General features: G+C 62.6%; 48 protein-coding genes. 25 read left to right on the forward strand and 23 right to left on the reverse strand.

All coding sequences use genetic code 11. From position 1 onward, the window contains the following. Positions 1-326 precede the first annotated feature (326 nt). Complete coding sequence (gene tyrS, locus APH30_RS04800; protein WP_054911820.1) at positions 327-1,526, reverse strand: tyrosine--tRNA ligase; 1,200 nt, start codon at positions 1,524-1,526, stop codon at positions 327-329. 213 nt (positions 1,527-1,739) lie between these two features. Here tyrS and APH30_RS04805 point away from each other — a divergent pair, with 213 nt between their 5' ends. Both APH30_RS04805 and APH30_RS04810 read left to right on the forward strand, forming a co-directional pair. Further along, positions 1,740-3,161, forward strand: coding sequence for a peptidoglycan DD-metalloendopeptidase family protein (locus APH30_RS04805; protein WP_009681266.1), 1,422 nt, complete (start codon positions 1,740-1,742; stop codon positions 3,159-3,161). A 3-nt stretch (positions 3,162-3,164) separates the two neighbouring features. Next, positions 3,165-4,256, forward strand: a complete 1,092-nt coding sequence (locus tag APH30_RS04810; protein ID WP_054911821.1) for an anhydro-N-acetylmuramic acid kinase — start codon at positions 3,165-3,167, stop codon at positions 4,254-4,256. 60 nt (positions 4,257-4,316) lie between these two features. Here APH30_RS04810 and erpA read toward each other — a convergent pair whose 3' ends face one another. Both erpA and argC read right to left on the reverse strand, forming a co-directional pair. After that, positions 4,317-4,667, reverse strand: a complete 351-nt coding sequence (gene erpA, locus APH30_RS04815; protein WP_003255511.1) for an iron-sulfur cluster insertion protein ErpA — start codon at positions 4,665-4,667, stop codon at positions 4,317-4,319. A gap of 150 nt (positions 4,668-4,817) precedes the next feature. Further along, positions 4,818-5,852, reverse strand: a complete 1,035-nt coding sequence (gene argC, locus APH30_RS04820; protein WP_009681264.1) for an N-acetyl-gamma-glutamyl-phosphate reductase — start codon at positions 5,850-5,852, stop codon at positions 4,818-4,820. Positions 5,853-5,994: 142 nt separating this feature from the next. Between argC and hemJ the strand changes: the two genes are divergently transcribed. The 5 genes from hemJ to APH30_RS04845 all read left to right on the forward strand — a co-directional run bounded on the left by hemJ (position 5,995) and on the right by APH30_RS04845 (position 9,501). Further along, positions 5,995-6,420: a protoporphyrinogen oxidase HemJ gene (hemJ, locus tag APH30_RS04825; RefSeq protein WP_009681263.1), complete on the forward strand. Its 426-nt coding sequence runs from the start codon at positions 5,995-5,997 to the stop codon at positions 6,418-6,420. Positions 6,421-6,553: 133 nt separating this feature from the next. Continuing rightward, entirely contained in the window at positions 6,554-7,336 is a 783-nt protein-coding gene (locus APH30_RS04830; RefSeq protein WP_054911822.1) for an SDR family oxidoreductase, read from the forward strand. A 62-nt stretch (positions 7,337-7,398) separates the two neighbouring features. After that, positions 7,399-7,737, forward strand: a complete 339-nt coding sequence (locus APH30_RS04835) for a histidine triad nucleotide-binding protein (RefSeq protein WP_054906028.1) — start codon at positions 7,399-7,401, stop codon at positions 7,735-7,737. 65 nt (positions 7,738-7,802) lie between these two features. Beyond that, positions 7,803-8,450, forward strand: a complete 648-nt coding sequence (gene coq7, locus APH30_RS04840) for a 2-polyprenyl-3-methyl-6-methoxy-1,4-benzoquinone monooxygenase (protein WP_054911823.1) — start codon at positions 7,803-7,805, stop codon at positions 8,448-8,450. Between the two features lie 10 nt (positions 8,451-8,460). After that, positions 8,461-9,501 (forward strand): hypothetical protein, encoded by a 1,041-nt coding sequence (locus tag APH30_RS04845; protein WP_054911824.1) that lies wholly within the window; start codon positions 8,461-8,463, stop codon positions 9,499-9,501. 39 nt (positions 9,502-9,540) lie between these two features. On the opposite strand, the gene APH30_RS04850 is transcribed toward APH30_RS04845, so the two are convergent. Continuing rightward, on the reverse strand, positions 9,541-9,963 hold the full coding sequence (locus APH30_RS04850) for an OsmC family protein (protein WP_054911825.1): 423 nt from the start codon (positions 9,961-9,963) through the stop codon (positions 9,541-9,543). Positions 9,964-10,152: 189 nt separating this feature from the next. Here APH30_RS04850 and crp point away from each other — a divergent pair, with 189 nt between their 5' ends. Next, positions 10,153-10,797, forward strand: a complete 645-nt coding sequence (crp, locus tag APH30_RS04855; RefSeq protein WP_009681258.1) for a cAMP-activated global transcriptional regulator CRP — start codon at positions 10,153-10,155, stop codon at positions 10,795-10,797. Here the strand turns inward: crp and APH30_RS04860 are convergent. The 4 genes from APH30_RS04860 to APH30_RS04875 form a co-directional block, all read right to left on the reverse strand. Continuing rightward, the gene (locus tag APH30_RS04860) at positions 10,794-11,498 is read right to left on the reverse strand and encodes a lipoate--protein ligase family protein (RefSeq protein WP_054911826.1); all 705 of its coding nucleotides are present in this window, start codon (positions 11,496-11,498) and stop codon (positions 10,794-10,796) included. The genes crp and APH30_RS04860 overlap by 4 nt on opposite strands. Positions 11,499-11,578: 80 nt before the next feature. Then, positions 11,579-12,412 carry an indole-3-glycerol phosphate synthase TrpC gene (gene trpC, locus APH30_RS04865; RefSeq protein WP_054911827.1) on the reverse strand — a complete coding sequence of 278 codons (834 nt, stop codon included), beginning with the start codon at positions 12,410-12,412 and terminating at the stop codon, positions 11,579-11,581. After that, the gene (gene trpD, locus APH30_RS04870; protein ID WP_054911828.1) at positions 12,409-13,458 is read right to left on the reverse strand and encodes an anthranilate phosphoribosyltransferase; all 1,050 of its coding nucleotides are present in this window, start codon (positions 13,456-13,458) and stop codon (positions 12,409-12,411) included. Before trpD ends, trpC begins: the two co-directional genes overlap by 4 nt. 9 nt (positions 13,459-13,467) lie before the next feature. Next, entirely contained in the window at positions 13,468-14,061 is a 594-nt protein-coding gene (locus APH30_RS04875; protein ID WP_054911829.1) for an aminodeoxychorismate/anthranilate synthase component II, read from the reverse strand. A 367-nt stretch (positions 14,062-14,428) separates the two neighbouring features. On the opposite strand from APH30_RS04875, the gene estP reads away from it, so the two are divergent. Continuing rightward, a complete protein-coding gene (gene estP, locus APH30_RS04880; RefSeq protein WP_054911830.1) occupies positions 14,429-16,318 on the forward strand; it encodes an esterase EstP in 1,890 nt (629 codons plus the stop codon). Between the two features lie 109 nt (positions 16,319-16,427). Here estP and trpE read toward each other — a convergent pair whose 3' ends face one another. From trpE to APH30_RS04925, 9 genes are all read right to left on the reverse strand, one after another. Next, positions 16,428-17,909, reverse strand: a complete 1,482-nt coding sequence (gene trpE, locus APH30_RS04885) for an anthranilate synthase component I (protein WP_054911831.1) — start codon at positions 17,907-17,909, stop codon at positions 16,428-16,430. A 69-nt stretch (positions 17,910-17,978) separates the two neighbouring features. After that, positions 17,979-18,797, reverse strand: a complete 819-nt coding sequence (locus APH30_RS04890) for a phosphoglycolate phosphatase (RefSeq protein WP_029885955.1) — start codon at positions 18,795-18,797, stop codon at positions 17,979-17,981. Continuing rightward, entirely contained in the window at positions 18,794-19,468 is a 675-nt protein-coding gene (gene rpe / locus APH30_RS04895) for a ribulose-phosphate 3-epimerase (protein WP_029885954.1), read from the reverse strand. Before rpe ends, APH30_RS04890 begins: the two co-directional genes overlap by 4 nt. A 242-nt stretch (positions 19,469-19,710) precedes the next feature. Next, on the reverse strand, positions 19,711-20,538 hold the full coding sequence (locus tag APH30_RS04900) for an ABC transporter permease (protein WP_054911832.1): 828 nt from the start codon (positions 20,536-20,538) through the stop codon (positions 19,711-19,713). Between the two features lie 11 nt (positions 20,539-20,549). Continuing rightward, entirely contained in the window at positions 20,550-21,797 is a 1,248-nt protein-coding gene (locus tag APH30_RS04905) for an ABC transporter permease (protein WP_009685250.1), read from the reverse strand. Between the two features lie 60 nt (positions 21,798-21,857). After that, positions 21,858-22,892 (reverse strand): ABC transporter substrate-binding protein, encoded by a 1,035-nt coding sequence (locus APH30_RS04910; RefSeq protein ID WP_054911833.1) that lies wholly within the window; start codon positions 22,890-22,892, stop codon positions 21,858-21,860. A 40-nt stretch (positions 22,893-22,932) separates the two neighbouring features. Then, complete coding sequence (locus APH30_RS04915; RefSeq protein ID WP_054906233.1) at positions 22,933-24,057, reverse strand: ABC transporter ATP-binding protein; 1,125 nt, start codon at positions 24,055-24,057, stop codon at positions 22,933-22,935. A gap of 237 nt (positions 24,058-24,294) precedes the next feature. Next, complete coding sequence (locus APH30_RS04920) at positions 24,295-24,924, reverse strand: response regulator transcription factor (RefSeq protein WP_054911834.1); 630 nt, start codon at positions 24,922-24,924, stop codon at positions 24,295-24,297. Positions 24,925-24,934: 10 nt separating this feature from the next. Next, complete coding sequence (locus tag APH30_RS04925; protein ID WP_054911835.1) at positions 24,935-27,322, reverse strand: PAS domain S-box protein; 2,388 nt, start codon at positions 27,320-27,322, stop codon at positions 24,935-24,937. Positions 27,323-27,416: 94 nt separating this feature from the next. Between APH30_RS04925 and APH30_RS04930 the strand changes: the two genes are divergently transcribed. Continuing rightward, complete coding sequence (locus APH30_RS04930; protein WP_054911836.1) at positions 27,417-28,415, forward strand: alpha/beta hydrolase family protein; 999 nt, start codon at positions 27,417-27,419, stop codon at positions 28,413-28,415. Positions 28,416-28,620: 205 nt separating this feature from the next. On the opposite strand, the gene APH30_RS04935 is transcribed toward APH30_RS04930, so the two are convergent. From APH30_RS04935 to APH30_RS04945, 3 genes are read right to left on the reverse strand one after another with little or no spacing between them, the layout of a single operon-like run. Then, positions 28,621-29,388: a TerB family tellurite resistance protein gene (locus tag APH30_RS04935; protein ID WP_009685244.1), complete on the reverse strand. Its 768-nt coding sequence runs from the start codon at positions 29,386-29,388 to the stop codon at positions 28,621-28,623. A gap of 1 nt (position 29,389) precedes the next feature. Continuing rightward, the gene (gene murU / locus APH30_RS04940; RefSeq protein WP_054911837.1) at positions 29,390-30,061 is read right to left on the reverse strand and encodes an N-acetylmuramate alpha-1-phosphate uridylyltransferase MurU; all 672 of its coding nucleotides are present in this window, start codon (positions 30,059-30,061) and stop codon (positions 29,390-29,392) included. Further along, positions 30,058-31,077 (reverse strand): aminoglycoside phosphotransferase family protein, encoded by a 1,020-nt coding sequence (locus APH30_RS04945; RefSeq protein ID WP_054911838.1) that lies wholly within the window; start codon positions 31,075-31,077, stop codon positions 30,058-30,060. Before APH30_RS04945 ends, murU begins: the two co-directional genes overlap by 4 nt. 130 nt (positions 31,078-31,207) lie before the next feature. Here APH30_RS04945 and APH30_RS04950 point away from each other — a divergent pair, with 130 nt between their 5' ends. The 11 genes from APH30_RS04950 (at position 31,208) to APH30_RS05000 (ending at position 45,285) form a co-directional block, all read left to right on the forward strand. Further along, positions 31,208-34,015, forward strand: a complete 2,808-nt coding sequence (locus tag APH30_RS04950) for an LPS-assembly protein LptD (protein ID WP_054911839.1) — start codon at positions 31,208-31,210, stop codon at positions 34,013-34,015. Continuing rightward, entirely contained in the window at positions 33,996-35,315 is a 1,320-nt protein-coding gene (gene surA, locus APH30_RS04955) for a peptidylprolyl isomerase SurA (protein ID WP_033690895.1), read from the forward strand. The genes APH30_RS04950 and surA overlap by 20 nt, the downstream gene beginning before the upstream one ends. Continuing rightward, on the forward strand, positions 35,312-36,301 hold the full coding sequence (gene pdxA / locus APH30_RS04960) for a 4-hydroxythreonine-4-phosphate dehydrogenase PdxA (RefSeq protein WP_054911840.1): 990 nt from the start codon (positions 35,312-35,314) through the stop codon (positions 36,299-36,301). The genes surA and pdxA overlap by 4 nt, the downstream gene beginning before the upstream one ends. After that, positions 36,298-37,101 (forward strand): 16S rRNA (adenine(1518)-N(6)/adenine(1519)-N(6))-dimethyltransferase RsmA, encoded by an 804-nt coding sequence (gene rsmA / locus APH30_RS04965; RefSeq protein ID WP_054911841.1) that lies wholly within the window; start codon positions 36,298-36,300, stop codon positions 37,099-37,101. Before pdxA ends, rsmA begins: the two co-directional genes overlap by 4 nt. Before the next feature lie 206 nt (positions 37,102-37,307). Next, complete coding sequence (gene apaG, locus APH30_RS04970; RefSeq protein ID WP_029885942.1) at positions 37,308-37,688, forward strand: Co2+/Mg2+ efflux protein ApaG; 381 nt, start codon at positions 37,308-37,310, stop codon at positions 37,686-37,688. Then, positions 37,688-38,554, forward strand: coding sequence for a symmetrical bis(5'-nucleosyl)-tetraphosphatase (locus APH30_RS04975; protein ID WP_054911842.1), 867 nt, complete (start codon positions 37,688-37,690; stop codon positions 38,552-38,554). The genes apaG and APH30_RS04975 overlap by 1 nt, the downstream gene beginning before the upstream one ends. A 14-nt stretch (positions 38,555-38,568) precedes the next feature. After that, on the forward strand, positions 38,569-38,901 hold the full coding sequence (glpE, locus tag APH30_RS04980; RefSeq protein ID WP_009685234.1) for a thiosulfate sulfurtransferase GlpE: 333 nt from the start codon (positions 38,569-38,571) through the stop codon (positions 38,899-38,901). Between the two features lie 284 nt (positions 38,902-39,185). Beyond that, a complete protein-coding gene (locus tag APH30_RS04985; protein ID WP_009685233.1) occupies positions 39,186-41,108 on the forward strand; it encodes a PrkA family serine protein kinase in 1,923 nt (640 codons plus the stop codon). A 175-nt stretch (positions 41,109-41,283) separates the two neighbouring features. Further along, the gene (locus APH30_RS04990) at positions 41,284-42,558 is read left to right on the forward strand and encodes a YeaH/YhbH family protein (RefSeq protein WP_054911843.1); all 1,275 of its coding nucleotides are present in this window, start codon (positions 41,284-41,286) and stop codon (positions 42,556-42,558) included. Next, the gene (locus tag APH30_RS04995) at positions 42,555-44,123 is read left to right on the forward strand and encodes a SpoVR family protein (protein ID WP_009685231.1); all 1,569 of its coding nucleotides are present in this window, start codon (positions 42,555-42,557) and stop codon (positions 44,121-44,123) included. The genes APH30_RS04990 and APH30_RS04995 overlap by 4 nt, the downstream gene beginning before the upstream one ends. A gap of 55 nt (positions 44,124-44,178) precedes the next feature. Then, complete coding sequence (locus APH30_RS05000) at positions 44,179-45,285, forward strand: hypothetical protein (RefSeq protein ID WP_009685230.1); 1,107 nt, start codon at positions 44,179-44,181, stop codon at positions 45,283-45,285. A gap of 278 nt (positions 45,286-45,563) precedes the next feature. On the opposite strand, the gene folK is transcribed toward APH30_RS05000, so the two are convergent. Both folK and folB read right to left on the reverse strand, forming a co-directional pair. Next, positions 45,564-46,073: a 2-amino-4-hydroxy-6-hydroxymethyldihydropteridine diphosphokinase gene (folK, locus tag APH30_RS05005; RefSeq protein WP_054911844.1), complete on the reverse strand. Its 510-nt coding sequence runs from the start codon at positions 46,071-46,073 to the stop codon at positions 45,564-45,566. Next, positions 46,064-46,420 (reverse strand): dihydroneopterin aldolase, encoded by a 357-nt coding sequence (folB, locus tag APH30_RS05010; protein WP_009682799.1) that lies wholly within the window; start codon positions 46,418-46,420, stop codon positions 46,064-46,066. Before folB ends, folK begins: the two co-directional genes overlap by 10 nt. A 74-nt stretch (positions 46,421-46,494) precedes the next feature. Between folB and plsY the strand changes: the two genes are divergently transcribed. After that, the gene (gene plsY / locus APH30_RS05015; RefSeq protein WP_009682800.1) at positions 46,495-47,064 is read left to right on the forward strand and encodes a glycerol-3-phosphate 1-O-acyltransferase PlsY; all 570 of its coding nucleotides are present in this window, start codon (positions 46,495-46,497) and stop codon (positions 47,062-47,064) included. Between the two features lie 16 nt (positions 47,065-47,080). Here the strand turns inward: plsY and tsaD are convergent, their stop codons facing one another. Continuing rightward, positions 47,081-48,106 (reverse strand): tRNA (adenosine(37)-N6)-threonylcarbamoyltransferase complex transferase subunit TsaD, encoded by a 1,026-nt coding sequence (gene tsaD, locus APH30_RS05020; RefSeq protein ID WP_009682801.1) that lies wholly within the window; start codon positions 48,104-48,106, stop codon positions 47,081-47,083. 204 nt (positions 48,107-48,310) lie between these two features. Between tsaD and rpsU the strand changes: the two genes are divergently transcribed. The 3 genes from rpsU to rpoD form a co-directional block, all read left to right on the forward strand. Further along, complete coding sequence (gene rpsU / locus APH30_RS05025) at positions 48,311-48,526, forward strand: 30S ribosomal protein S21 (protein ID WP_003255575.1); 216 nt, start codon at positions 48,311-48,313, stop codon at positions 48,524-48,526. 302 nt (positions 48,527-48,828) lie between these two features. Beyond that, complete coding sequence (gene dnaG / locus APH30_RS05030; protein ID WP_054911845.1) at positions 48,829-50,808, forward strand: DNA primase; 1,980 nt, start codon at positions 48,829-48,831, stop codon at positions 50,806-50,808. 67 nt (positions 50,809-50,875) lie between these two features. After that, the coding region (gene rpoD, locus APH30_RS05035) for an RNA polymerase sigma factor RpoD (RefSeq protein ID WP_054911846.1) at positions 50,876-52,371 on the forward strand (1,496 nt) is incomplete at its 3' end.

Raw genomic sequence — 52,371 nt, forward strand, 5'->3', positions numbered from 1 at the left:
GCGAGAACCTCGTTTAGCTTCAAACACTTGACTCGCTGCGATCTCTCGTAGCGGGAGGCGAATCATACAGCGTTTAGAAGCGCTGTCAACCATCATCTCAACCGCTTTCGATCATTCGATCGTAGCCCTTACAGCGCCTTTCGAATCGGTTAACTCATTGAATTTCAAGGAGTTTGTCGTTCCGTTGTCGCTGGAAGTGGGGCGCATTATAAGGGGATTCGAGAGGGCGTCAACCTTTAATTCAAATAAACTTTCAGGGCGCTTGAAAAGCAAAGCGGGGAGGCCTTTCGGCCTCCCCGCTTCTATATAGCTTAACCGCCGGGCGATCACTCAGCCTTCAGGGTAACCCGCCCGAAGGACTTCTTACCCGCCTGGCACACATGCGTAGCACCCAGAACAAACAGGAAATCCTTGTCGACCACCACACCATCCACTTTCACTGCGCCGGCACTCAGCAAGTCACGCGCCTGCGCCGAGTTCTTCACCAGGCCAGCACGGTTCAGAACCGCAGCGATAGGCAAGCCTTCCGCCGAAACCACCTCTACCTCCGGCAGGTCTTCAGGCAGCTCGCCTTCTTTCATACGGTTGCCCGCAGCACGGTGCGCATTGGCGGCAGCCTCCTCACCATGGAAACGCGCGACAATCTCTTCCGCCAGCTTGATCTTGATGTCTCGCGGGTTGGCGCCATTGGCCACATCGGCGCGGAACTGCTCGATCTCTTCCATGGAGCGGAAGCTCAGCAGCTCGAAGTAACGCCACATGAGCGTGTCCGGGATCGACACCAGCTTGCTGTACATCACGCCCGGCGCTTCCTGGATACCGACATAGTTGCCCAGCGACTTGGACATTTTCTTCACACCGTCCAGCCCTTCGAGCAACGGCATGGTCACGATGTTCTGCGCTTCCTGACCATAGGCCCGCTGCAGTTCGCGCCCCATCAGCAGGTTGAACTTCTGGTCGGTACCACCCAGCTCGACGTCTGCTTTCAGCGCGACCGAATCGTAGCCCTGCACCAACGGGTAGAGGAACTCGTGAATGGCAATCGGCTGGTTGGTGGTGTAGCGCTTGTCGAAGTCATCGCGCTCGAGCATGCGCGCCACAGTGTACTGCGAGGCCAGGCGAATGAAGTCGGCCGGGGTCAGCTTGTCCATCCAGGTGGAGTTGAAGGCGACTTCGGTCTTGGCCGGGTCAAGAATCTTGAACACCTGCTGCTTGTAGGTCTCGGCGTTGTCCAGCACCTGCTCACGAGTCAGCGGCGGACGCGTTGCGCTCTTGCCGCTTGGGTCGCCGATCATGCCGGTGAAGTCGCCGATCAGGAAGATGACCTGATGGCCCAGCTCCTGGAACTGACGCAGCTTGTTGATCAGCACCGTGTGCCCCAGGTGCAGGTCCGGGGCGGTCGGGTCGAAGCCGGCCTTGATGCGCAGAGGCTGGCCGCGCTTGAGCTTCTCAACCAGTTCCGACTCGACCAGTACTTCTTCCGCACCGCGCTTGATAAGCGCCAGCTGCTCTTCAACCGACTTCATAGACAAACCCGCAAGGCTCAGATTCAGGGGGAGCCAACCATACAAGATCGGCCGTCAAATACAAGTTTTGCAAAGGAATGTGACCCGGGCACAGGCTTGCGACGTCTACGCGCCCTTGCGTGAAAGTGGATTTGGTTATATTTTATACAGTTATTTGATCTTCATCATGTCATTCATCTATTCCATTTCACCTTTTTCAAAGTCACCTTACCCATGACCAACGAACCGCCTAAAGCGCCACCGCTTTATCCGAAGAGCCACCTGCTGGCCGCCAGCGGCATTGCCGCCCTGCTCAGCCTGGCTTTGCTGGTATTTCCGTCCAGCGAAGTGGAAGCCAAGAAAACCACCCTCAACCTCGAGCTGGAAAGCCCTGCCGAACAATTGAAGGACGAAGCCCGCGCTGCGCCCATGGTGCAGGCACAGGGTGAGCAAGGCTCACCTTTCGCCCAGATAGAAGCAGCCACACCCGAAACCCAGAAAGCAGAGCAGCCAACGCAAGACGCCAAACAGGTTGCCGAAGCCGCCAAGCAACCAGGCCACCGCGAAGTTACCGTAGCGCGCGGCGATACCCTGTCCACGCTCTTCGCCAAGGTCGGCCTGCCAGCCAATGCCGTGCACGACCTGCTGGCCAGCAACAAGCAGGCCAAGCAGTTCACCCAACTCAAGCACGGCCAGGTCCTGCAGTTCGAACTCGACAAGGATGGCCAACTGGCCAGCCTGCACAGCAAGGTCAGCAACCTTGAAACCATCAGCCTGAGCAAAAGCGCCAAAGGCTTTACCTTCAACCGTGAAATCAGCAAGCCGGTGGTGCGTACTGCCTATGCCCACGGGGTAATCAAAAGCTCGCTGTCAGCATCTGCCCAGCGTGCCGGCCTTTCCCACAGCATGACCATGGACATGGCGCGCGTGCTAGGCTACGACATCGACTTCGCCCAGGATATTCGCCCAGGCGACGAGTTCGACGTGGTCTACGAGCAGAAGGTGATGGATGGCAAGGTCGTCGGCACGGGCAATATCCTTTCGGCGCGCTTCACCAACCGTGGCAAAACCTACACTGCCGTGCGCTACACCAACAAGCAGGGCAACACTACCTACTACACTGCCGATGGCAACAGCCTGCGCAAAGCCTTCATCCGCACCCCGGTGGACTTCGCCCGTATCAGTTCGCGCTTTTCCGCCGGCCGCAAGCACCCGATCCTGAACAAGATTCGCGCGCACAAGGGCGTTGACTACGCAGCCCCACGCGGCACGCCTATCAAGGCAGCAGGCGACGGCCGCATCGAACTGGCCGGGCGCCGCGGCGGCTACGGCAACACCGTGATCATCCAGCACGGTAACCGCTACAAGACGCTGTATGGCCACATGCAGGGCTTTGCCAAAGGCATCAAGACCGGTAGCACCGTCAAGCAGGGCCAGATCATCGGTTACATCGGCACCACCGGCCTTTCCACCGGGCCGCATCTTCACTATGAGTTCCAGGTCAACGGCGTGCATGTCGACCCCCTGAGCCAGAAGGTGCCAATGGCCGACCCGATCGCCAAGAACGAGCGTCAACGCTTCTTGCAGCAGAGCCAGCCACTGATCGCCCGCATGGATCAGGAAAAGGCCACCCTGCTCGCCGCGAACAAGCGCTAAGCCATGGCGCTTTACCTGGGGGTGATGTCCGGCACCAGCCTGGATGGCCTGGACATCGCCTTGGTCGAACAAGGCGAGCAGCTTGAACTGCTCGCCACGCTCTACCTGCCAATGCCCGCCAGCCTGCGCCAGGACTTGCTTGCCCTGTGCAGCAGCGGCCCTGACGAAATCGCCCGGGCAGCATTGGCGGAAAATCACTGGGCCACCCTTGCGGCCGAGGGTATACGCCAGCTGCTCGCTCAGCAGGGCCTGCAGGCTGACGCCATACGCGCCATTGGTAGCCATGGCCAGACTGTCCGTCACGAACCCGCCCGCGGGTTCACCGTACAGATCGGTAACCCCGCGCTGCTCGCCGAGCTTACTGGTATCAGCGTGATAGCCGACTTCCGCCGCCGCGATGTTGCCGCCGGCGGGCAAGGCGCGCCACTTGTCCCGGCCTTCCACGAAACCCTGTTCAGCCACCTGGGCCAACGGGTAGCAATTCTCAATGTGGGCGGTTTCAGCAACCTCAGCCTGATCGAGCGGGATGCACCGGTGCATGGCTTTGATTGTGGCCCAGGCAATGTTTTGCTGGATGCCTGGGTCGAGCGCAAACGCGGCCAGGCCTACGATGCCGACGGTGCCTGGGCTGCCACCGGCGTGGTGCAGGCCGATTTGCTGCACGCATTGATGAGCGACCCGTTCTTCGCGGGCAGCGGCCCCAAGAGTACCGGCCGTGAGGTGTTCAACCTGCCTTGGCTCGACCGCCACCTCGCCGGCCTGCCCGCCTACCGGGACGAGGATGTGCAGGCGACACTGCTGGAGTTGACCGCACGCAGCATCATCGACTCGCTGGAAAACGCGCAACAAGGCACCGAAGCACTGTTGGTCTGCGGTGGAGGCGCCCGCAACGGTGCGCTGATGGCCCGCCTCGGCCAACTGCTGCCTACTGCACATGTTACAAGCACCAGCGCCCATGGCGTAGACCCTGACTGGGTCGAAGCCATGGCCTTTGCCTGGCTGGCCCATTGCTGCCTGGAGGGCATCGCCGCCAACCGCCCCAGCGTCACTGCCGCCAGGGGCCTACGCGTACTCGGCGCAATCTACCCGGCATGACACCCGGGCCAGAAAGCAAAACGCCGCGCAATTGCGCGGCGTTTTCGTATCGGCCCGAATTCAGATCGAGAACGACGACCCGCAACCGCAGGTGGTGGCGGCATTCGGGTTCTTGATCACAAAGCGCGAACCTTCCAGGCCTTCCTGGTAGTCCACTTCGGCACCGGCCAGGTACTGGAAGCTCATCGGGTCGACCACCAGGGAAACGCCTTCGCGCTCGACGATGGTGTCGTCTTCAGCCACGTCTTCGTCGAAGGTGAAGCCGTACTGAAAGCCCGAGCAACCGCCACCGGTCACGAACACCCGCAGCTTCAGACGTTCATTGCCTTCCTCATTGACCAGGTTCTTCACCTTCTGGGCTGCGCCATGGGTGAATTCCAGGCCGGTAGGGGTGAAGGTTTCGACGCTCATGTTGATTCTCCCGGCGCGGTAGCCGCCATATAACTCTCGATGACGCGCATTATCCGCTTTCCCGAGAAAATTGGTCAACAATACGTAAGCCGCAAGCGACAACCTACACGCCGCAAGCTCCACCCGCAGGGGTGTTGCTCGCGGCGTCTGTCACGGCAGCAGGCCTGCGTGGGACAGGCCCATGCGCTCATCCAGGCCAAACAGGATGTTGAGGTTCTGCACTGCCTGACCCGAAGCCCCCTTCACCAGGTTGTCGATCACCGACAGCACCACTACCAGGTCCCCGCCCTGCGGGCGATGAACGGCAATGCGGCAAACGTTGGCACCGCGCACGCTGCGGGTTTCCGGGTGGCTACCGGCCGGCATCACGTCGACGAACGGCTCATCGGCGTAGCGTTTCTCGAACAGCGCCTGCAGGTCGACCGAAGTATCGGCCACGTTCGCGTACAGGGTAGCGTGGATACCACGGATCATCGGTGTCAGGTGCGGCACGAAGGTCAGGCCGATGTCCTTGCCGGCCGCCTGGCGCAGGCCCTGGCTGATTTCCGGCAAGTGGCGATGCCCCTTGACGGCATAGGCCTTCATGCTTTCACCGGCTTCGCAGAACAGCGAACCCACTGCCGCACCACGCCCGGCGCCGCTGACACCCGACTTGCAGTCGGCGATCAGCCGCGCGGGGTCGGCCAGGCCCGCTTCCAGTAGCGGCAGGAAACCGAGCTGGGTGGCGGTCGGGTAGCAACCCGGCACGGCAATCAGGCGCGCCTGGCGAATCTTCTCGCGGTTCACTTCCGGCAGGCCATACACGGCATCCTTGAGCAGTTCAGGCGCGCCATGCGGCTGACCGTACCACTTGCCCCACTCGGTGGCATCCTGCAGACGGAAGTCAGCCGACAGGTCGATCACCTTGGTACCCGCCGCCAGCAATTCGCCGGCCAGTGCGTGGGCAACGCCATGCGGTGTGGCGAAGAACACGACGTCGCAAGCAGCCAGGGCCTTGCTGTCGGGTACGCTGAACGCCAGCCCGTCATAGTGGCCGCGCAGGTTCGGGTACATGTCTGCCACCGCCACGCCCGCCTCCGAGCGCGAAGTGATGACCGCCACTTCGGCCTGTGGATGCTGTGCCAGCAGACGCAACAGTTCGACGCCGGTGTAACCGGTGCCGCCAACAATACCGACCTTGATCATAACGCTTGCCCCTTATCAACGAGCCGTCTGGAAAGCGCACGATAATAGGGGCGCGAGGCGCCTGTAACAACTCTTCGGGTGTCCCTTCCGGCGCCCGACCACTACTATCTGACGACCGTGATTACCTGAAGGAACACCCTCCATGCTTTACCTATGGATCAAAGCGCTGCATATCGTCAGCGTAGTCTGCTGGTTCGCCGGCCTGTTCTATCTGCCGCGGCTGTTCGTGTACCACGCCCAGAGCCAGGACAGCATCAGCCAGGAACGCTTCGTGACCATGGAGCGCAAGCTCTACCGCGGCATCATGAACCCGGCAATGGTCGCCACCTATGTGTTTGGCGCCTGGATGCTCTACCTCAACCCCGGCTGGCTGAGCCAGGGCTGGCTGCATGCCAAGCTGACTCTGGTAATCCTGCTCACCGGCTACCATCACGTGTGTGGCGCCCAGCGCAAACGCTTCGCCAGCGGCACCAACACACGCAGCCACGTCTACTATCGCTGGTTCAACGAAGTGCCCGTGCTCATCCTGCTGGGCATCGTGATTCTGGTGGTGGTCAAGCCGTTCTGACATAGCCACCTCAACTATCAGCAAGCCCTGCCGCGCTGCCAGGCCATTGGCCCCCGGGCCTTGTAGCAAAACGCAGCACCTGGCACGGGCAAGCTGTACACTAGGCGCCCTCTTCCGCCCCCAGGAGCCTTGCATGTCCCGTTACGCCATGATCACTGGTGCTTCCAGCGGCCTGGGCCTGGCCCTGGCGGAAGCGCTGGCACGGCGTGGACGCAACCTGATCCTGGTGGCACGCCAGCGCGAAACGCTGGAACCGGTCGCCCTCGAGCTGACCCAGCGCTTTGGTGTAGAGGTACTGTTCCGCGCCTGCGACCTCAGCCAGCCGCTGCGCCTGTCAGGTTTCGTGCTGGAGCTGGAAGAAGGCGAGCGGCGCATCGACCTGCTGGTCAACTGCGCCGGTTTGCGCACCTACGGCCCGTTCCTGGCCCATGAGTGGGCTGACGAGCAAGACCTGCTCGAGGTCAACGTGCTGGCAATGAGCCGGCTATGCCATGCAATCGGCAACCTGATGGCCGTGCAGGGTGGCGGGCAGATCCTCAACGTTGCAGGCCTGGCCGGGGTCGCACCTGGGCCGTGGATGGCGGCCTATGCCGCCAGCAAAGCTTACGTGCTGAGCTTTTCCCAGGCACTGCGCGAGGAGCTCAAGCGCGCCGGCATCAAAGTCTCGGTACTGTGCCCCGGCCCGGTATGCTCTGCACGGCGGCGCATCCCCCGCCTGGATGGCAAGCCACGCTGCCTGAGCCCCGAGGAAGTGGCCCTGTACACGGTGCGGGCGCTGGACAAGAACCGCGCCCTGATCATGCCAGGGCGGCGCAACCGCTGGCTGGCCTTCGCCCCCCGTCTGCTGCCACGCTGGCTGGTACGCAAACTGGCCGGCGCCATTCACCGCCGCTATTGCCCGGCCGGCATGGAATAGCCACTGGGCGATTGGCGCTTGGCTGAGTACACTCGGCCCGACCTTCACCATGGAGCAGTGCTGTGGACGATCTATTCCTCAAAATCATCAACCGGGAAATTCCGGCGGATATCATCTACGAAGACGACCAGGTCCTGGCGTTCAAGGACATTGCTCCCGCGGCGCCGGTGCATTTCCTGGTCATCCCGAAAAAGCACATTCCTACCCTCAATCACCTCACAGAAGAGGACAAGGCCCTGGCAGGCCACATCCTGTTCACTGCCCAGCGCCTGGCAGTCGAACAAGGCTGCGAGGAAGGCTTCCGCGTGGTAATGAACTGCAACCCCAAAGGCGGCCAGACCGTCTACCACATCCATATGCACGTGCTCGGCCAGCGCCAGATGAACTGGCCGCCGGGCTGATCCACGGCAAGCGACCCCGCCGCTATTGCGGTAAACTGTCGGGCACATTCTTGCGGAGGTGCCCGATGGCTACCGAACGTCACTACTCGCCGCTTGACCGCTTGTTGCTGCAGGCCGATACCGCCATGCGCACCTTGCTGCCCTTCAGCGGCCAACCCGCCCGGCCGTCACCGGCCATCATCCAGCCAGACGCCACCCTGGACGAACAGCAAACCCGCCACATTGCCGGGCTGATGCGCATCAACCATACCGGTGAAGTCTGCGCCCAGGCGCTGTACCAGGGTCAGGCTCTGACGGCGAAGCTGCCCGAAGTGCGCAAGGCCATGGAGCATGCCGCCGAGGAAGAAATCGACCACCTGGCGTGGTGCGAGCAACGCATTCGCCAGCTGAACAGCCACCCAAGTGTGCTCAACCCCCTGTTCTATGGCATGTCCTTCGGCATCGGCGCACTGGCCGGACTGGTCAGCGACAAGGTCAGCCTGGGTTTCGTCGCCGCCACCGAGCACCAGGTGTGCAAGCACCTGGACGAGCACCTTGAGCAGCTGCCGCAAGAAGACGAAAAGTCCCGCGCCATTCTCGAACAGATGCGCGTCGACGAAGAGCAGCACGCCGAGTCTGCCCTGGAAGCCGGTGGCTACCGTTTCCCTGCTCCTGTGCGCTTCGGTATGAGCTTGCTGGCCAAGGTCATGACCAAGAGCACCTACCGTATCTGAAGGTAGCCCCATGACGGACCGAATCGACGCCAAGGACCTGGCGCGTGCCGTGCAAGCCGGCGTTCTCCAGCCTGGCCAGGACCAGGCCCTGCTGGCGTTCCTTCGCCAGCAACCGCCAGCACGCGGTACCTTTCAGCTGGCCCATGTCGCCTTCTACTTCGGCGCCATGCTGATCATGGCGGCCATGGGCTGGTTGCTCACCGAGGCCTGGATGAGCATCGGCGACGCCGCACTGCTGGGCATCGCCAGCCTGTACATCGGGCTGATCACCTTGTTTGCCCTCAACTTGCAGCGGCGTGCGCAGCCCGTAGCCGCCGGGGTACTGGCCGCCGTCGCGGTCAGTATCGTGCCGCTGGCAGTGTTCGCCATCGAACGCTTGGCGGGTTGGTGGCCAATGGATGACACCCAGGCCAACTACCACCACTACTACACCTACGTGCAAGGCGGCTGGCTGGCGATGGAGGCGGCCACGGTAGTGGCCGGTTTGCTGATGCTCCGGTTGATCCCCTACCCGTTCATCGTCATGCCGATCGCCGTGGCCCTATGGTTCATGTCGATGGACCTGACTGAGTGGTTCTTCGGCTCGCCGTTCAGCTGGGCGCAGCGCCGTGAGGTTTCGCTGTGGTTCGGCCTGGGAATGCTGGTGGTGTTCCTGCTGGTGGACGGCCGTACACGCGAGGACTATGCCCGCTGGGGGTACCTGGCAGGGCTGGCGGCATTCTGGGGCGGGCTGACGCTACTGGACAGCGGCAGCGAGCTGGGCAAGGCGCTGTACTGCCTGATAAACATTGCGCTGATGGGCATGGCAGTGCTGCTACGCCGGCCGGTGTTCATGGTGTTCGGCGCGCTGGGGGTTGCGGCCTACCTGGGCTACCTGGCGTATGAGGTATTCGCGCAATCGCTGCTGTTCCCGGTCGTGGTGACGCTGATCGGGCTGGGGGTCATCTGGCTGGGGCTGGTCTACCAGAAGCGCCGGGAGCGGTTGAGCCGCGCAATGCGCAGCGGCTTGCCGGCATGGCTTCGCTCTGCATTACCGGCACTGCGCAACTGATGGTATCGGGGCCGCTTTGCGGCCCCAAAAAACCCGGCTTCAACCCAACTCTACAATCTCGTACCCGTGGGTAATCTCGACCCCGGCACGCTCGAGCATGATCGACGCAGAGCAGTACTTCTCTGCCGACAGCTCTACCGCGCGCTTGATCTGCGCTTCTTTCAGCCCGCGCCCCTTAACGACGAAGTTCATGTGGATCTTGGTGAACACTTTCGGGTCTTCACTGGCGCGCTCGGCTTCCAGAAACGCCTCGCAGCTCTCCACCGCCTGGCGCGACTTCTTCAGAATGCTGACCACGTCAAAGCTGCTGCAGCCACCCAACCCCAACAGCAGCATCTCCATAGGGCGCACACCCAGGTTGCGGCCGCCGGCCTCGGGCGGGCCATCCATCACGACGACATGGCCGCTGCCCGATTCGCCGAGAAACATTGCCTCACCGGCCCACTGGATACGTGCCTTCATCTACCTGGACTCCTGATATTCGGAAAAGGGTGTCAGCTTAGACCTTGTGTGGCTGTGGGAAAAGTACGAGAGGACTCGGTTTAGTACCGAAACATCTTGTAGTGTCTGATAAGCTGGCGCCAAATGACTGGCGCCTGCCGCTGTCGATTTACAAAAATACCCAAGCCTCGTATCGAACAGGACTTCGTGATGGTTGCCTCTGCCCTACCCGCAAAGATCAAGAACATCGACAAGTTGCTGGTGCACTGCCAGCGCCGCCGCTTCACCGCAAAAAGCAACATCATCTGCGCTGGCGACCGGGCCGAAACACTGTCGTTCATCATCAAGGGGTCGGTCACCATCATCATCGAAGACGATGACGGTCATGAAATGATCATCGCCTACCTCAACCCGGGCGATTTCTTTGGCGAGCTGGGGCTGTTCGAGCCCGTTGAGGGTGAGCAGCAGCGCAGCGCCTGGGTACGGGCGAAGACGGAATGCGAAGTGGCCGAGATCAGTTACGAGAAATTTCGCGAAGTTGCGCGCCAGGACCCGGAAATTCTCTACGCCCTGGGCAGCCAGATGGCCCAACGCCTTCGTAATACCACACGCAAGGTCGGCGACCTGGCGTTCTTCGACGTAACCGGCCGCGTCGCCCGCTGCCTGCTGGAGCTGTGCAAGCAGCCCGACGCCATGACCCATCCGGATGGCATGCAGATCAAGATCACCCGCCAGGAAATCGGCCGCATCGTCGGTTGCTCGCGGGAAATGGTCGGCCGCGTGCTCAAGGACCTCGAAGAGCGCAGCCTGGTCCATGTCAAAGGCAAGACCATGGTGGTCTACGGTACCCGCTAATCCCTGGGCAGGTCGGCCAAGACCTTGGCGTAAGCTTGCGAGAGGCGCTGGAACCAGGGCACTGCGGGCGCCACTTCGTGCAAGGCAATGTGTGCGTCGGCGCGGCAACGCTGCTCAAGCTCGCAGCACTCGTTGAAACGGTTGACCGCCGCCACCATCGCCTCACGTTCGTTGTCCAGCAACAACGCGCCGTGCACCAGTACCACCGGGCGTTTACCGCCCAGGCCCTGGCGCCAGCGCTGGGCGGTACCGACCAGCTTACGGCCATTGAGGTTGACGTTGTAGCGGCCATCGCAAAAGGCGCCGTCGATTTCCCCTACCGACGCTACCCCGCCCCACTCGCGCAACACATCGCACAGTGGCAGGCACAGGCGCTCATAAGCGGTTTCGATGCGGCCATGGTCGCCTTCGCTGCGCGGCGCGGCATAGACCAGCGCCACGTTCACGGTGGCATGCGACTGCGGTACCGGCTCACCGCCGGTTTCACGCAGCAATACCGGCCAACCGGCAATCGCCAGTTCTGCGCACGCTGTTTCGAAATTGGCCAACCGGCTCATGCGCCGGGGCATGACCAAGGCATGGTCAGTGGGGCGCCAGAACAGCACACCACTCTCGCGTTCACCGCGGCAAACGGCGGCCAGCAGGTCCTGCTCGGCGTGCAAGCCCTGCTCGACGGTCAGGGCCAGGGGTTGATCGCTCATTGCTCCACCTTGGTTGTTGTTTTCAAGGGCCTCTTGCCGGGCCTGTAAAAAAGCCGGCAATCACGCCGGCTTCATTGCAATCAATCCAGTTGCTGAACAGTTTTCTTCACCTGGTCCGGGAAGAACAGCCGCTGCAGCTCCAGCCCAGGTTGTTCGGCGCGCATGAATGCCTCACCCACCAGGAACGAATAAACGTCGTTGATCGCCATCAGCTCGACATCGGCCCGGTTCAAGATACCGCTCTCGGTAACTGCCAGGCGATCACGCGGTATGCGCGGCAGCAGGTCGAGGGTGGTTTCCAGGCTGACTTCAAAGGTGTGCAGGTTGCGGTTGTTCACGCCCACCAGCGGTGTATCCAGGGTTTTCAGCGCACGCTCCAGCTCATCGCCATCGTGCACTTCTACCAGTACATCGAGGCCGACGTCCTTGGCAGTGGCGGCCAGTTCGGCCATCTTCACGTCATCCAGCGCCGACACGATCAGCAGCACGCAGTCCGCACCCAAGGCCCGCGCCTCGACGATCTGGTAGGGGTCGATCATGAAATCCTTGCGGATCACGGGCAGGGAAACCGCCGCACGAGCCTGCTGCAAGTACTCATCGGCGCCCAGGAAGTAGTCCACATCGGTCAGCACCGACAGGCAGGTAGCACCGCCCTTCTCATAGCTGACAGCGATTTCCGCGGGCCTGAAGTCTTCACGGATCACGCCCTTGCTGGGCGAGGCCTTCTTGATTTCGGCAATCACCGCAGGCTGCTTGCGCTTGGCCTGCTCGATCAAGGCATTGGCAAAGCCCCGAGGGGCGTCAGCGGCCTTGGCCAGGCCCTCCAGTTCGCGAAGGCTGACCCGCGCGCTGCGCTCGGCCACTTCCTGGAACTTGCGGGCAATGATCTTTTCCAGCACCGTCGGCACGCTCATGCTTCGTTCTCCACCTTGAATACTGCAGTAAATGCACCCAGTTCCTGCAGCTTTTCCCAGGCCAGGCCGGTGTGCAGTACGTCATGGGCCAGTTCCACACCGGCTTTCAGGCTCATGGCATGGTCAGCGGCGTACAGCGCCGCACCGGCATTGAGCACGATCATCTCGGCAGCTTTCTGGCCGTTTTCAGTCTTGCGGCGGCCCAGTGCATCACGGATCAGTTCCAGTGACGCCTGCGGGCTCTCAACGGCCAGGCCATGCAGGCTCTGGCTTTTCATGCCGAGGTCTTCCGGCTCGACCCAGTATTCGGTGATCTGGTCGTTCTTCAGCTCGGCCACAAAGGTGGGGGCAGCCAGGCTGAACTCATCCAGGCCATCCTTCGAGTGCACCACCAGCACATGCTTGCTGCCCAGGCGCTGCAGCACCTCGGCCAACGGCCGGCACAGGGACTGAGCGAACACGCCGACAACCTGGTGTTTCACACCGGCCGGATTCGTAAGCGGGCCGAGCATGTTGAACAGGGTACGCATACCCAGCTCGCGGCGCGGGCCAGCGGCGTGCTTCATTGCCGAGTGATGGCTTTGCGCGAACATGAAGCCGATCCCCAGGCTGTCGATGCAGCGGCCCACTTGCGTTGGCGTCAGGTTCAGGTAGATACCGGCAGCTTCCAGCAAGTCGGCACTGCCGCTCTTGCCCGACACCGCGCGGTTGCCATGCTTGGCCACTGGGCAGCCCGCCGCCGCCAGCACGAACGACGAAGCGGTGGAAACGTTGAAGATGTTGGCACCGTCACCGCCGGTACCGACGATATCCACCACACCCTCCAGGCTCTGCAGTTCGACCTTGTCGGCCAGCTCGCGCATCACCGATACCGCGCCCACGATCTCGTCGATGCTCTCGCTTTTCATGCGCATGCCCATCAGGAAGGCGCCGATCTGCGCCTCGCTGCACTGGCCTGTCATGATCTGGCGCATCACATCGCGCATTTCTTCGGTCGAAAGGTCCAGCTGGCCAACGATACGGCTCAGCGCGCTTTTGATATCCATATTCAATCCTTAGCGGCGGCCGCCGGTCTGCTTGAGGAAGTTGGCGAACAGCTCGTGGCCCTGCTCGGTGAGGATCGACTCAGGGTGGAACTGCACCCCTTCGATGTTCAGCGTTTTATGGCGCAGGCCCATGATCTCGTCGACCGAACCATCTGCATGGGCCGTCCAGGCGGTCACTTCCAGGCAGTCAGGCAAGGTGTCGCGCGTGACCACCAGCGAGTGGTAGCGGGTCACCGTCAGCGGGTTGTTGAGGCCGGCAAACACGCCGAGGTCGCGGTGGAGTACCGGGCTGGTCTTGCCATGCATCACCTGGCGAGCCCGGACCACGTCACCGCCAAAGGCCTGGCCGATGGACTGGTGGCCCAGGCATACGCCGAGGATCGGCAGCTTGCCGGCGAAATGCAGGATGGCCTCGATGGACACACCCGCCTCGCTCGGCGTGCACGGGCCAGGGGAGACGACGATCCGCTCGGGGTTCAGGGCTTCGATCTGGGCAATGGTCAGTTCGTCATTGCGAACGACCTTGACCTCGGCACCCAGCTCGCCAAGGTACTGCACAACGTTGTAAGTAAATGAGTCGTAGTTGTCGATCATCAGTAACATGGTGTTAAACCTCTTGAACTTACTGACTTCAAATTCGAACCTCCCTCTGCCCGCCATAGCGGTGGCTGTGCCACTTGAGGGCGAGGAACAGGAAGGCAAACAGGGGCGGGCCGGACTGGCCGGCAGGGGATAAAGTCAGGCGCGCCAACGCCAACGGGCGTGGGCCTTGATTACGCGCATCAAGAGTTTGCTGACGATCAACACAGGGTAGGTCTCGCTCATACGTCACGGCACAGTAGCCTACCGGCGCGGCGGGCGCAATATGCCTGTAAACACGGGGAAACGAATGGACTTGGGAGCGAAGCCCCACGATTTGCTAATGTCGATCAGGTTGTTCTCATAAAAACAAAGAAAAGGATGTTCCGCGATGAGAAAAGCTCCACTTTTGCGCTTTGCCTTCGCTTCATTAGCCCTGGCCTGCAGCCAGGCCTTTGCCACCCCCTCGCCCTATTCCACGCTGATCGTATTCGGCGACAGCCTGGCAGATGCCGGGCAGTTCCCCGACCTGACAGGTGGCACCTCCGGCGCCCGCTTCACCAACCGTGATGCCGATGGCAATTTTGCCCCGGTGTCGCCGATGATCCTCGGTGGCCGTTTGGGCATAGACCCCAATGCGCTGAACCCCTCCACCTCGGTCGGTGTACGCCCCGACGGCAACAACTGGGCGGTAGGGGGCTACACCACGCAACAGATTCTTGATTCGATCACCGAAACCTCCAGAACCGTCATTCCACCCGGCAACCCAGGCGCTGGGACGGTGTTGCGAGAGAAGCCTGGCTACCTGGCCAACGGGCTGCGCGCCGACCCCAATGCCCTGTACTACCTGACCGGCGGCGGCAACGACTTTCTGCAAGGCCTGGTCAACAGCCCGGCCGACGCAGTGGCGGCCGGTGCTCGGCTGGCCGCCAGCGCTCAGGCCCTGCAACAAGGTGGCGCACGCTACATCATGGTCTGGCTGCTTCCCGACCTTGGCCAAACACCGAACTTCAGCGGCACGCCGCAACAGAACCCGCTCTCGTTGCTGTCCGGGGCGTTCAATCAATCGCTGCTGGGCCAGCTGAGGCAGATCGATGCCCAGGTCATCCCCCTGAACATCCCTGTGTTGCTGAGCGAGGCCTTGGCCAGCCCCAGCCAGTTCGGCCTGGCACCTGACCAGAACCTGGTCGGCACTTGCTACAGCGGGCAAGGCTGCGTGGGCAACCCGGTCCATGGCATCGACGGCACCACGCCAGACCCGACCCGGCTACTGTTCAACGATTCGGTGCACCCGACCATCGCCGGCCAGCAACTGATTGCCGATTACGCCTACTCGATCCTGTCCGCGCCATGGGAACTGTCCCTGCTGCCGGAAATGGCCCACGCCAGCCTGCGTGCCCACCAGGATGAATTGCGCAGCCAATGGCAAACGCCATGGCAGGCGATCGGCCAGTGGCAAGCGTTTGTCAGCAGCGGCGCCCAGGACCTGGACTTCGACAGCCAGCGCAGCGCGGCCAGCGGCGATGGCCGGGGGTACAACCTGACCGTGGGTGGCAGCTACCGCCTGAACGATGCCTGGCGCCTGGGGCTGGCGGGCGGCGTCTACCGGCAGAAGCTGGAAGCAGGCGCGCAAGACTCGGACTACAAGCTCGACAGCTACCTGGCCAGCGCCTTCGCCCAGTACCGGCAGGACCGCTGGTGGGCCGATGCTGCGCTGACAGCCGGGCACCTGGACTATAGCGACCTCAAGCGCACCTTTGCCCTGGGCGTGAACGACCGTAGCGAAAAGGGCGACACCGACGGTGAAGCCTGGGCGATGTCCGCACGGTTGGGCTACAACCTGATGGCGGACAGCAGCAACTGGCAGCTGGCGCCGTTCATCAGCGCCGATTACGCGCGGGTCAAGGTGGACGGCTACGACGAGAAGAGCGGGCGCTCCACAGCCCTGGGCTTCGATGACCAGGAGCGCACGTCACGCCGCCTGGGCGTGGGGCTGCTGGGCAGCGTGCAGGTGCTGCCCTCTACCCGGCTGTTCGCCGAGGTGGCGCAAGAGCATGAGTTCGAGGATGACCAGCAGGACGTGACCATGCACCTGACCAGCTTGCCGGCGAATGACTTCACCCTGACCGGGTATACGCCGCACAGCGACCTGACCCGGGCCAGCCTGGGGGTAAGCCATGAAGTGGTGGCGGGGGTGCATTTGCGCGGCAACTACAACTGGCGCAAGAGTGATGAGCTGACGCAGCAGGGGGTGAGTCTGGGGGTTAGCGTCGATTTCTAGCTGGCTGGGGCCGCTTTGCGGCCCTTTCGCGACACAAGGCCGCTCCTACAGGGAAGCGCAATCGCCGTGAATGCGATTCCTTGCAGGCGGCAGCCCAGAGGCTAGTGAATTATTTGGCGCAAGTCTGCTCAGCCAAGGCCACCGCACGGAACATCGCCCGGCGCTTGTTGATGGTTTCTTCCCACTCCAGCGCCGGCACCGAGTCGGCAACGATACCGCCACCTGCCTGCACATGCAGCTCGCCGTCCTTGATCACCGCCGTACGAATGGCAATGGCGGTATCCATGTTGCCATTCCAGGCGAAGTACCCCACGGCACCGCCATATACACCACGCTTGACCGGCTCCAGTTCGTCGATGATCTCCATTGCACGGATCTTCGGCGCCCCCGACAGGGTACCGGCAGGCAGGATCGCGCGCAGTGCATCCATCGCCGTCAGCCCTTCGCGCAAGTGGCCGGTGACGTTGGAAACAATGTGCATGACGTTGGAGTAGCGCTCGATCACCATCTTCTCGGTCAGGCGTACGCTGCCCGTGGAGGACACCCGGCCGACATCGTTGCGGCCCAGGTCGATCAGCATCAGGTGCTCGGCGATCTCTTTGTCGTCCGACAGCAGGTCGTCTTCCAGCGCACGGTCGGCCTCTTCGGTTGCGCCACGCGGGCGGGTACCGGCAATCGGGCGCACGGTGACCAGGTTGTCCTCGACCCGCACCAGCACTTCTGGCGAGCTGCCAACCACGTGGAAGTCGCCAAAATTGAAGAAGTACATGTAAGGCGTCGGGTTGAAGCAGCGCAAAGCGCGGTAGAGGTCGATTGGCGCCGCCTTGAAGTCGATCGACATACGTTGTGACGGCACCACCTGCATGCAGTCGCCAGCCAGGATGTATTCCTTGATGCGGCCAACGGCGCTTTCGTAGTCCTCACGGGTGTAGCTGGAGCGGAATGCCGGCTCGGCAGCCTGCGGGCCGCTCAGGTCCAGGCCTCGGCGTGGGGTAATAGGCTGGCGCAGGGTTTCCAGCAAGTCTTGCAGGCGCGCCTGGCCTTGCTCGAAAGCCTGATCTTGCGCAGGGTCTACCAGCACGATGGCGTGCATCTTGCCGGCCAGGTTGTCGAATACCACGACCGCGTCCGAGACCATCAGCAGAATGTCGGGCACACCCAGCGGGTCTGGGTTCGGGCTGGCCCCCAGGCGCTTTTCCACATAGCGCACGCAGTCGTAGCCGAAGTAACCGACCAGGCCGCCATTGAAACGTGGCAGGCCGGGAATGTCGGCGACCTTGTAGCGCTCCTTGAAGGTCTCGACAAAGGCCAGCGGGTCTTCGACATCGTGGCGTTCAACCTCGACACCGTCCTGCAGGATGCTGACGTGATAGCCGTGCACCCGCATCACCGTCCGCGAGGGCAGGCCGATCATCGAGTAACGGCCCCATTTCTCGCCGCCCTGCACCGATTCGAGCAGGTACGAGTTGGCCTGGTCGGCCAGCTTCAGGTAGATCGACAGCGGCGTATCGAAGTCGGCCAGGGTTTCGCAGGCCAGGGGAATGCGGTTATAGCCGGCAGCAGCCAGGCGCAGGAATTCTTCGTGGTTCATGAGTAGCCTCGTGGCAAGCAGCAATGGGTCAGGCAAACGGACGGGCCGGCATGCGCCGGCAGGCTGAAGTCAGGCGCGCCAACGCCAACGGGCCAAGGCCTTGATGACTTTCATCCAGAATTTGCCAGTAACCGCCACGGTGGACTCTCTGTCTGCTGAGGCTTGAAGGTCCGCCAACGTTATCCCAGTGGCCGGGTCTGCGCAACCGGGCAGCAATGCACGCAGATCGTCGATCACCAGGCTTGGCGACTCGTCCTTGATGGGCCGGCCATGGTTGTAGCCGTAGGTCAGCCCCACGCACTGCACCCCGGCCGCCTTTGCCGCCTGCACGTCGCTGCGCGAGTCGCCGACAAACAGCGACTGTTGCGGGCTCACGCCCGCCATTTGCATGACGAACAGCAGCGCCGCCGGGTCGGGCTTTTTCTGTGGCAGGGTGTCACCGCCGATGATCCAGCGGAAATACCGGCCGATCTTCATCTGGTCCAGCAAGGGCGCGACGAAGCGCTCCGGCTTGTTGGTGATCAAGGCCATTTCCACGCCCTGCTTGTGCAGCCAGCGCAGGGTGTCCTTGACCCCGGGGTAAACCACGGTGAGCTCATGGCTTTCGGCGTAGGCTTCCATGAACAGCGCCAAGCCCTGTTCAGCCAGCGCATCGTCCACGGTTTCATGCTCGATGCCACCGGCCAGGGCGCGGCGCACGAGCACCTGGGCGCCATTGCCGACCCATTGGCGTACCGCCTCAAGGCCAGCAGGCGGGCGCCCCAGTTCGAGCAGCATGCGGTCCACGGCGGCGGCCAGGTCTGGCACGGAATCGATCAGGGTACCGTCCAGATCGAACATCACCAGCCTGGGGAGCGTCCCCGGAAACAGCTGCTCGAAGCCACTCATGGGCGAGCCTGGGCCAGTTCGGCGCGCATTTTGGCGATGACTTCCTGGTAGTCCGGGGCATTGAAGATCGCCGAGCCGGCCACGAACGTGTCGGCGCCAGCGGCAGCGATCTCGCGGATGTTGTTGACGTTGACGCCACCGTCGATTTCCAGGCGGATATCACGGCCACTGGCGTCGATCAACGCACGCGCTTCACGCAGCTTGTCGAGTGTGCCAGGGATGAACTTCTGCCCGCCGAAACCCGGGTTGACGCTCATCAGCAGCACCATGTCGATCTTGTCCATGACGTACTTCAGGGCGTCCAGGCTGGTGGCCGGGTTGAACACCAGCCCGGCCTTGCAGCCGCCGTCCTTGATCAGTTGCAGCGAACGGTCGATGTGCTGCGAAGCTTCCGGGTGGAAGGTGATGTAGGTGGCGCCGGCTTCGATGAAGTCGCCGATGATGCGATCGACCGGGCTGACCATCAGGTGCACATCGATCGGGGCGGTGACGCCATACTTACGCAGGGCAGTGCACACCATCGGGCCGATGGTCAGGTTGGGAACGTAGTGGTTGTCCATGACATCGAAGTGGACGATGTCGGCACCCGCCGCCAGTACCTTGTCGACATCCTCGCCCAGGCGGGCGAAATCGGCAGAAAGAATGGAGGGGGCAATAGCGTAGGGCTGCATGGCGCACCTGTTGGCAGAATCACGGTGGCGCGCATTGTAACTCAGGCAACGGGGGTGAGGGCTGATTGGTATCAATGGGTGTCGACCAGTGACCAAAAGTCTTGTAGTGCCTGTACGGGCCCTATCGCCGGCAAGCCGGCTCCCACAGCGTTCTGCACAAGAGTCATGAGATGCAGAAACCTGTGGAGATCCCATGTGGGAGCCGGCTTGCCGGCGATAGGGCCCGTACAGCTACTGGAACATCAGCCAGGCTGCTGGGTTCTCAGCTTCTCGCTACGCCCGCGCAGCCACTCCAGGGTCAGCAGCAAGATCACCGAAAACGCAATCAGCAACGTCGCCGCGGCAGCGATGGTCGGGCTCAGGTTCTCGCGAATACCGCTGAACATCTGCCGCGGCAGGGTCGCCTGTTCCGGGCCGGCAAGAAACAGGGTCACCACCACCTCATCGAACGACGTGGCAAAGGCGAACAGCGCCCCCGAAATCACCCCGGGGGCGATCAGCGGCAGGGTCACCCGGCGGAAGGCCAGCAGTGGCGAAGCGCCCAGGCTGGCTGCCGCGCGCACCAGGTTGTAGTTGAAGCCCTGCAAGGTTGCCGACACCGTGATGATGACGAACGGCACGCCCAGCACCGCATGCACCAGAATCAGCGAGGTGAAGCTGTTGCCCATGCCCAGCGGGGCAAAGAACAGGTAGCTGGCCACCCCGATGATCACCACCGGCACCACCATCGGCGAAATCACCAGTGCCATCACCAGCGACTTGCCGGGAAAGTCGCCGCGGGTCAGGCCGATGGCTGCCAACGTGCCGAACACCATGGCCAGCACCGTGGCCGCAGGGGCAACGATGATGCTGTTCTTCAGCGCCCGCATCCATTCGGCCGAGTTGAAGAAGTCCTGGTACCACTGCAGCGAGAAGCCCTGCAGCGGGTACACCAGGAAGCTGCCACTGTTGAACGACAAGGGCACGATCACCAGCACCGGCAAGATCAGGAACAGCAGGATCAGGCCGCAAAGAATGCGCAGGCTGTAGAACCACACCCGCTCCACGGGCGACATGTAAGGGCTCAGCATGACAAGGCTCCTCAGCTCAGGCGCAGGCGGCTGGCGCCGACCAGCCAGCTATAGATCAGGTACAGCAGCACGGTCGCCAGCAGCAACAGCCCGCCCAGTGCGGTGGCCATGCCCCAGTTGATGCTGGTGTTGGTATAGAAGGCCACGAAGTAGCTGACCATCTGGTCGTTCGGGCTACCCAGCAGTGCCGGGGTGATGTAGTAACCAATGGCCAGGATGAATACCAGCAGGCACCCGGCGCCGACACCGGCATACGTCTGGGGGAAGTACACCCGCCAGAAACTGGCGAACGGGTGGCAACCCAGCGAAATCGCCGCGCGCATGTAGCTTGGCGAAATGCCTTTCATCACGCTGTACAGCGGCAGGATCATGAACGGCAGCAGAATGTGCACCATCGAGATGTACACGCCGGTGCGGTTGAACACCAGTTCCAGCGGCTGGTCGATGATGCCCATGGCCATCAGCGCACTGTTGATCAGCCCGCCCGACTGCAGCAGTACGATCCACGCTGCCACCCGCACCAGGATCGAGGTCCAGAACGGCAGCAACACCAGAATCATCAACAGGTTGCTCTGCCGGGTCGGCAGGTTGGCCAGCAGGTACGCCAGCGGGTAGGCCAGCACCAGGCAGATGGCGGTAATCACCACGCCCATCCACAGGGTGCGGGCAAAGATATCCAGGTAAATGGCCTGGTCCGGGGTAGCCTTGGCCAGTTCGCCAAGGTCATCGATACGGTGGTCTAGCGAAGCCAGCAGGTAGAACGGGGTCAGCGTGCTGGTGTTGCGGCGGATCGCCTGCCAGTAGGCCGGGTCGCCCCAACGTTCGTCCAGGGCCTGCAGGGCATCCTTGTAAGAGGCGGGCTCGCTCTTGAACGGCAATGCGCGCGCCGTCTTGGCCAGCAGGCTGCGGTAACCGGCCAGTTCCATGTTCAGGCGTTTGGACAGGTCGCCCAGGGTCTGGTTCTTGCGCGACTCGGCCAGGTCCTGGCTCAGCGCCTTGTACACGTCCTCGCCAGGCAGGCTCTTGCCGTCCCACTGGCTGATGACGTCGACCGTGCGCGGCAGGCCACCGACCACCTCCGGGTTGCCGACGCTTTTGTACAGCAGCGCCGCGATCGGCACCAGGAACACCAGCAGAAGGAACAGCGCCAGCGGCGCGATCAGCGCTTGCGCCTTCCAGCGGTTGACCCGCTCGGCATGCTTGAGGCGCTGCTTCAGACTTTGACCTGCGCCTTCTTTGAGTGGCACTGCAATGGCCATGGCAAACTCCGCGATACGAACTGAAATTGGGGCCGCATCGCGGCCCCTTGCGCTGGTCGGTTACTTCTTCGCCGCCCAGGCGTTGAAGCGTTGCTCCAGCTGCTCGCTGTTGTCGGCCCAGAAGGCCACGTCGATCTGCACCTGGTTGGCAATGTTCTCAGGCGTGGTCGGCATGTCTTTCTTCACCTCGTCCGACAGCAGGCTCACTGCCTTGGAATTGGCCGGGCCGTAGGCGATGTTCTCGGAGTAGATCTTCTGCTGCTCAGGCTGCACGCTGAAGGCGATGAATTTCTTCGCCTGGTCGGCATCCTTGGCACCTTTCGGGATGGCCCAGGCATCGAAGTCATAGATGCCGCCATTCCACACCACCTTGAGGTTGCTTTCCTTCTGCACCGCCGCGATGCGGCCGTTATAGGCCGAGCTCATGACCACGTCACCCGAGGCCAGGTACTGAGGTGGCTGGGCACCCGCTTCCCACCACTGGATGCTTGGCTTGAGCTCGTCGAGCTTCTTGAAGGCGCGGTCCACGCCCTCTTTGGTACCCAGCACCTGGTAAACGTCCTTGGGCGCCACGCCGTCGGCCATCAGGGCGAATTCCAGGGTGTACTTGGCGCCCTTGCGCAAGCCGCGCTTGCCAGGGAATTTCTTGGTGTCCCAGAAGTCGGCCCAGCTGGTCGGTGCGGTCTTGAGCTTGTCCGCGTTGTAGGCCAATACCGTGGACCAGACGAAGAAGCCCACGCCACAAGGCTGGATGGCGCCCGGCACGTAATCGGCTTCGTTGCCGAACAGGGCGGGGTCGATCTCTTCGAACATGCCCTCGTCACAGCCGCGGGCCAGCTCTGGCGACTCCACCTCCACCAGGTTCCACGACACGCTTTTGGTATCGACCATGGCTTTGACCTTGGCCATTTCGCCGTTGTACTCGCCTGCGACGATCTTGCCATGCCCGGCCTTTTCCCACGGCTCGTAGAACGCCTTGACCTGGGCGGCCTTGTTGGCCCCGCCGAACGAGACCACGGTGAGGTCTGCGGCCATGGCCTGGCCGGCGGTGAACAGCCCCAGGGCCAGGGCGGTCAGTTTCAACTGCTTGCGCATTCTTGTTCTCTCCACAGTACAGGGTTGGTGAAGCAATCCATCAATGGGCTTCGGCAATCGGATCGAGCGCGCGGGCGTGCTCCACCTCCCAGCCCAGCGGTACCACATCGCCCACGGCCAGGGCCGGGTCGAGTTCGGCAATGGGCTGTTTCACGAAGAAATCGCCCTTGCCGCAAACTTCCAGGCGCACCCGCACGTGGTCGCCCAGGTAGATGAACTCCGCCACCCGGCCCGAGAAGCGGTTCGCGCAGCTTTCACTGTGGCCGTTCAGGCGTACCCGCTCGGGGCGGATGGACAGGGTGACCGGTTCGCCGGCCTGGCCGACATTCACTGCCAGTGCCTCGATCCGCTCGCCGCGCGGCAGCTGCACCTGGCAGCGCTTGCCGTCGCTGGCCAGCAGCGTGCCGTTGAGGCGGTTGTTCTCGCCGATGAAATTGGCGACGAAGGTGTTGCAGGGTTCCTCGTACAGCGTGCGCGGGTCGGCGATCTGCTGGATCTCACCCTGGTGGAATACCGCCACCCGATCAGACATGGTCAGCGCTTCGCCCTGATCGTGGGTCACGTACACCACGGTCACCCCCAGGCGCTGGTGAATGTGCTTGATCTCCATCTGCATGTGCTCACGCAGCTGTTTGTCCAGTGCCCCGAGCGGCTCGTCCATCAGCACCAACTGGGGCTCGAACACCAGCGCCCGGGCCAACGCCACGCGCTGTTGCTGGCCGCCAGAAAGCTGGCCGGGGTAGCGCTTGGCAAAGGCATCCAGTTGCACCATGTTCAGCACGCGCTTGACCCGTTCGCTGATATCGGTCTTGCTCAAATTGCGTACGGTCAGCGGGAAGGCCAGGTTTTCCGCAACCGTCATGTGCGGGAACAGCGCATAGTTCTGGAACACCATGCCGATATCACGCTTGTGCGGCGGTACATTGTTGATCGAGCGCCCGGCCAGGTGGATTTCCCCGGCGGTAGGGGTTTCGAACCCTGCCAGCATCATCAGGCTGGTGGTCTTGCCGGAGCCAGAAGGGCCAAGCAGGGTGAGGAATTCGCCCTTGCGGATATCCAGGTTAAGGTCTTTGACGATCAGCGACTCGCCGTCGTAGCTCTTCTGCACACCACGGAAGCTGACCAGCGTTTCGCTGGTTGCAGCGTTCGACTTCGCCTCGCTCATGCCTGCACCTTCTTGTTGGATGACTGCGTGGGCAAAGCGTAAAAGAGGCGCAAGCGCCGGAAAATCGGGGGTGCTGAGAGAATGCCATCATCCGGATGGAAGATTTGATGTAGGGATTGCCCTACAAGGATGGCGCGTTCAGAACAGCCTTGCCCCTGGGGGGCTGCCTTGTGTCGCGATGGTGCGCGCAGCGGCCCCAGAATTCCCGCTGCACCGCAGATACCGCCGGGGTCGCAATCAGACCAGCTTGTGCTCCATGGCGTACTTCACAAGCTCCGCCAGCGAGTTCACCTTCAGCTTCTGCATCAGCCGCGCCTTGTGTGTACTGATGGTCTTGCTCGACAGCGCCAGTTGCTGGGCAATGTCATTGACGTTGGCGCCCTGGGCCAGGCGCTCGAACACGGAAAACTCCCGCTCCGAGAGCAGGGTGTGCAACGGCCGCGACTCGGTCAGGCCCACTTCGAACACCATGCGGTCAGCCAACGCCGGGTCGATATAGCGCCCGCCAGCAGCCACCCGGCGAATCGCCGTCAGCAGTAGCGCCGGGTCACTGTCCTTGGTGGCATAGCCCGCCGCACCGGCCTTCAGCGCCCGCGCGGCCATTTGCGCCTCGTCATGCATCGACAGCATCAGGATCGCCGGCGCGTCGAGCAGCGCGCGAATCCGCGGGATCGCCTCCAGCCCGCTCACGCCAGGCATCGAGATATCCAGCAGCACCACTTCGCACGGCGTATGCCGCAGGGTCTCGAGCAACTGCTCGCCATTCCCGGCCTCCCCCACCACCTGCATGTCCTTGGCCAGGCTAATCAACTGCTTGATGCCTTCACGGACAATGGTGTGGTCTTCGGCCACCAGCACTCGAATCACGTTTGCTCTCCTACTCCAACGGTATGGCCACGCTCAGGCTGGTGCCCTCGCCCGGCTGACTGTCCAGCACCATGCTGCCGCCCAACATCAGTACCCGCTCGCGTACGCCGACCAGGCCAAACGAGGTGGGCCGGGTCTGCTCACGGCAAAAGCCCTGGCCATCATCACTGACTGTCAGGCGTAACTGCCCGCCCTGATGAACCAGCTCGATTTCCACGCTGTGCGCCTGGGCATGGCGCATCACATTGGTCAACGCCTCCTGCAGAATGCGGAACAGCCCGGTGGCCTTGGCGTCACTCAATGCTGGCAGATTATCCGGTACCTGCACCAGGCAGGGGATTTGCGTACGGGCTTCGAAGCGCCTGGCCTGCCACTCGATGGCCGAGGCGATGCCCGCGTCGAGGATCGGCGGGCGCAGGGCAGTGGCCACATCACGCACCAACTGGAACAACTGGGCGATCAAGCGCTTCATGCTGGCCAGGCGCTCGTTGAGCCCCGGGTCCAGCTCGGCAAACGCCAGCTCGCACATCGACACTTCCAGCTTGAGCACGGTCAGCATCTGCCCCAGCTCATCATGCACTTCGCGGGCGATGCGGGCCTTCTCTTCCTCGCGCACGCTTTCCAGGTGGGCCGACAGCTCGCGCAGCTGCTCCTGTGACTTGGCCAGCGCCAGTTCGGCCCGCTTGCCCTGGGTGATATCCCACACCACGCCGTCCCATACCACCTGACCGTTGCCCAGGTGCCGGGTACTGGCCTTGATGTCGGCCCAGCGCTGTTCACCCTGGCGGGTGAGAATACGCCCCTGCCAGGACCAGTCCTGGTCGCTGGCCAGGGCCAGGTCCTGGACCCGGTGGTAATCGGCGCGGTCATCGGGGTGTACCAGGTTGCGCAGGCCCATTTGCGGGTGCTGGATCTCGCTGGGCGCATACCCGACCAGGGCCTCGCTGCCTTCACTGATATAGGGGAACTCCAGCTCGCCCTCGGCCGGGTCCCGCTCCAGGCGGAACACCAGCCCCGGCACGTTGCCGGCAATGCCCTTCAGCCGCGCCTCGCTTTCGCGTAAAGCCGCCAAGGCCCGGTGCCGTTCGGTAACGTCGGCCAGGTACACCACCAGGTACTCCGAGTCGCGAAAGCGCAAGAAGCTCAACGACAGCTCGACCGGCAGCAAGCTGTGGTCCGCGCGCTTGCACTGCGCCTCGAACTGGCCGACACCGCCAGCCCCGGCGCGGGCGCCTTTCCACAGCTCCAGCCAGCGGTCCATGCTCAGGCTCGGTTCGAAGTCGCTCAGCGGCCGCTCCAGAAGCTCGCCGTCGGCATAACCGAGCATGCGTTCAGCGGCGTGGTTGGCGTACCGGACATGGCTGTCCCAGTTGACCCACAGAATACCCACCGTACTCTGGTCAATCGCGAACTGGCTCAGGCGCAGGGCCTCTTCACGCACCTGGCGCTCCACCAGGCTTTCCCGCGCAGCCAGCAGGCTGCGCTCCAGCTGGCGCTGTTGCCGGCGTTGCCATAGCAGGGTAGCCAGGGCGCACAGCAGCAGCAGGCCGAACAGCAGCGCCAGGTTCTGCCAGAAACCGGGCGACTCGCTCAGGCGCGGGTACTTTGGCTGCAACCAGCGCTGGTGCAGTTGCTCCAGCTCCTTGGCAGGCAGGGCCTGCAAGCCTTGTTCGAGCACATCGGCCAACACCGGCCAGTCACGCCGCGAGCCAAGCCGCAGCAACTGCGGCAGGCCAATATCGCCCACCACGGCCAGCTCACCGAACTCGCTCTCGCGTGACAGGCGGCTGAGTTGCGCCTCGTCCAGCACGGCGAAGCTGGCCTGGCCGCCCACCACCAGCTGCAAGGCCTCGCGCTCGCTGGGCACCCCCTGCAAGTTCAGGTTGCTGTAGTTACCGCGCAAGTACTCTGCCAGTTGGCTGGGCATGCGCACGGCCACGCGCTGCTCGCGGTCGAGCTTTTCCAGCTCGACCGCCATGGCCCCGGTGCGTGGCCCTACCACCAATTGCGGCACGCGCATGTACGGGTCGCTGAACAACCACAGGCGCAGGCTGGCCGGGGTCTGGGTAAGGCCGGGGGCGAAGTCGATTTCGCCGTTCTGCAGGGCATGCTCCAGGCTGGCCTGGTCACTGAAATGGCGCCAGGTCAGGTCCAGGCGCAGCACGTGTGCCAGGTTGCTGACCAATTCGACGTTGGCACCGTACAACTGCTGCAGGCGCCGGTCGAACTGAGCATAGGGCGCTTGCAACACCAGGCCCACACGCAGGCTGCGGTGCGCGTCCAACCACTGCTGCTGGGCCGGCTCGAGCGCAACAGTGGCCGGCGCCTCGGGCCGGGCAAAGGCAATCAAGGGCAGCCACAAGCAGCCGATAACCAACAGGCGACGCACTCGCTTCATCTATACGCTCGTCTTGGCAAGGCGGCCATGCAGCATGGCCGTCACGGGCAAATACTATTAGGCTGCCGGTATCATTCTGGCCTTGGGTTGACGCATGTCCACACTTTATCGCACGACGCTGGCAATGTGCTGCCTGGCTTCGCTCCTGCCACTCGGCGCCTTGGCCGCCGATGCCGAAACACCGCCGGCGGCCAATGCGGCACCGGCCGCCGAAACACCGCGCCCGCCGCTGCTCGAGCGCAGCCAAGAGGATGCCCTGGCACTCGAGCGGCTGGTACCCAAGGCCGAGCAACAGACGCTACAGGCAGGTGCCGACAGTTTCCTGGCGTTGTGGAAGCCGGCCAACGACAGTGATCCGCAAGGTGCCGTGATCATCGTGCCGGGTGCCGGCGAAAACGCCGACTGGCCAAATGCCGTTGGCCCGCTGCGGCAAAAATTCCCTGATGTCGGCTGGCACAGCCTGAGCATCAGCCTGCCTGACCTGCTCGCCGACAGCCCGCAAGCCCGGATAGAAGCCAAGCCCAAGGCCGCAACGGACCAAGCCCAGGGTGAGCGTGCACCGGTCAAGGATGTGCCAGCCGACGCCAATGCCAATGTCGCCCAGGCCACCGCCGCCGATGCCGACACCGCAGAAAGCACCGATACCGAACTGGCCAGCGAACAGAGCGACCCGGCCGATGCCGAGCGGATTTTCGCCCGCCTGGACGCTGCCGTGGCGTTCGCCCAGCAGCGCAATGCCCGCAGCATCGTGCTGATCGGCCATGGCAGCGGTGCGTACTGGGCTGCACGCTACCTGAGCGAAAAACAGCCGCCGCAGGTGCACAAGCTGGTCATGGTAGCGGCGCAGACGCCGGCGCGCGTGGAGCATGACCTGGAAAGCCTGGCGCCGACGTTGAAGGTGCCCACCGCCGACATCTACTACGCCACCCGCAGTGCTGACCGCAGCGCCGCCGCGCTGCGCTTGCAGGCCAGCAAGCGGCAGAAAGACAGCCAGTACCGGCAGTTGTCGTTGATCGCCATGCCAGGCAACCAGGCCGCCGAGCAAGAGCAGTTGTTCCGCCGCGTGCGAGGCTGGATGAACCCGCAAGGGTAAGGTTGCCCCTACAGGTAGGCCACAATATTCAGGCGTTGTGTATTACCTGTGGGAGCGGGCGTGCCCGCGAAGAATCCAGCGCGGTGGCTGGCACCGGCTACGCCGGTGTTCGCGGCGGTTCGAAATGACCGCTCCCACAAGGACCCAGCTAAATCAATAAGTTATGCATTGTTCTATGAGGGCTGGCTTGCCGGCGATGAGGCCCTCAAAGGCCCCGCCGCTTGCGGATCATGGCATAGGCCTGGTGCAACTCCCGCGTGCGCTCGGTCGCTTCACGCACCTGTGCCTCGCTGGCGCCGGTGCCTGCCAGCTTGTCCGGGTGATGCCGGCTGACCAGCCGGCGATACGCCTGCTTGACCTTGTCAGCTTCGGTGTCCGCCTCTACCGCCAGCAAGCGCAACGCCGCCGCATAGGTCATGGCCAACCCTTCCGGCCGGGCAGCCCTGCGCGGCTCGTATTCCACCGACATGGCCTGCACCTGGCGCCGGCTCAGGCCCAGCTTCTGCCCCCAGTCCAGCAGCAGCTCACGCTCCTTGTTGCCCATCTTGCCGTCGGCCCAGACCATGCGCCAACAGGCGCGCAAGGTGCCTTCGGCCGCATGCGGCTGTTCGCGAATCCGCCGCAAGTGGCCGCCAAGCCGGTCCTTGCCGGCCTTGCCACGGTTGAACGCCTTGATGGCGCGCAAGCGGGCCGGCTCCGCCAGGTCCAGCCGCGACATTTCCTGGCGCGCCTGCTGGATATGCTGCTCGGCCACCCGGCCATCGCTCTTGGCCAGGCGCCCCAGCATCACGAACAGCAACTCATCGTCAGCCAGCGCCGGACGCCCGCTCAGGCGGTCGCGCATGTCATCCCAGCCCTGCAGGCGCAAGCGGCGGTCGAGGGCCTGGCCGAGCAGCAGCCCCAACAGCGCCCCGGGGATGTTGGCCACGGCAAAGCCCGCGCCAGCGCCAATCAGTGTGCCTGGCCACCACATGTCAGGCGCGCTCGCCGATCAGCCGCTCGGCCTCGGCCAGGCGCTCGAGCGTACCGACGTCCACCCAGTGCCCGCGGTAGTGCTCGCCCGTGACCCGGCCAGCCGCCATGGCCTGACGCAACAACGGCGCCAGTTTGAAGGCACCAGCCTGGCAACCCGCGAACAGCGCCGGGTGCAGGACCGAGATACCACTGAACGTCAGCGTACCCGGCGCGTCGTCGCCATCGACCACCTGCCCGCCCGCCAGGCGGAAGTCGCCACGGCCATGGTGGCCAGGGTTATCGACCAGCACCAGGTGCGCCAGGCCTTGCAGCGGGGCCTGCAGGCGGGTGAAGTCGTAGTCGGTCCAGACATCGCCGTTCACCAGTAGGAAGGGATCGTCGCCCAGCAAAGGCAGCGCCTTGAAGATGCCGCCGCCGGTTTCCAGCGGCTCACCCTCCGGCGAGTAGCAAATGCGCAGGCCGAAGCGGCCGCCATCGCCCAGGTGCTCTTCGATCTGCTGGCCGAGCCAGGCATGGTTGATCACCACTTCGCGGACACCCGCAGCCGCCAGCGCACGCAGGTGGTACTCGATCAGCGGCTGGCCGGCGACCGGAACCAACGGTTTGGGGGTATGCAGCGTCAGCGGGCGCATGCGTTCACCCTTCCCCGCCGCCAGGATCATTGCCTTCATGCACGCGCTCCGGCTTGCAGCTCGGCAATCAGCTCACCCAGCTCCGCTAATTCGGGCCGGCGACCGATCACTTCTTCTATATAGGCGAAGAAACGCGGCACGTCCCCCAGGTAGCGCGGCTTGCCGTCGCGGTGGCAGATACGGGCAAAAATGCCAATCACCTTCAAATGGCGCTGCACGCCCATCAGGTCGCTGGCACGCTGGAACGCCTCGAACTCAGCATGAACCGGGATACCGGCCGTCAGTGCCTGCTGCCAGTAGGCACGCAACCAGCCTTCGACGCGCGCCTGTGGCCAGCTGAGGAAGGCATCCTTGAACAGGCAGGTAATGTCGTAGGTGACCGGGCCGTACACCGCATCCTGGAAGTCGAGCACGCCAGGGTTTGGGGTGCTCTGCATCAGGTTGCGCGGCATGTAGTCGCGGTGCACCAGCACTTTCGGCTGGGCCAGGGCGCTGTCGATCAACAGTTGGCTAACGCGCTGCCAGGCAGCTTTCTGGCTGTCGTTGAGGGCCAGGCCAAGCTCGCGCCCTACGTACCATTCGGGGAACAGTTCAACCTCGCGGCGCAGCAGGGCGTCGTCGTAGCTGGGCAACTGGGCGTCCATCGGCAGGCACTGGAACTTCAGCAACGCCTCGATGGCGTCGGCGAACAGGCTGTCGGCATTATCGGCATCAATGATATCCAGGTATGTCTGGTGCCCCAGGTCACCCAGCAGCAGGAACCCGCGCTCCAGGTCCTGGGCGTGGATCTGCGGCACATTCACACCGGCACCGGCCAGCAGGTGGTCGATGGCGACGAACGGTCGGCAGTTCTCCTGTGGCGGGGGCGCGTCCATGACCACGAGGCTGCGCCCAGCCCCCTGCCAGCGGAAGTAACGGCGGAAGCTGGCATCGCTGCTGGCCGCGGTCAGGCGGCCTTCGGGCACCTCGCCCCAAGCCTTGCTGCGGAAAAGTTCATCGAGCTGCTCGGCGAGCCAGACCGTCAGCTGTTGCAGGCGTACATCGTGTTCAGGCATTACAAGGGTCTCCGACGGCCCTAGCCGTCAAGCGGGTCATGCTTTATTATCCAGCATCTTTTTCAGACCATCGAGAGGCGTGCGGCCCCACACGCGGGCAGATGGCACGCAGGAAGCCCGGACTAATAAGATGGCATTGAAATCCCCCGCGTTTCGTAGAAAGTTTCCGTTGCTGGTCACCGGCGGTCTGCTGGCCCTGCAACCTCTGGCCACATCGTACGTGGTGGCAGCCGAGCAGTTTGACTGCCAAGTGTCCGCCGCCGGCGGCTGGGACTGCAAGCCCAAGACCCCAGCCAGCAACCTGCCGCCACGCCCAGTGCACGAAGGTGCCGCCGTCAGCGGCGGCACCGAAGCCGCGAGCGAAGGCGAAACTGCGGACCGGCCGGTGCTGGTCACCGAGGCCAAAGGCCGCGGCCTGAAGTCGCGCAGCGAAGACTACAGCCACCTCGACTGGGTGCCGCGTGAAAAGCTCACTGCTGCACAGCTGGCCGAAACCGGCCCGTACTGCGGTGGCGCCTACATCGAGCCAACTCGCCCAGGCATGGCCGACACCACGCCCAAGGACGAGTCGCCGACCTACATCAATGCCAAGGTGTCCAAGTACCAGCAGGAGCAGCAGATCGCTACCCTCGCCGGTGACGTGGTCATGCGCCAGGGCAGCATGCAGGCCGAAGCGGACGAGGCCAACCTGTACCAGGCCGAAAACCGTGGCGAGCTCAAAGGCAACGTCAAGATCCGTGACAACGGCTCGCTGGTAGTCGGTGACCAGGCACAGATTCAGCTCGACACGGGCGAAGCCCAGGTCGACAACGCCGAATACGTGATGCACAAGTCGCATATCCGCGGTAGCGCCCTGTACGCCAAGCGTGGCGAAAACGCCATCATCCGCCTCAAGGACGGTACGTACACCACCTGCGAACCGGGCAGCAACGCCTGGCAGCTGAAGGGCAACAACATCACCCTGAACCCGGCCACCGGCTTCGGCACCGCGACCAACGTCACTCTGCGGGTCAAGGATTTCCCGGTGTTCTACACACCGTACATCTACTTCCCGATTGACGATCGCCGCCAGTCCGGCTTCCTGCCACCTTCGTTCAGCAGCAGCAGCGACACCGGCTTCATGCTGGTCACGCCGTACTACTTCAACCTGGCGCCGAACTACGACGCCACGTTGTACCCGCGCTACATGACCAAGCGCGGCTTGCTGATGGAAGGCGAATTCCGCTACCTGACCAAGTCCAGCGAAGGCCAGTTCGGCGGCGCGTACCTGAACGACAAGAACGACGACCGCAAAGACCAGACGGACTACAAAGACCAGCGCTGGATGGTCAACTGGCAGCACAAGGGTGGCCTGGACGAACGCCTGATGACCGAGGTGGACTACACCGACATCAGCGACCCGTTCTACTTCCAGGACCTGGAGTCCGACCAGATCGGCGTGGAAAGCCGCGACGTGCTGAACCAGCAGGGCGCGCTGACCTACCGTGGCGACAGCTACACCGCGCGCCTGAACGTGCATGCCTACGAAATGGCGACCATTTCGCAGATCACGCCGTATGACCGCCTGCCGCAGCTGACCCTCAACGGTACCCTGCCATTCCAGCCAGGCGGCCTGAACCTGGGTTACGAGACCGAAGCGGTACGCTTTGAACGTGACCTGAAGAATGACTTTGTCCGCGACAAAGACGGCAACCCGGACTTCTCGGCCGGGGCAGCAGGTCGTCGCCTTGATCAGAACATCCAAGGTATCGAGCGGGCCAACGGCACCCGCTTGAATGTGGCGCCGTCCATCAGCTACCCGATGACGGCCAGCTATGGGTTCCTGACGCCCAAGCTGAAATATGCCTACACCCAGTACGACCTGGACCTCGACAGCAAAGGCAAGGCCGATGCAATCGCCCTGGAAGCTGCAAATCCAGCCGCCTACGGCAGCTACGACAGCTCCGTAAGCCGCGATGTACCGATCTTCAGCGTCGACAGCGGCCTGTACTTTGACCGCAATACCTCGCTGTTCGGCAACAACTACCGTCAAACCCTCGAACCGCGCATGTTCTACCTGTACGTCCCGTACAAGGACCAGAAGGACATCCCGCTGTTCGATACTGGCGAAACCCTGTTCAGCTACGATTCGCTGTTCCGCGACAACCGCTTCAGCGGCACCGACCGCATCGGCGACGAGAACAAGCTGTCGCTGGGTGTCACCACCCGCTGGATCGAAGACAACGGCTTCGAGCGCCAGAACTTCAGCATCGGCCAGGCCTACTACTTCAAAGACCGCAAGGTACAGTTGCCGGGTATCGACTACCGCACCCGCAAAGACTCGCAGTCCGACGTGTCGCCATACGCCCTGGTGTATAACTACTACTTCAACCGCGACTGGCGCTTCAATTCGGACTTCAACTGGGACCCGGACAGCCGCAGCACCCGCTCGGGCAGTGCGATGTTCCACTACCAGCCTGAAGACAACCCGAACAAGATCGTCAACCTCGGCTACCGCTACCGTAACGATACCATCGCCTACGACTCGACAACGGGTACCTGGAAGGTGGGCGGCGGTGACTATGGCACCCCAGGCGATCCGAACTACATCAAGGATTACTACAAGATCCAGCAGCACGATTTCTCGGTCATCTGGCCGATCGTGCCACAGTGGAGCGTGATTGCCCGCTGGCAGCATGACTACAACCGCAACCGCACCCTGGAAGCCATGGGTGGTTTCGAATACGACAACTGCTGCTGGAAGCTGCGCCTGGTCAACCGGTACTGGATCGACTACGACGATTTCAGCCAGGCCCTTCCGCAGAACGAAAAAGGCGACCACGGTGTCTTCCTTCAGATCGTCCTGAAAGGCCTCGGTGGTGTAGTTGGCAACAAGGTCGAATCTTTCCTCGACCAAGGCATTCAAGGTTACCGTGAACGTGAAGACCAAGCTTATTGATCGACTGCGCCCAGTGCTGCTGGGCGTCGCTTTGCTGAGTGGCGCGGTGCATGCCGCGGTACAGCCGCTTGATCGCGTGGTGGCCATCGTCGACAACGACGTGGTCATGCAAAGCCAGCTGGACCAGCGCGTGCATGAGGTTCAGCAAACCATCGCCAAGCGCGGCGGCAGCGTGCCGCCCGCCGGCGCCCTGGAACAGCAGGTACTGGAACGCCTGATCGTCGAAAACCTGCAACTGCAGATTGGCGAACGCTCCGGCATTCGCATCACCGACGAAGAACTGAACCAGGCCATCGGCACCATTGCCCAGCGCAACGGCATGTCGCTGGACCAGTTCCGCGCAGCGTTGGCCCATGACGGCCTGTCGTTCGACGACGCCCGCGACCAGGTCAAGCGCGAGATGATCATCAGCCGCGTGCGCCAACGCCGCGTGGCCGAGCGCATCCAGGTGTCGGAGCAGGAAGTGAAGAACTTCCTCAACTCCGACATGGGCAAGATGCAGATGTCGGAAGAGTACCGCCTGGCCAACATCCTGATCCCCACCCCGGAAGCCGCCAACTCGGCAGACATCCAGAAGGCTGCACGCCAGGTGGGCGAGGTGTACCAGCAGCTCAAGCAAGGCGCGGACTTCGGCCAACTGGCCATCGCCCGTTCCGCCAGCGAAAACGCCCTGGAAGGCGGCGAGATGGGTTGGCGTAAAGCGGCCCAGCTGCCACCAGACTTCGCCAAGATGCTCAGCAGTATGCCGGTGGGTGAAATCACCCAGCCGATCCGCATCCCCAACGGCTTCATCATCCTCAAGCTGGAAGAGAAGCGTGGCGGCAGCGAGAACGTGCTGCGCGACGAAGTGCACGTGCGCCACATCCTGATCAAGCCAAGCGAGATCCGCAGCGACGCGGCCACCGAGCAGCTGGCCGAGCGCCTGTACGAACGCATCAAGAACGGCGAAGACTTCGCCGAACTGGCGAAAAGCTACTCGGAAGACCCGGGCTCAGCGCTCAACGGCGGTGACCTCAACTGGGTCGACCCGAACAGCCTGGTGCCGGAGTTCCGCGAGCAGATGGCCAACGCCCAGCAAGGCGTCGTGACCAAGCCTTTCAAAACCCAGTATGGCTGGCACGTGCTGGAAGTACTGGGCCGTCGGGCCACCGACAGCACCGAGCAGGCGCGTGAGCAACAGGCCCTGAACGTGCTGCGTAATCGCAAATACGACGAAGAGCTGCAAACCTGGCTGCGCCAGATTCGCGACGAAGCCTACGTTGAAATCAAGCTGCCTGGCGCCGACCAGGCCGCCCAGTGAAGCCCCTGCGCTTCGCCGTCACCCCCGGCGAGCCGGCCGGCATAGGTCCTGACCTGTGCCTGCTGCTCGCCGCAGACGCCCAGCCCCACCCCCTGATTGCCATCACCAGCCGTGACCTGCTCGCCGAGCGGGCCACCCAGCTGGGGCTGGCTGTCGACCTGTTGCCGGTTGCCCCGGGCCACTGGCCCGAGCAGCCAGCGCCAGCGGGCAGCCTGTATGTCTGGGATACACCGCTGGCGGCCCCGGTAACACCGGGCCAGCTCGACACGGCCAACGCCGCGTTCGTGCTGCAAACCCTGACCCGTGCTGGCCAGGGCTGCCTGGACGGGCACTTCGCCGGGATGATCACCGCCCCCGTGCACAAGGGGGTGATCAACGAGAGCGGCATCGCCTTTTCCGGGCACACCGAATTCCTCGCCGAACTGACCCAAACCGCACAAGTGGTGATGATGCTGGCTACCCGCGGCCTGCGCGTGGCCCTGGTTACCACCCACCTGCCGCTGCGGGACATCGCCGACGCCATCACTGCCGAGCGGGTCGAGCGGGTTACCCGCATCCTGCATGCAGACATGCGCGACAAGTTCGGCATCACCGCCCCACGCATCCTGGTGTGCGGCCTCAACCCGCATGCCGGTGAAGGCGGCCACCTGGGCCGCGAAGAAATCGACATCATCGAGCCGACCCTGGCCCGCCTGCGCGCCGAAGGCATGGACCTGCGCGGGCCGCTGCCGGCCGATACCCTGTTTACCCCCAAATATCTGGAGCACTGCGACGCGGTGCTGGCGATGTACCACGACCAAGGCCTGCCCGTACTCAAGTACAAGGGTTTTGGTGCGGCCGTGAACGTGACCTTGGGCCTGCCGATCATCCGTACCTCGGTTGACCACGGCACCGCCCTGGACCTGGCCGGCAGCGGCAAGGTCGACACCGGCAGCCTGCGCGTCGCGCTGGAAACCGCCTACCAGATGGCCGAGAACCGACCATGAACGAGCAATACCAACACCGGGCGCGCAAGCGCTTCGGCCAGAACTTCCTGCACGACGCCGGCATCATCGACCGTATCCTGCGCGCTATCCACGCCAAGCCTGGCGAACACCTGCTGGAAATCGGCCCGGGCCAGGGCGCCCTGACCGAGGGCCTGCTGGGCAGCGGCGCGCAACTGGACGTGGTCGAGCTGGACAAGGACCTGGTGCCGATCCTGCAGCACAAGTTCGCTGACCGCAGCAATTTCCGCCTGCACCAGGGCGACGCCCTGAAGTTCGACTTCAACCAGCTGGGCGTCCCGCCGCGCAGCCTCAAGGTGGTGGGTAACCTGCCCTATAACATCTCCACGCCGCTGATCTTCCACCTGCTCAGCCATGCCGGGCTGATCCGCGACATGCACTTCATGCTGCAGAAGGAAGTGGTCGAGCGCATGGCCGCCGGCCCTGGCGGTGGTGATTGGGGGCGGTTGTCGATCATGGTGCAGTACCACTGCCGCGTGGAACACCTGTTCAACGTTGGCCCTGGGGCGTTCAACCCGCCACCGAAAGTGGATTCGGCCATCGTGCGGCTGGTGCCGCACGAAGTGCTGCCTCACCCGGCCAAAGATGCACAACTGCTGGAGCGGGTGGTGCGTGACGCGTTCAACCAGCGCCGCAAGACACTGCGCAACACCATGAAGGGCCTGCTCGACAGCGCGGCCATCGAAGCTGCCGGCGTGGATGGCAGCCTGCGCCCGGAGCAACTGGACCTGGCCGCCTTCGTGCGCCTGGCCGATCAGTTGGCCGATCAGCCCAGAGCCTGATCCGACCTGATCCGGCCTCTTCGCGGGCATGCCCGCTCCCACAGGTACATCACCCCTTCCAAATGGGGTGGAATTCTGTGAGAGCGGGCGTGCCCGCGAAGAGGCCAGCCCAGACAACACAAAACCCCCAGCCCTTCCACCGCTGGCCCTCCCCCCCGCCAATGGCCTAGACTGCATTATTGCGTCAGTTCGCCCAAGGCCCTTGCATGTCCGACCCCCGCTATCAAATCGACGTCAGCGTCGTGACCCGCTACCTCAAAGAGCAATCCGACCCAGAAAACAGTCGTTTCGCTTTCGCCTACACCATCACTGTGCAGAACAACGGCTCGCTGAAAGCCAAACTGCTGTCGCGCCACTGGCTGATCACCAACGGTGACGGCAAGGTCGAAGAAGTGCGCGGCGCCGGGGTGGTCGGCCAGCAGCCCAATATCGAGCCGGGCCAGAGCCACACCTACAGCAGCGGGGCTGTCATCAGCACCCGCGTAGGCACCATGCAGGGCAGCTACCAGATGTTTGCCGAAGACGGTAAACGTTTCGATGCCGAGATCGCCCCGTTTCGCCTGGCGGTGCCCGGGGCCCTGCACTGATGGCCACTTACGCCGTCGGCGACCTGCAGGGCTGCCTGCAGCCACTCAAATGCCTGCTCGAACGCGTACGCTTCGATCCCGCCGTGGACCGCCTATGGCTGGTGGGCGACCTGGTCAACCGCGGCCCCGAGTCACTGCAAACGCTGCGCTTCCTGTACTCCATGCGCCAGTCCCTGGTCTGCGTGCTGGGCAACCACGACCTGCACCTGCTGGCCGCCTGGCACAACGTCGAGCGCCTGAAGAAAAGCGACACCTTGCGCGAGATCATCGAAGCGCCAGATGCGGACAAGTTGTTCGACTGGCTGCGCCAGCAAAAGCTGCTGCACTACGATGAGGCGCGGGGCGTTGCCATGGTTCATGCCGGCATCCCGCCGCAGTGGACGCTCGGGCAAGCCCTGAAGCTGGCAGACGAGGTGGAACAGGTGCTGCGCGATGACACTCGCCTGAAGTTGTACTTGGATGGCATGTACGGCAACGAGCCGAACAAGTGGAGCAAGAACCTCACCGGTATCGAGCGCCTGCGGGTCATCACCAACTACTTCACGCGCATGCGCTTCTGCACCGCAGAAGGCAAACTCGACCTGAAAAGCAAGGAAGGCCTGGGCACCGCGCCCAAAGGCTACAAACCCTGGTTTGCCCACAAGGACCGCCGCTCGCGGCACGTGAAGATCATCTTCGGCCACTGGGCCGCCCTTGAAGGGCGCGTCGACCAGCCTGACGTCATCGCCCTGGACACCGGCTGCGTGTGGGGCGGCGCCATGACCCTGTACAACCTCGACAGCGGCCAATACCACCGCTGCGACTGCGCCGCCGACGGCACCCTGCGCCAGCCGGCACAACCCACTACACTCAATGACCACACCTGAAGGAAGTAGTACCCATGAGCGAATTCAAGCGCATCCCTCCCGAGCAGGCCTTGGAGCTTCGCAAGCAAGAAGGTGCGGTCGTGGTCGATATCCGTGACTCGCAAGCCTTTGCTGCCGGCCACATTACCGGCGCCCGGCATCTGGATAACCATTCGGTCGCCGAGTTCATCCGCAATGCCGACCTCGACGCCCCCACCCTGGTGGTCTGCTACCACGGCAACTCCAGCCAGAGCGCTGCCGCCTACCTGGTAGGCCAGGGCTTCTCCGACGTGTACAGCGTCGACGGTGGTTTTGAACTGTGGCGTACCACCTACCCGGCCGAGACAGCCCAAGGCGCTGCCGAATAAATATTTTCATTTTTACTGCAGCCCGCGCCCTGCGCGGGCTTGCGGCTTACCTGACGAACGGTCGTTCGTAACTTCTGCGCTCCTCGCCCCTTGACCTTGCAGATAACCAACTACGCTTAAGCTCAGGCCATCCAAAAAAGGGGAGAGCCGGTACACCGGCGTGCGGGTCATCGGTAGCGTAACAGGGTGTTCTGGGGGGTATAGAGCAACTGGCGAACCCGGTTGCTTGCCAGCATCAGCTGACTGATCCGGCGTCGTCTCCACGTATCGAGCGAGGTGACGTCATGAGTATTTTTAGCCACTTCCAACAACGTTTCGAGTCAACGCGCCAGGAAGAACTCTCGCTGCAGGAGTACCTCGAGCTGTGCAAAGAGGATCGCAGTGCCTACGCATCGGCGGCCGAACGGCTGTTGCTGGCCATCGGTGAGCCAGAGCTGATCGACACCTCTACCAACTCCAGGCTGTCGCGCATTTTTTCCAACAAGGTGATCCGCCGCTATCCAGCCTTTGCCGACTTCCATGGCATGGAAGAGTGCATCGACCAGATCGTGTCCTACTTCCGCCACGCCGCCCAAGGCCTGGAGGAAAAGAAACAGATCCTCTACCTGCTGGGCCCGGTAGGTGGCGGTAAATCGTCGCTGGCGGAAAAACTCAAGCAGCTGATGGAGCGCGTACCGTTCTACGCCATCAAGGGCTCACCGGTGTTCGAATCGCCATTGGGCCTGTTCAACGCCACCGAAGACGGGGCCATTCTCGAGGAAGAGTTCGGCATCCCGCGGCGCTACCTCAACACCATCATGTCGCCCTGGGCAACCAAGCGGCTGCAGGAGTTCGGCGGCGATATTTCCAAATTCAAAGTGGTCAAGCTCTACCCTTCCATCCTCAACCAGATCGCCATCGCCAAGACCGAACCGGGCGATGAAAACAACCAGGACATCTCTGCCCTGGTCGGCAAGGTCGACATTCGCAAGCTCGAGGAATACCCACAGAACGACGCCGACGCCTACAGCTACTCGGGTGCACTGTGCCGGGCCAACCAGGGCCTGATGGAATTCGTGGAAATGTTCAAGGCGCCGATCAAGGTCCTGCACCCCTTGCTCACCGCCACCCAGGAAGGTAACTACAACAGTACCGAAGGCCTCGGGGCCATCCCGTACACCGGCATCCTGCTGGCCCACTCCAACGAATCGGAGTGGCACACCTTCCGTAACAACAAGAACAACGAAGCGTTCATCGACCGGATCTACATCGTCAAAGTGCCGTACTGCCTGCGCGTCAGCGACGAAATCAGGATCTACGACAAGTTGCTGGTCAACAGTTCGCTGTCCAAGGCCCATTGCGCACCGGACACGCTGAAAATGCTGGCGCAATTCACGGTGCTGTCGCGGCTCAAAGAGCCTGAAAACTCCAATATCTATTCGAAAATGCGCGTGTACGACGGTGAAAACCTCAAGGACACCGATCCGAAGGCCAAGTCGATTCAGGAATACCGCGACTCGGCCGGCGTCGACGAGGGCATGAATGGCCTGTCGACCCGCTTCGCGTTCAAGATCCTGTCCAAGGTGTTCAACTTCGACCCACACGAAATTGCCGCCAACCCCGTGCACCTGTTGTATGTGCTGGAGCAGCAGATCGAACAGGAACAGTTCCCTGCAGAAGTGCGCGAACGCTACCTGCGCTACCTGAAGGAGTACCTGGCACCGCGCTACATCGAGTTCATCGGCAAGGAAATCCAGACAGCGTACCTGGAGTCCTACAGCGAATACGGCCAGAACATCTTCGACCGCTATGTGCTGTACGCCGACTTCTGGATCCAGGACCAGGAATACCGCGACCCGGAAACCGGCGAGATCCTCAACCGCATCGCGCTCAACGAAGAGCTGGAGAAAATCGAGAAGCCGGCCGGCATCAGCAACCCGAAAGACTTCCGCAACGAGATCGTCAACTTCGTGCTGCGCGCACGCGCCAACAACAATGGCAAGAACCCAAGCTGGCTGAGCTACGAAAAACTGCGGGTGGTGATCGAGAAGAAAATGTTCTCCAACACCGAAGACCTGCTGCCGGTCATCAGCTTCAATGCCAAAGCCAGCAAAGAGGACCAGAAGAAACACAACGACTTCGTCACCCGAATGGTGGAGCGTGGTTATACCGACAAGCAGGTGCGCCTGCTGTCGGAGTGGTACCTGCGGGTCAGGAAATCGCAATAAAGCGGCAAGCCGCCTAGTGCCAAGCTACAAGCTGCAAGCCACAAGCTGGCTGGCGCCGGCGCATGCCAGGCGCCTGCATCTGCGGCAGCGATGGCTGCTTTTACTTGCAGCTTGAAGCTTACCGCTTGGCGTCCAGGGCTTGTGGCTTGCAGCTGCTCCAGCTACCGGAGGGACCATGAGCTACGTTATAGACCGCCGCCTGAACGGCAAGAACAAGAGCACGGTCAACCGCCAGCGCTTCCTGCGGCGGTACCGCGAACACATCAAGAAGGCCGTCGAAGAAGCGGTAAGCCGCCGCTCCATCATGGACATGGAACACGGCGAGCAGATCAGCATTCCCGGGCGTGATATCGACGAACCGGTGCTGCACCATGGCCGCGGGGGCAAACAGACCATCGTGCACCCCGGCAACAAGGAGTTCACTGCCGGTGAACACATACCCAGGCCGCAAGGCGGCGGCGGGGGTGGCGGCGGCCGTGGCAAGGCCGGCAACTCCGGCGAAGGCATGGACGAATTCGTCTTTCAGATCACCCAGGAAGAGTTCCTCGAATTCATGTTCGAAGACCTCGAATTGCCCAACCTGGTCAAACGCCACCTGACCGGTGCCGACACCTTCAAAACTGTGCGCGCCGGTATCGCCAACGAAGGCAACCCGTCGCGCATCAACATCGTGCGCACCCTGCGCTCGGCCCACGCCCGGCGTATCGCCCTGACCGGCAGCAGCCGTGCCCTGCTGCGCGAAGCACAAAAAGAGCTGGCGCGCCTGCGCGTAGAGGAACCGGACAATTTCACCGATATCCAGGAAATCGAACAGGAAATCGAGCGCCTCAAGGCACGCATCAACCGCCTGCCGTTTCTCGACACCTTCGACCTCAAGTACAACCTGCTGGTCAAGCAACCCAACCCCAGTTCAAAGGCGGTGATGTTCTGCCTGATGGACGTGTCCGGTTCGATGACCCAGGCGACCAAAGACATCGCCAAGCGCTTCTTCATCCTGCTGTATCTGTTCCTCAAGCGTAATTACGACCGCATCGAAGTCGTGTTCATTCGCCACCACACCAGTGCCCGCGAAGTGGACGGGGAAGAATTTTTCTACTCGCGGGAAACCGGGGGCACCATCGTTTCCAGCGCACTCAAGCTAATGCAGGAGATCATGGCTGAACGCTACCCGGCCAGTGACTGGAACATCTATGCTGCCCAGGCGTCCGACGGCGACAACTGGAACGACGACTCGCCAATCTGCCGCGATATCCTGGCCAAGCAGATCATGCCGCACGTGCAGTACTACACTTACGTCGAAATCACCCCCCGTGAGCACCAGGCGCTGTGGTACGAATACGAACGCATCGGCGAAGCCTTCCCCGACACGTTTGCCCAACAGCAGCTGGTATCGGCCGGCGACATCTACCCGGTCTTCCGTGAACTCTTCCAGCGCAGGTTAGCCACATGACCGCCAGAGCACAGAGACGCCAACCCATTTCCACCGGGTCCGAATGGACGTTCGAACTGATCCAGACCTACGACCGGGAAATCAGCCGCCTGGCCGAGCGCTACGCCCTGGACACCTACCCCAACCAGATCGAGGTGATCACGGCCGAGCAGATGATGGACGCCTACGCTTCCGTCGGCATGCCGCTGGGCTATCACCACTGGTCCTACGGCAAGCAGTTCCTCAGCACGGAAAAGTCCTATAGCCGTGGCCAGATGGGCCTGGCCTACGAGATCGTGATCAACTCCGACCCCTGCATCGCTTACCTGATGGAAGAGAACACCATGTGCATGCAGGCACTGGTGATCGCCCATGCCTGCTATGGGCATAACAGCTTCTTCAAAGGCAACTACCTGTTCCGCACCTGGACGGATGCCAGCTCGATCATCGACTACCTGGTGTTCGCCAAGCAGTACATCGCGCAGTGCGAGGAACGCCACGGCATTGACGCCGTGGAAGACCTGATCGACTCCTGCCATGCCCTGATGAACTACGGCGTAGACCGCTACAAGCGGCCCTACCCTATTTCTGCCGAAGAGGAGCGGCGCCGGCAACAGGAGCGCGAGGAACACTTGCAGCGGCAGATCAACGACCTGTGGCGGACCATCCCGAAAAGCGCCGACAAGGGCAATGACCGCGATGAAGGGCGCTTCCCCGCCGAGCCGCAGGAAAACATCCTGTACTTCATCGAAAAGAACGCCCCGCTGCTGGAACCCTGGCAACGGGAAGTGGTGCGCATCGTGCGCAAGATAGCCCAGTATTTCTACCCGCAGCGCCAGACCCAGGTGATGAACGAAGGCTGGGCAACCTTCTGGCACTACACCCTGATGAACGACTTGTACGACGAGGGGCTGATAACCGAAGGCTTCATGATGGAGTTTCTGCAGTCGCATACCAGTGTGGTGTTCCAGCCTGGTTTCGACAGCCCGTACTACAGCGGCATCAACCCTTACGCGCTGGGCTTTGCGATGTACACCGACATCCGCCGCATGTGCGAGAACCCAACCGAAGAGGATCGCCACTGGTTCCCCGACATTGCCGGCAGTGATTGGCTTTCTACCATCAAGTTCGCCATGAGCAGCTTCAAGGACGAGAGTTTCATCCTGCAATACCTGTCGCCCAAGGTCATGCGCGACCTCAAGCTGTTCAGCATTCTCGATGATGACCAACGGGACGATCTGCTGGTACCGGCCATTCACGACGAGTCGGGTTACCGGCTCATTCGCGAGCAGCTGGCAGCCCAGTACAACCTGGGCAACCGTGAGCCGAACGTGCAGATCTGGAGTGTCGACCGCCGTGGGGACCGCTCCCTCACCCTGCGTCACCAGCAGCACAACCGCAAACCGCTCGGCGACTCGACCGACGAAGTCCTCAAGCACCTGCATCGGCTGTGGGGCTTCGATATCCACCTGGAGACCGTGCAAGGCGAGCAGGTGGTCAAGACCCACCACATGCCGCCACGTGGCGAGCACGGCGACGGCGGCGAATACGGCCGCATGGACCTGGCGGTGATTCACCATCTCTGAAGCCACGCCATGACTGCCGGCGGGTTATGCTGTCGGCAGTTATGGAGAGTTGCTCATGCACATTTACAAGGTTGGCGGTGCCGTACGTGACCGCCTGCTCGGCCGACCGGTCAGCGATATCGACTGGCTGGTGGTAGGTGCCAGCGTCGAGGAAATGCTGGCCAAGGGTTACCGCCCGGTTGGCGCCGACTTCCCGGTATTCCTGCACCCGAAAACCGGCGAGGAATACGCCTTGGCCCGTACCGAACGCAAAAGCGGGCGCGGCTACGGTGGCTTCACCTTCCATGCCAGCCCCGACGTAACCCTGGAAGAAGACCTGATCCGCCGCGACCTGACCATCAATGCCATGGCCGAGGATGAGGCCGGGCAGGTTCATGACCCTTACCAGGGCGCGCGGGATCTGGACCAACGCCTGTTACGCCACGTTTCCCCAGCGTTCGCTGAGGACCCGCTGCGTGTGCTGCGGGTGGCGCGCTTTGCTGCGCGCTATGCACCCTTGGGCTTTCGGGTGGCCGATGAAACCCTGGAGCTGATGCGCCAGATCAGTGCCTCGGGCGAATTGCAGGCCTTGACTGCAGAGCGCAGCTGGAAGGAGATCGAGCGCGCGCTGATGGAGGCGCAGCCGCAGGTGTTCTTCCAGGTCCTGCATGCGTGCGCCGCCCTCCGGGAACTGTTGCCTGAGCTTGATAGCGCCCCCCAAGCCCTGGCTGCGCTGGAACAAGCAGCTGCGCATCACCAGCCCCTGCACGTGCGCTGGGCCTGCCTGTTGCACCAGTTGCCCCCCGCCTCGATCAAGACCGTCAACCAGCGCCTCAAGGCGCCGCGGGAATGCCAGGAGCTGGCCCTGCTGACGGGTGAGTGCCTGGTGCAGGCTGATCAGGCGCTGCAGCTGCCTGCCATGTCACTGCTGGCGCTGTTGCAGAAGTTCGATGTGTACCGGCGCCCGCAGCGGTTTGAGGATTTCCTGGCTGCCTGCGAGATGGTGGCACTGGGGAATTGCAAAGCGGGTTATCCACAGGGCGAGTACTTGCGTGGCGCTGCGGCAGCGGCGCGGGCGGTGGATGTGAAGCCGCTTGTGCAGGCTGGGCTGACTGGCCAGGCACTGGGCGAAGCGCTCAAAGCGCAGCGGCTGAAAGCGCTTGAGGCTTACCGGCACTGCTAGTGCTACCGGCCCTTTCGCGGCTAAAGCCGCTCCCATAGGTAGCGCGCCAACGTGAAGGCAACACAGCCCCTGTGGGAGCGGGCAAGCCCGCGAAGCAGGCGCCGCGGTTTCTGGCACCGGCTGCGCCGGTGTTCGCGGGCATGCCCGCTCCCACAGGGGCCTGCGCTGGCTTGGAGTTGCCGCCGTACTTGCAGGAGCAACTGTCTTCCTCAAAATTTGAAAAGCCTGCGCGATTCACCTGTGGGAGCGGGCAAGCCCGCGAAAAGGCCGGAACAGGCTTACGCCGGCGTCAACTGCAACCCACGCCACTCAAAGGCAACCGGTGCCAGCACTTGGTCGATCTGCGCGTCCTGCCACAACTGCCCCATGGTCTTGCCTGCCCCCGGATGCACCAGTTCCGGCGCCAGCAGCGACAGCGGCCATAACACGAAGGCGTTCTTCAAGATCTCTGCCCGGGGCAGTACCAGCCCATCGAAGTTGCCATGCAGGTCGTCATACATCAGCACGTCGATATCCAGCGGCAACCCTTTGCGGTCAGGCGCATAACGGCCATTGTCGGCCTCGATGAACTTCAGCCGGCGGTCCAGTTCGATCAACGGCAGCGCGGTTTGCCCGCTGACCACGAAATTGATGAATGGCCCGCTCTTGATCCCCACCGCCTGGCTTTCGAAAGCCGGAGAGCAGCGCATGTCGGTGAGAATCGCGGCCAACGCATCAAGCCCGGCACACAAATGCGCCTCACGGTCGACATTGCTGCCAAGGCCCAGGTAAACCGTGCTCAGAGACATCCGCGCTCGATCTCCACGCCAACACCGCCACGGGCCGCCGGCACCGCGCCAGGCTTGGTCAGCTTCAACCGCACCCACGGGATGTGGAACTCTTCCATCAAGGCAGCCACCAGGCGCTCGGCAAAAGTTTCCACCAGCTCGAAACGGGCCTGCTCGGCGAATGCCTGGATACGCGCCGAAACGCTGGCGTAGTCCAGGGCCAGGTTCAGGTCGTCGCCGGCCGCCGCGGGGCGGTTGTCCCAGGCAAAGCTCAAGTCCAGGCGCAAGCACTGGCGAATATCCCGCTCCCAGTCATAGGCACCGATAACGGTATCGACTTCCAGGCCTTCGATGAACACTCTGTCCAAGCACTTCTCTCCACAGCACGACAAGGGCGACTGGCGCCGTTAGAATCAGGGCGTCCTCGCCCGGAATAGTTAGCATGTTTTGGTTACTGGCGTTGCTCGCCTACCTGCTCGGCTCGCTGTCCTTCGCCATTGTTCTCAGCCGCCTCTCAGGCAGCCCGGACCCGCGTTCCAGTGGTTCAGGCAATGCCGGCGCTACCAACATGCTACGCCTGGCAGGCCGTAAAATGGCGATCCTGACCCTGCTTGGCGACCTGTGCAAGGGCCTGCTGCCAGTATTGCTCGCCCGCCTCGCCGGGCTGGACCTGCAAGAACAGGCCTGGGTAGGCGTGTATGCAGTGCTGGGCCACCTGTTTCCAGTGTACTTCCGCTTCCAGGGTGGCAAGGGCGTGGCGACGGCGGCCGGCATGCTCATGGGCCTGTATTTCCCCGCCGCGCTGCTGGCGGTTGGCGCCTGGCTGCTGATTTTCTACCTCACCCGTACCAGCTCGCTGGCCGCGCTGATCGCCACCCCGCTGACCTTGCCATTGCTGGCCTGGCGCGAGCCGGAAGCCCTGCTGCCGATCACCGTGCTCACCGCCTTGATCGTCTGGAGCCACCGCAGCAACCTGCGCGATCTGTTTGCCGGGCGCGAGCGCCACTTCTGAACCTTGCCGCCCACCATTACAGCGGTGGCAATTGCTCCATCGGCCAGCGTGCCTGCACGCTGATCCCCAGCCCCTGCTGCTGCCCGGCCAGCAGCCGCTGGCAGCCGGCATAGGCGATCATCGCGCCGTTGTCGGTGCAGAACTGCGGCCGCGCGTAATACACGTTGCCCTTCATGCCGGCCAGCATCTCTTCCAGCGAGGCGCGCAAGGCCTTGTTGGCACTTACGCCACCGGCGATGACCAGGCGCTTGAGGCCCGTCTGCTTGAGGGCCCGCTTGCACTTGATGGTCAAAGTCTCTACCACGGCCTGCTGGAATGCCAGCGACACGTCGCAACGGGTTTGCTCGCCGTCGTCGCCAGCATTCTTGCACTGCTGCCAGGTGTTCAGGGCGAACGTCTTCAGGCCACTGAAGCTGAATTCCAGGCCAGGGCGATCGGTCATCGGCCTGGGGAACACAAAGCGCCCAGGCACGCCCTGCTCGGCCAGGCGCGCGATTTCCGGGCCACCCGGGTAATTCAGGCCAATCAGCTTGGCGGTCTTGTCGAAGGCTTCGCCAGCGGCATCGTCCAGGCTCTCGCCCAGCAGCTCGTATTGGCCGATGCCATCCACCCGAACCAGCTGGGTATGGCCGCCGGACACCAACAAAGCGACGAACGGAAACTCGGGCGGGTTTTCCTCCAGCATGGGCGCCAGCAGGTGGCCTTCCATGTGGTGTACGCCAATTGCCGGAATGTCCCAGGCAAATGCCAGGGCCTGGGCGCACGACGCTCCCACCAGCAAGGCCCCGACCAGGCCAGGGCCGGCGGTATAGGCGATGGCGTCGATTTCGGTGGCGACACAGCCCGCCTCGTCCAGCACCTGGCGGATGAGGGGCAGCATGCGCTTGACGTGGTCACGCGAGGCAAGCTCGGGCACCACACCGCCAAACACGCGGTGCAGGTCGATCTGGCTGAACAGCGCGTCGGCCAACAAACCGCGTTCGCTGTCGTATAATGCGACGCCAGTTTCGTCGCAGGATGTTTCCAATCCCAGTACTAGCATGGGCTCGTCCCTTGTGGGGGCTGAATTCGAAGCCGCGCATGATAGTCCCCGTGCCGAGTGCCGACCAGCGGTTTTCGATCAGAGGCTTTGCATTCCGGCTTGCTAAGGGTTAACATCCGCAACCCTTGAAAACCGACGTTCTCCAGCACACCTTTGTTTTGCCAGGAGCACGTCTACCCCGGTAATGAATTAAGGTAGCCCTGGATGCCAGCCGTCAAAGTTAAAGAGAACGAACCCTTCGACGTAGCTCTGCGTCGTTTCAAGCGCTCCTGCGAAAAAGCCGGTGTACTGGCTGAAGTTCGTAGCCGCGAGTTTTACGAGAAGCCGACCGCAGAGCGTAAGCGCAAAGCAGCTGCTGCTGTTAAGCGTCACGCCAAGAAAGTTCAGCGCGAACAGCGCCGCGCCGTTCGTCTGTACTAATACAGGCGTTCAACGCAAAGCTTCTGCCCTGCCCGGCTAACGCCGGGCGATGGCAGTGGTCGTTTTACACTTGGGCAGCCAGCCCAAGGCCCCGCACAAGCTTCACGCGAACTGCATACGGGCAACCTGCCTGAAACGTCAGAGCTGGTCTTCGCTGTTCCATGACCAGACGTGCACGTCAGACTGACGGGCCCCTAGTGGCCGGCGGCGAGCACACATTTCCTCGCACCATATCAAGCGGCACCCGCCCCATTCGGCGCGCGAGCGATTAGACTTGCCAGTTGCCAGATGACGAGACTGCCATGGCCGGGCTGATTCCCCAGAGCTTCATTGACGACCTGATCAACCGCCTCGACATCGTCGATGTGGTGAGTTCGCGCGTCCAGCTGAAAAAAACCGGCAAGAACTACTCCGCCTGCTGCCCGTTCCACAAGGAAAAAACCCCTTCCTTTACGGTCAGCCCCGACAAGCAGTTCTACTACTGCTTCGGCTGCGGCGCCGGTGGCAACGCCCTGGGCTTTGTCATGGACCACGACAACCTGGATTTCCCCCAGGCCGTCGAGGAGCTGGCCCGCGCCGCCGGCATGGAAGTACCCCGCGAACAAGGGCGCCGTGACAACAAGCCACGCCAGCCCACCGATTCGCCGCTATACCCGCTGCTGGATGCAGCCTCCGAGTTCTACCGCCAGGCGTTGCGCAGCCACCCGACCCGCAAGGCAGCGGTGGACTACCTCAAAGGCCGCGGCCTGTCCGGGGAAATTGCCCGCGACTTCTGCCTGGGCTTCGCTCCGCCCGGCTGGGACAACCTGCTCAAGCACCTAGGGGCCGATACCCTGCAGCAGAAGGTGATGATCGATGCCGGCCTGCTGATCGAGAACGCCGAAAGCGGCAAGCGCTACGATCGCTTCCGCGACCGGGTAATGTTCCCCATCCGTGACAGCCGCGGGCGCATCATCGCCTTTGGTGGCCGGGTGCTCGGCGACGACAAACCCAAGTACCTGAACTCCCCGGAAACCCCGGTATTCCACAAGGGCCAGGAACTATACGGGTTGTACGAGGCGCGCAAGCACAACCGCAACCTCGACGAAATCATCGTTGTCGAGGGCTACATGGATGTCATCGCCCTCGCCCAGCAAGGCTTGCGCAATGCCGTGGCCACCCTTGGCACGGCCACCAGCGAAGAACACCTCAAGCGCCTGTTCCGCGTGGTGCCCAGCGTGCTGTTCTGCTTCGACGGCGACCAGGCCGGGCGCAAAGCGGCATGGCGCGCGCTGGAATCGGCGCTGCCCAACCTGCAGGACGGCCGTCGGGCGCGCTTCCTGTTCCTGCCTGAAGGCGAAGACCCAGACAGCCTGGTACGCGCCGAAGGCACCGACGCCTTCATGGCCCGCATCAACCAGCACGCCCAGCCGCTGGCCGACTACTTCTTCGAGCAACTGGGCGTCGAAGCCGACCCGCGCTCGCTGGAAGGCAAGGCCCACATGGCGACCCTGGCCGCACCGTTGATCGAAAAGATTCCCGGCGCCAACCTGCGCCAGCTGATGCGCAACCGCCTGAAAGAAATCACCGGCCTCGACCCTCAACAGGTCGAGCAACTGGCCCAGCAGGCACCCGCGCCCAGCAGCATGCCGGACTACGACCCTGGCTACGATTACGACGCCATGGCCAGCTATACCCCCGACTATGGTGACATGCCGCAGTTCGAGCCGGCGCCGTTCCAGCAGGAGCAGGCCTGGAAGCCCAACAAGGGCGGCGGCAAGAAGCCGTGGGGCGACAAACCATGGGACAAGAACCGCAAGGGCGGGAAAAACTGGCAGCGCGATGAAGCGCCGCCACGGGTGCCGGCGCCGGTCGAACCACCTACCCTGGCGGCCCTGCGCACCTTGCTGCACCACCCGCTGCTTGCGGGCAAGGTGGAAGATGCCAGCCATTTCGCCGACGAAGAGCACCTGTACAGCCAGCTGCTGGTGGCATTGATCGAAGCCGCACAGAAAAATCCTGGGCTAAGCTCAATGCAGCTGATTGCACGCTGGCATGGCACCGAACAGGGCCGCCTGCTGCGGGCCTTGGCAGAAAAGGAATGGCTGATCGTGGCCGACAACCTTGAACAACAGTTTTTCGACACCATTACTAGCTTGTCCGCCCGCCAACGCGAGCGCAGCCTGGAACAACTGCTCAGGAAATCACGTCAAAGCGAATTGACCAGCGAGGAAAAAACCCAGCTCCTCGCCTTGCTGAGCCGGAATGTTCCCGCACAAACGCCGACCTCATCTGGCGCGTGAGGCCCATGCTCGGGTATAATCCTCGGCTTGTTTTTTGCCCGCCAAGACCTTCAGTGGATAGGGTGTTATGTCCGGAAAAGCGCAACAGCAGTCTCGTATCAAAGAGTTGATCACCCGCGGTCGTGAGCAGGGCTACCTGACTTACGCGGAGGTCAACGACCACCTGCCTGAGGATATTTCAGATCCGGAACAGGTGGAAGACATCATCCGCATGATCAACGACATGGGGATCAACGTATTCGAGAGTGCTCCGGATGCGGATGCCCTTCTGTTGGCGGAAGCCGACACCGACGAAGCCGCGGCCGAAGAAGCCGCTGCTGCGTTGGCGGCAGTTGAAACCGATATCGGCCGCACGACCGACCCGGTGCGCATGTACATGCGCGAAATGGGTACGGTCGAGCTGCTGACCCGCGAAGGCGAGATCGAAATCGCCAAGCGTATCGAGGAAGGCATTCGTGAAGTCATGGGCGCCATCGCCCACTTCCCGGGCACTGTCGATTACATTCTCGGCGAATATGACCGTGTCACCGTCGAAGGTGGCCGCCTGTCCGATGTTCTCAGCGGTTACATCGACCCTGACGACAATATCGCAGCGCCTACCGACGAGGTGCCGGTCATCGGCGCCAAGGCCCCAGCGGCCAAGGAAGAGTCGGACGAGGAAGACGAAGAAAGCGAAGGCAGTGACGACGAAGAAGAGACCGAAAGCGGTCCCGACCCCGTTGTCGCCGCACAGCGTTTCGGTGCGGTCAACGACCAGCTTCAGGTCACCAACAAGGTTCTGAAGAAACACGGTCGCAACCACAAGGAAAGCATCGAGGCACTGCAGGCCCTGGCTGACCTGTTCATGCCGATCAAACTGGTACCGAAGCAGTTCGAGGTACTGGTCGAGCGCGTGCGTGACGCCTTGAGCCGTCTGCGCCAGCAAGAACGCGCCATCATGCAGCTGTGCGTGCGTGACGCCCGCATGCCGCGCGCCGACTTCCTGCGCATGTTCCCAAGCAACGAAACCGACCAGACCTGGAGCGGTGACCTGGCCAAGCGCAACACCAAATGGGCTGCTGCCCTGGGTGAAAAGGACGCCGCCATCGTCGCTTGCCAGCAAAAGCTGATCGACCTTGAGACCGAAACCGGCCTGACCGTTGCCGAGATCAAGGAAATCAACCGTCGCATGTCGATCGGTGAAGCCAAGGCCCGCCGCGCCAAGAAAGAAATGGTCGAGGCAAACCTGCGTCTGGTTATCTCCATCGCCAAGAAGTACACCAACCGTGGCCTGCAGTTCCTCGACCTGATCCAGGAAGGCAACATCGGCTTGATGAAGGCGGTGGACAAGTTCGAATACCGTCGTGGTTACAAGTTCTCGACCTACGCCACTTGGTGGATTCGCCAGGCAATCACCCGTTCGATCGCTGACCAGGCTCGCACCATTCGTATTCCGGTGCACATGATCGAGACGATCAACAAGCTCAACCGTATTTCCCGGCAGATGCTGCAGGAAATGGGTCGCGAACCGACCCCGGAAGAGCTGGGTGAGCGCATGGAAATGCCTGAGGACAAGATCCGCAA

It is taken from the genome of Pseudomonas sp. NBRC 111127, assembly GCF_001320345.1.
Taxonomy (GTDB): domain Bacteria; phylum Pseudomonadota; class Gammaproteobacteria; order Pseudomonadales; family Pseudomonadaceae; genus Aquipseudomonas; species Aquipseudomonas juntendi.

Coding starts and splice junctions, on each gene's coding strand:
- trpC (WP_054911827.1), bottom strand. CDS start 12,412: ATGAGCGTGCCGACGGTGCTGGAAAAGATCATTGCCCGCAAGTTCCAG.
- APH30_RS04805 (WP_009681266.1), top strand. CDS start 1,740: ATGACCAACGAACCGCCTAAAGCGCCACCGCTTTATCCGAAGAGCCAC.
- APH30_RS04975 (WP_054911842.1), top strand. CDS start 37,688: ATGGCCACTTACGCCGTCGGCGACCTGCAGGGCTGCCTGCAGCCACTC.
- apaG (WP_029885942.1), top strand. CDS start 37,308: ATGTCCGACCCCCGCTATCAAATCGACGTCAGCGTCGTGACCCGCTAC.
- APH30_RS04860 (WP_054911826.1), bottom strand. CDS start 11,498: ATGAGCGATCAACCCCTGGCCCTGACCGTCGAGCAGGGCTTGCACGCC.
- rpsU (WP_003255575.1), top strand. CDS start 48,311: ATGCCAGCCGTCAAAGTTAAAGAGAACGAACCCTTCGACGTAGCTCTG.
- tyrS (WP_054911820.1), bottom strand. CDS start 1,526: ATGAAGTCGGTTGAAGAGCAGCTGGCGCTTATCAAGCGCGGTGCGGAA.
- APH30_RS04925 (WP_054911835.1), bottom strand. CDS start 27,322: ATGAAGCGAGTGCGTCGCCTGTTGGTTATCGGCTGCTTGTGGCTGCCC.
- APH30_RS04930 (WP_054911836.1), top strand. CDS start 27,417: ATGTCCACACTTTATCGCACGACGCTGGCAATGTGCTGCCTGGCTTCG.
- APH30_RS04935 (WP_009685244.1), bottom strand. CDS start 29,388: ATGTGGTGGCCAGGCACACTGATTGGCGCTGGCGCGGGCTTTGCCGTG.
- trpD (WP_054911828.1), bottom strand. CDS start 13,458: ATGGATATCAAAAGCGCGCTGAGCCGTATCGTTGGCCAGCTGGACCTT.
- glpE (WP_009685234.1), top strand. CDS start 38,569: ATGAGCGAATTCAAGCGCATCCCTCCCGAGCAGGCCTTGGAGCTTCGC.
- argC (WP_009681264.1), bottom strand. CDS start 5,852: ATGATCAAGGTCGGTATTGTTGGCGGCACCGGTTACACCGGCGTCGAA.
- APH30_RS04890 (WP_029885955.1), bottom strand. CDS start 18,797: ATGAGTGGCTTCGAGCAGCTGTTTCCGGGGACGCTCCCCAGGCTGGTG.
- APH30_RS05000 (WP_009685230.1), top strand. CDS start 44,179: ATGCACATTTACAAGGTTGGCGGTGCCGTACGTGACCGCCTGCTCGGC.
- crp (WP_009681258.1), top strand. CDS start 10,153: ATGGTTGCCTCTGCCCTACCCGCAAAGATCAAGAACATCGACAAGTTG.
- APH30_RS04845 (WP_054911824.1), top strand. CDS start 8,461: ATGACGGACCGAATCGACGCCAAGGACCTGGCGCGTGCCGTGCAAGCC.
- tsaD (WP_009682801.1), bottom strand. CDS start 48,106: ATGCTAGTACTGGGATTGGAAACATCCTGCGACGAAACTGGCGTCGCA.
- estP (WP_054911830.1), top strand. CDS start 14,429: ATGAGAAAAGCTCCACTTTTGCGCTTTGCCTTCGCTTCATTAGCCCTG.
- erpA (WP_003255511.1), bottom strand. CDS start 4,667: ATGAGCGTCGAAACCTTCACCCCTACCGGCCTGGAATTCACCCATGGC.
- coq7 (WP_054911823.1), top strand. CDS start 7,803: ATGGCTACCGAACGTCACTACTCGCCGCTTGACCGCTTGTTGCTGCAG.
- APH30_RS04985 (WP_009685233.1), top strand. CDS start 39,186: ATGAGTATTTTTAGCCACTTCCAACAACGTTTCGAGTCAACGCGCCAG.
- APH30_RS04915 (WP_054906233.1), bottom strand. CDS start 24,057: ATGAGCGAGGCGAAGTCGAACGCTGCAACCAGCGAAACGCTGGTCAGC.
- APH30_RS04830 (WP_054911822.1), top strand. CDS start 6,554: ATGTCCCGTTACGCCATGATCACTGGTGCTTCCAGCGGCCTGGGCCTG.
- APH30_RS04810 (WP_054911821.1), top strand. CDS start 3,165: ATGGCGCTTTACCTGGGGGTGATGTCCGGCACCAGCCTGGATGGCCTG.
- APH30_RS04875 (WP_054911829.1), bottom strand. CDS start 14,061: ATGTTACTGATGATCGACAACTACGACTCATTTACTTACAACGTTGTG.
- APH30_RS04995 (WP_009685231.1), top strand. CDS start 42,555: ATGACCGCCAGAGCACAGAGACGCCAACCCATTTCCACCGGGTCCGAA.
- APH30_RS04990 (WP_054911843.1), top strand. CDS start 41,284: ATGAGCTACGTTATAGACCGCCGCCTGAACGGCAAGAACAAGAGCACG.
- APH30_RS04910 (WP_054911833.1), bottom strand. CDS start 22,892: ATGCGCAAGCAGTTGAAACTGACCGCCCTGGCCCTGGGGCTGTTCACC.
- APH30_RS04905 (WP_009685250.1), bottom strand. CDS start 21,797: ATGGCCATTGCAGTGCCACTCAAAGAAGGCGCAGGTCAAAGTCTGAAG.
- trpE (WP_054911831.1), bottom strand. CDS start 17,909: ATGAACCACGAAGAATTCCTGCGCCTGGCTGCTGCCGGCTATAACCGC.
- APH30_RS04950 (WP_054911839.1), top strand. CDS start 31,208: ATGGCATTGAAATCCCCCGCGTTTCGTAGAAAGTTTCCGTTGCTGGTC.
- folK (WP_054911844.1), bottom strand. CDS start 46,073: ATGTCTCTGAGCACGGTTTACCTGGGCCTTGGCAGCAATGTCGACCGT.
- APH30_RS04850 (WP_054911825.1), bottom strand. CDS start 9,963: ATGAAGGCACGTATCCAGTGGGCCGGTGAGGCAATGTTTCTCGGCGAA.
- rpe (WP_029885954.1), bottom strand. CDS start 19,468: ATGCAGCCCTACGCTATTGCCCCCTCCATTCTTTCTGCCGATTTCGCC.
- hemJ (WP_009681263.1), top strand. CDS start 5,995: ATGCTTTACCTATGGATCAAAGCGCTGCATATCGTCAGCGTAGTCTGC.
- APH30_RS04900 (WP_054911832.1), bottom strand. CDS start 20,538: ATGCTGAGCCCTTACATGTCGCCCGTGGAGCGGGTGTGGTTCTACAGC.
- rsmA (WP_054911841.1), top strand. CDS start 36,298: ATGAACGAGCAATACCAACACCGGGCGCGCAAGCGCTTCGGCCAGAAC.
- plsY (WP_009682800.1), top strand. CDS start 46,495: ATGTTTTGGTTACTGGCGTTGCTCGCCTACCTGCTCGGCTCGCTGTCC.
- dnaG (WP_054911845.1), top strand. CDS start 48,829: ATGGCCGGGCTGATTCCCCAGAGCTTCATTGACGACCTGATCAACCGC.
- murU (WP_054911837.1), bottom strand. CDS start 30,061: ATGAAGGCAATGATCCTGGCGGCGGGGAAGGGTGAACGCATGCGCCCG.
- APH30_RS04945 (WP_054911838.1), bottom strand. CDS start 31,077: ATGCCTGAACACGATGTACGCCTGCAACAGCTGACGGTCTGGCTCGCC.